60 protein-coding genes and 3 riboswitches (2 of these 63 running past the window's edge) are annotated in these 57,671 nt (G+C 38.8%); of the genes, 17 read left to right on the top strand and 43 right to left on the bottom strand.

The genetic code is table 11. The features are described 5' to 3' along the window. The 12 genes from MKX72_RS05135 to MKX72_RS05080 all read right to left on the bottom strand — a co-directional run. A protein-coding gene (locus tag MKX72_RS05135) for a hypothetical protein (protein ID WP_098113749.1) crosses the window boundary here: on the bottom strand, positions 1-239 show its beginning. Its footprint begins 352 nt before the window's first position; 239 of the gene's 591 nt are visible here — the first part of the coding sequence; its start codon is at positions 237-239; the stop codon falls past the left edge of the window. 90 nt (positions 240-329) lie between these two features. Next, positions 330-1,115: a carbon-nitrogen hydrolase family protein gene (locus MKX72_RS05130; RefSeq protein ID WP_235918773.1), complete on the bottom strand. Its 786-nt coding sequence runs from the start codon at positions 1,113-1,115 to the stop codon at positions 330-332. A gap of 96 nt (positions 1,116-1,211) precedes the next feature. After that, positions 1,212-2,126 (bottom strand): N-acetylmuramic acid 6-phosphate etherase, encoded by a 915-nt coding sequence (gene murQ, locus MKX72_RS05125; protein WP_155008414.1) that lies wholly within the window; start codon positions 2,124-2,126, stop codon positions 1,212-1,214. Between the two features lie 35 nt (positions 2,127-2,161). Continuing rightward, positions 2,162-3,055 (bottom strand): BadF/BadG/BcrA/BcrD ATPase family protein, encoded by an 894-nt coding sequence (locus MKX72_RS05120; RefSeq protein ID WP_155008452.1) that lies wholly within the window; start codon positions 3,053-3,055, stop codon positions 2,162-2,164. Between the two features lie 4 nt (positions 3,056-3,059). Next, positions 3,060-4,148 carry a DUF871 domain-containing protein gene (locus tag MKX72_RS05115; RefSeq protein ID WP_155008415.1) on the bottom strand — a complete coding sequence of 363 codons (1,089 nt, stop codon included), beginning with the start codon at positions 4,146-4,148 and terminating at the stop codon, positions 3,060-3,062. Next, a complete protein-coding gene (locus MKX72_RS05110) occupies positions 4,145-4,480 on the bottom strand; it encodes a PTS lactose/cellobiose transporter subunit IIA (protein ID WP_013055725.1) in 336 nt (111 codons plus the stop codon). The genes MKX72_RS05115 and MKX72_RS05110 overlap by 4 nt, the downstream gene beginning before the upstream one ends. Before the next feature lie 17 nt (positions 4,481-4,497). Continuing rightward, complete coding sequence (gene anmK / locus MKX72_RS05105) at positions 4,498-5,643, bottom strand: anhydro-N-acetylmuramic acid kinase AnmK (RefSeq protein WP_155008416.1); 1,146 nt, start codon at positions 5,641-5,643, stop codon at positions 4,498-4,500. A gap of 1 nt (position 5,644) precedes the next feature. Then, a complete protein-coding gene (locus tag MKX72_RS05100) occupies positions 5,645-6,961 on the bottom strand; it encodes a 6-phospho-beta-glucosidase (protein WP_155008417.1) in 1,317 nt (438 codons plus the stop codon). A gap of 16 nt (positions 6,962-6,977) precedes the next feature. Then, positions 6,978-7,244 (bottom strand): hypothetical protein, encoded by a 267-nt coding sequence (locus MKX72_RS05095; RefSeq protein WP_033578208.1) that lies wholly within the window; start codon positions 7,242-7,244, stop codon positions 6,978-6,980. A 54-nt stretch (positions 7,245-7,298) separates the two neighbouring features. Continuing rightward, on the bottom strand, positions 7,299-8,600 hold the full coding sequence (locus MKX72_RS05090; protein ID WP_033578207.1) for a PTS sugar transporter subunit IIC: 1,302 nt from the start codon (positions 8,598-8,600) through the stop codon (positions 7,299-7,301). A gap of 80 nt (positions 8,601-8,680) precedes the next feature. Continuing rightward, positions 8,681-8,986 carry a PTS sugar transporter subunit IIB gene (locus MKX72_RS05085; protein WP_028412249.1) on the bottom strand — a complete coding sequence of 102 codons (306 nt, stop codon included), beginning with the start codon at positions 8,984-8,986 and terminating at the stop codon, positions 8,681-8,683. A gap of 14 nt (positions 8,987-9,000) precedes the next feature. Next, a complete protein-coding gene (locus tag MKX72_RS05080) occupies positions 9,001-9,855 on the bottom strand; it encodes a MurR/RpiR family transcriptional regulator (protein WP_154991670.1) in 855 nt (284 codons plus the stop codon). A gap of 215 nt (positions 9,856-10,070) precedes the next feature. Between MKX72_RS05080 and MKX72_RS05075 the strand changes: the two genes are divergently transcribed. From MKX72_RS05075 to MKX72_RS05065, 3 genes are all read left to right on the top strand, one after another. After that, positions 10,071-11,621, top strand: a complete 1,551-nt coding sequence (locus MKX72_RS05075) for a glycoside hydrolase family 10 protein (RefSeq protein WP_098113744.1) — start codon at positions 10,071-10,073, stop codon at positions 11,619-11,621. Positions 11,622-11,710: 89 nt separating this feature from the next. Then, positions 11,711-12,202 (top strand): NUDIX hydrolase, encoded by a 492-nt coding sequence (locus MKX72_RS05070; RefSeq protein ID WP_028412246.1) that lies wholly within the window; start codon positions 11,711-11,713, stop codon positions 12,200-12,202. A gap of 140 nt (positions 12,203-12,342) precedes the next feature. Beyond that, positions 12,343-12,525 (top strand): CsbD family protein, encoded by a 183-nt coding sequence (locus MKX72_RS05065; RefSeq protein ID WP_014461302.1) that lies wholly within the window; start codon positions 12,343-12,345, stop codon positions 12,523-12,525. A 30-nt stretch (positions 12,526-12,555) separates the two neighbouring features. On the opposite strand, the gene MKX72_RS05060 is transcribed toward MKX72_RS05065, so the two are convergent. The 3 genes from MKX72_RS05060 to MKX72_RS05050 form a co-directional block, all read right to left on the bottom strand. Beyond that, positions 12,556-13,215 (bottom strand): haloacid dehalogenase type II, encoded by a 660-nt coding sequence (locus MKX72_RS05060; protein WP_028412245.1) that lies wholly within the window; start codon positions 13,213-13,215, stop codon positions 12,556-12,558. Positions 13,216-13,344: 129 nt separating this feature from the next. Continuing rightward, positions 13,345-13,818 (bottom strand): hypothetical protein, encoded by a 474-nt coding sequence (locus MKX72_RS05055; protein ID WP_028412244.1) that lies wholly within the window; start codon positions 13,816-13,818, stop codon positions 13,345-13,347. Between the two features lie 222 nt (positions 13,819-14,040). Beyond that, positions 14,041-14,208, bottom strand: coding sequence for a hypothetical protein (locus tag MKX72_RS05050; protein WP_014461305.1), 168 nt, complete (start codon positions 14,206-14,208; stop codon positions 14,041-14,043). Between the two features lie 148 nt (positions 14,209-14,356). Between MKX72_RS05050 and MKX72_RS05045 the strand changes: the two genes are divergently transcribed. Further along, positions 14,357-14,806, top strand: coding sequence for a staygreen family protein (locus tag MKX72_RS05045; RefSeq protein WP_028412243.1), 450 nt, complete (start codon positions 14,357-14,359; stop codon positions 14,804-14,806). A gap of 26 nt (positions 14,807-14,832) precedes the next feature. On the opposite strand, the gene MKX72_RS05040 is transcribed toward MKX72_RS05045, so the two are convergent. The 6 genes from MKX72_RS05040 to pgsB all read right to left on the bottom strand — a co-directional run bounded on the left by MKX72_RS05040 (position 14,833) and on the right by pgsB (position 21,219). After that, positions 14,833-16,395, bottom strand: coding sequence for a gamma-glutamyltransferase family protein (locus MKX72_RS05040; RefSeq protein ID WP_034269815.1), 1,563 nt, complete (start codon positions 16,393-16,395; stop codon positions 14,833-14,835). Between the two features lie 123 nt (positions 16,396-16,518). Further along, the gene (locus MKX72_RS05035) at positions 16,519-16,722 is read right to left on the bottom strand and encodes a CapE family protein (protein WP_155008418.1); all 204 of its coding nucleotides are present in this window, start codon (positions 16,720-16,722) and stop codon (positions 16,519-16,521) included. Positions 16,723-16,742: 20 nt separating this feature from the next. Next, positions 16,743-18,305, bottom strand: a complete 1,563-nt coding sequence (locus MKX72_RS05030; protein WP_155008419.1) for a gamma-glutamyltransferase family protein — start codon at positions 18,303-18,305, stop codon at positions 16,743-16,745. Between the two features lie 29 nt (positions 18,306-18,334). After that, the gene (locus MKX72_RS05025; RefSeq protein ID WP_028412240.1) at positions 18,335-19,531 is read right to left on the bottom strand and encodes a CapA family protein; all 1,197 of its coding nucleotides are present in this window, start codon (positions 19,529-19,531) and stop codon (positions 18,335-18,337) included. A gap of 40 nt (positions 19,532-19,571) precedes the next feature. After that, complete coding sequence (pgsC, locus tag MKX72_RS05020) at positions 19,572-20,021, bottom strand: poly-gamma-glutamate biosynthesis protein PgsC (RefSeq protein ID WP_013055707.1); 450 nt, start codon at positions 20,019-20,021, stop codon at positions 19,572-19,574. A gap of 16 nt (positions 20,022-20,037) precedes the next feature. After that, positions 20,038-21,219 (bottom strand): poly-gamma-glutamate synthase PgsB, encoded by a 1,182-nt coding sequence (pgsB, locus tag MKX72_RS05015; RefSeq protein WP_014461310.1) that lies wholly within the window; start codon positions 21,217-21,219, stop codon positions 20,038-20,040. 908 nt (positions 21,220-22,127) lie between these two features. Here pgsB and MKX72_RS05010 point away from each other — a divergent pair. The 5 genes from MKX72_RS05010 (at position 22,128) to MKX72_RS04990 (ending at position 24,403) form a co-directional block, all read left to right on the top strand. Further along, positions 22,128-22,781, top strand: a complete 654-nt coding sequence (locus MKX72_RS05010; protein ID WP_155008420.1) for a hypothetical protein — start codon at positions 22,128-22,130, stop codon at positions 22,779-22,781. An 84-nt stretch (positions 22,782-22,865) separates the two neighbouring features. Then, complete coding sequence (locus MKX72_RS05005) at positions 22,866-23,456, top strand: TetR/AcrR family transcriptional regulator (protein ID WP_155008421.1); 591 nt, start codon at positions 22,866-22,868, stop codon at positions 23,454-23,456. A gap of 42 nt (positions 23,457-23,498) precedes the next feature. Beyond that, entirely contained in the window at positions 23,499-23,840 is a 342-nt protein-coding gene (sugE, locus tag MKX72_RS05000) for a quaternary ammonium compound efflux SMR transporter SugE (protein WP_028412237.1), read from the top strand. Position 23,841: 1 nt separating this feature from the next. Next, entirely contained in the window at positions 23,842-24,156 is a 315-nt protein-coding gene (locus tag MKX72_RS04995) for a DMT family transporter (RefSeq protein WP_033578200.1), read from the top strand. A gap of 73 nt (positions 24,157-24,229) precedes the next feature. Further along, entirely contained in the window at positions 24,230-24,403 is a 174-nt protein-coding gene (locus MKX72_RS04990) for a twin-arginine translocase TatA/TatE family subunit (RefSeq protein ID WP_013055701.1), read from the top strand. Between the two features lie 28 nt (positions 24,404-24,431). On the opposite strand, the gene MKX72_RS04985 is transcribed toward MKX72_RS04990, so the two are convergent. From MKX72_RS04985 to MKX72_RS04950, 8 genes are all read right to left on the bottom strand, one after another. Beyond that, positions 24,432-25,964: a diguanylate cyclase domain-containing protein gene (locus MKX72_RS04985; protein ID WP_230683443.1), complete on the bottom strand. Its 1,533-nt coding sequence runs from the start codon at positions 25,962-25,964 to the stop codon at positions 24,432-24,434. Positions 25,965-26,341: 377 nt separating this feature from the next. Further along, a complete protein-coding gene (locus MKX72_RS04980) occupies positions 26,342-26,569 on the bottom strand; it encodes a helix-turn-helix domain-containing protein (protein ID WP_047751557.1) in 228 nt (75 codons plus the stop codon). 4 nt (positions 26,570-26,573) lie between these two features. Next, positions 26,574-26,720 carry a YvrJ family protein gene (locus tag MKX72_RS04975; RefSeq protein WP_013055696.1) on the bottom strand — a complete coding sequence of 49 codons (147 nt, stop codon included), beginning with the start codon at positions 26,718-26,720 and terminating at the stop codon, positions 26,574-26,576. Continuing rightward, positions 26,713-27,324, bottom strand: coding sequence for a sigma-70 family RNA polymerase sigma factor (locus MKX72_RS04970; RefSeq protein ID WP_048020133.1), 612 nt, complete (start codon positions 27,322-27,324; stop codon positions 26,713-26,715). The genes MKX72_RS04975 and MKX72_RS04970 overlap by 8 nt, the downstream gene beginning before the upstream one ends. Before the next feature lie 473 nt (positions 27,325-27,797). Next, complete coding sequence (locus MKX72_RS04965) at positions 27,798-28,241, bottom strand: TlpA family protein disulfide reductase (protein ID WP_013055693.1); 444 nt, start codon at positions 28,239-28,241, stop codon at positions 27,798-27,800. A gap of 116 nt (positions 28,242-28,357) precedes the next feature. Continuing rightward, the gene (locus tag MKX72_RS04960; protein WP_155008423.1) at positions 28,358-28,900 is read right to left on the bottom strand and encodes a peroxiredoxin; all 543 of its coding nucleotides are present in this window, start codon (positions 28,898-28,900) and stop codon (positions 28,358-28,360) included. A 573-nt stretch (positions 28,901-29,473) separates the two neighbouring features. After that, positions 29,474-30,460 carry a Gfo/Idh/MocA family protein gene (locus MKX72_RS04955; protein WP_033578198.1) on the bottom strand — a complete coding sequence of 329 codons (987 nt, stop codon included), beginning with the start codon at positions 30,458-30,460 and terminating at the stop codon, positions 29,474-29,476. A gap of 173 nt (positions 30,461-30,633) precedes the next feature. Continuing rightward, entirely contained in the window at positions 30,634-31,266 is a 633-nt protein-coding gene (locus MKX72_RS04950) for an NAD(P)-dependent oxidoreductase (protein ID WP_033578197.1), read from the bottom strand. Positions 31,267-31,689: 423 nt separating this feature from the next. Here MKX72_RS04950 and MKX72_RS04945 point away from each other — a divergent pair, with 423 nt between their 5' ends. Next, a complete protein-coding gene (locus MKX72_RS04945; protein WP_013055689.1) occupies positions 31,690-31,887 on the top strand; it encodes a cold-shock protein in 198 nt (65 codons plus the stop codon). 47 nt (positions 31,888-31,934) lie between these two features. Here MKX72_RS04945 and MKX72_RS04940 read toward each other — a convergent pair whose 3' ends face one another. Beyond that, positions 31,935-33,260, bottom strand: a complete 1,326-nt coding sequence (locus MKX72_RS04940) for an amidohydrolase family protein (protein WP_223546327.1) — start codon at positions 33,258-33,260, stop codon at positions 31,935-31,937. A 509-nt stretch (positions 33,261-33,769) separates the two neighbouring features. After that, a riboswitch (purine riboswitch) is annotated at positions 33,770-33,871 on the bottom strand. 211 nt (positions 33,872-34,082) lie between these two features. Beyond that, positions 34,083-34,184, top strand: a riboswitch (guanidine-I (ykkC/yxkD leader). 63 nt (positions 34,185-34,247) lie between these two features. Between MKX72_RS04940 and MKX72_RS04935 the strand changes: the two genes are divergently transcribed. The 5 genes from MKX72_RS04935 to atzF all read left to right on the top strand — a co-directional run bounded on the left by MKX72_RS04935 (position 34,248) and on the right by atzF (position 42,676). Continuing rightward, a complete protein-coding gene (locus tag MKX72_RS04935) occupies positions 34,248-35,597 on the top strand; it encodes an APC family permease (protein ID WP_034269790.1) in 1,350 nt (449 codons plus the stop codon). 124 nt (positions 35,598-35,721) lie between these two features. Then, a riboswitch (guanidine-I (ykkC/yxkD leader) is annotated at positions 35,722-35,826 on the top strand. A 47-nt stretch (positions 35,827-35,873) separates the two neighbouring features. After that, on the top strand, positions 35,874-36,611 hold the full coding sequence (locus MKX72_RS04930; RefSeq protein WP_034269787.1) for an urea amidolyase associated protein UAAP1: 738 nt from the start codon (positions 35,874-35,876) through the stop codon (positions 36,609-36,611). A gap of 20 nt (positions 36,612-36,631) precedes the next feature. Further along, positions 36,632-37,285 carry an urea amidolyase associated protein UAAP2 gene (locus MKX72_RS04925; protein ID WP_034269785.1) on the top strand — a complete coding sequence of 218 codons (654 nt, stop codon included), beginning with the start codon at positions 36,632-36,634 and terminating at the stop codon, positions 37,283-37,285. Positions 37,286-37,301: 16 nt separating this feature from the next. Further along, entirely contained in the window at positions 37,302-40,913 is a 3,612-nt protein-coding gene (gene uca / locus MKX72_RS04920) for an urea carboxylase (protein ID WP_155008424.1), read from the top strand. A gap of 14 nt (positions 40,914-40,927) precedes the next feature. After that, entirely contained in the window at positions 40,928-42,676 is a 1,749-nt protein-coding gene (gene atzF / locus MKX72_RS04915; RefSeq protein WP_155008425.1) for an allophanate hydrolase, read from the top strand. Between the two features lie 117 nt (positions 42,677-42,793). Here atzF and MKX72_RS04910 read toward each other — a convergent pair whose 3' ends face one another. Then, a complete protein-coding gene (locus MKX72_RS04910) occupies positions 42,794-43,360 on the bottom strand; it encodes a DedA family protein (RefSeq protein ID WP_223260295.1) in 567 nt (188 codons plus the stop codon). Between the two features lie 235 nt (positions 43,361-43,595). Beyond that, on the bottom strand, positions 43,596-44,576 hold the full coding sequence (locus tag MKX72_RS04905; protein ID WP_033578189.1) for a zinc-binding dehydrogenase: 981 nt from the start codon (positions 44,574-44,576) through the stop codon (positions 43,596-43,598). A gap of 161 nt (positions 44,577-44,737) precedes the next feature. Between MKX72_RS04905 and MKX72_RS04900 the strand changes: the two genes are divergently transcribed. Then, a complete protein-coding gene (locus MKX72_RS04900) occupies positions 44,738-45,613 on the top strand; it encodes a LysR family transcriptional regulator (RefSeq protein WP_155008426.1) in 876 nt (291 codons plus the stop codon). A 43-nt stretch (positions 45,614-45,656) separates the two neighbouring features. On the opposite strand, the gene MKX72_RS04895 is transcribed toward MKX72_RS04900, so the two are convergent. The 4 genes from MKX72_RS04895 to MKX72_RS04880 all read right to left on the bottom strand — a co-directional run bounded on the left by MKX72_RS04895 (position 45,657) and on the right by MKX72_RS04880 (position 49,137). Beyond that, a complete protein-coding gene (locus MKX72_RS04895) occupies positions 45,657-46,691 on the bottom strand; it encodes an AI-2E family transporter (RefSeq protein ID WP_028412216.1) in 1,035 nt (344 codons plus the stop codon). A 168-nt stretch (positions 46,692-46,859) separates the two neighbouring features. Next, complete coding sequence (bluB, locus tag MKX72_RS04890; protein ID WP_013055676.1) at positions 46,860-47,513, bottom strand: 5,6-dimethylbenzimidazole synthase; 654 nt, start codon at positions 47,511-47,513, stop codon at positions 46,860-46,862. Between the two features lie 464 nt (positions 47,514-47,977). Next, the gene (locus MKX72_RS04885) at positions 47,978-48,397 is read right to left on the bottom strand and encodes a hypothetical protein (protein WP_155008427.1); all 420 of its coding nucleotides are present in this window, start codon (positions 48,395-48,397) and stop codon (positions 47,978-47,980) included. 101 nt (positions 48,398-48,498) lie between these two features. Beyond that, positions 48,499-49,137: a DUF1643 domain-containing protein gene (locus MKX72_RS04880; protein ID WP_205689676.1), complete on the bottom strand. Its 639-nt coding sequence runs from the start codon at positions 49,135-49,137 to the stop codon at positions 48,499-48,501. Positions 49,138-49,521: 384 nt separating this feature from the next. Here MKX72_RS04880 and trhA point away from each other — a divergent pair, with 384 nt between their 5' ends. After that, positions 49,522-50,172, top strand: a complete 651-nt coding sequence (trhA, locus tag MKX72_RS04875; RefSeq protein ID WP_013055671.1) for a PAQR family membrane homeostasis protein TrhA — start codon at positions 49,522-49,524, stop codon at positions 50,170-50,172. A 42-nt stretch (positions 50,173-50,214) separates the two neighbouring features. Here the strand turns inward: trhA and MKX72_RS04870 are convergent, their stop codons facing one another. From MKX72_RS04870 to treP, 7 genes are all read right to left on the bottom strand, one after another. Beyond that, positions 50,215-51,402, bottom strand: a complete 1,188-nt coding sequence (locus MKX72_RS04870) for an NRAMP family divalent metal transporter (protein WP_155008428.1) — start codon at positions 51,400-51,402, stop codon at positions 50,215-50,217. A 9-nt stretch (positions 51,403-51,411) separates the two neighbouring features. Further along, positions 51,412-52,167, bottom strand: a complete 756-nt coding sequence (locus MKX72_RS04865) for a LamB/YcsF family protein (protein ID WP_155008429.1) — start codon at positions 52,165-52,167, stop codon at positions 51,412-51,414. Between the two features lie 11 nt (positions 52,168-52,178). Next, entirely contained in the window at positions 52,179-53,177 is a 999-nt protein-coding gene (locus MKX72_RS04860) for a 5-oxoprolinase subunit C family protein (RefSeq protein ID WP_034269752.1), read from the bottom strand. Further along, positions 53,167-53,889 carry a 5-oxoprolinase subunit PxpB gene (pxpB, locus tag MKX72_RS04855; RefSeq protein ID WP_033578185.1) on the bottom strand — a complete coding sequence of 241 codons (723 nt, stop codon included), beginning with the start codon at positions 53,887-53,889 and terminating at the stop codon, positions 53,167-53,169. Before pxpB ends, MKX72_RS04860 begins: the two co-directional genes overlap by 11 nt. Positions 53,890-54,244: 355 nt before the next feature. Beyond that, a complete protein-coding gene (gene treR / locus MKX72_RS04850; protein WP_028412210.1) occupies positions 54,245-54,961 on the bottom strand; it encodes a trehalose operon repressor in 717 nt (238 codons plus the stop codon). Between the two features lie 87 nt (positions 54,962-55,048). Then, positions 55,049-56,734: an alpha,alpha-phosphotrehalase gene (gene treC, locus MKX72_RS04845; RefSeq protein WP_155008430.1), complete on the bottom strand. Its 1,686-nt coding sequence runs from the start codon at positions 56,732-56,734 to the stop codon at positions 55,049-55,051. Between the two features lie 15 nt (positions 56,735-56,749). Beyond that, positions 56,750-57,671: the 3' portion of a PTS system trehalose-specific EIIBC component gene (gene treP, locus MKX72_RS04840; RefSeq protein ID WP_155008431.1), read on the bottom strand. The gene runs 542 nt beyond the window's last position; only the last 922 of its 1,464 coding nucleotides appear in the window; the start codon falls outside the window, past its right edge — the gene reads right to left on this strand; its stop codon occupies positions 56,750-56,752.

Here is a 57,671-nt window from a genome sequence, read left to right as displayed (position 1 = left end):
TCACTGCTTTTATAAGAAGATTTATGAATAACATACTGAAGCGGAAACCACATGCTATATTGATTGGTATCCGAAGTAAATAATTCAAATCCATTGTCTGTTTGTTCATGATCGACCAAAAACGTACTCGTAAACTTATCTGCCTGGGCTTCACTTTTAAATTTCCCGCTTTGAAACAGCCAAATTCCTACGGCAATGACCAATGCTCCAGCTACTGATGCGGCTTTTTTTCGATCCATTGTTTCCACACACCTTTTAATACCCCTTTAACTTTCGATAATACCATATTCATGTTTACATCGTCATAAGGAGAAATAACCAAAGGATTATCAAAGCGCACATGCTAATTTAACTAGAAAAATAAACTTTTTTACAATAGTAAATTGGATAACAAGCGCTGAGCTAACAGCCGGTTTGCTTTGCCGGGCTCTATCGTATACGTTAGTAATTCCTGCTTTTATCAAACATTCACCCTTTGGAGAAAGAAGAGAAGTTGTACTTTTTTGGTTCTCTAAGGCATAATTCACGCTTGCAAAATAAATACCATTCTCCGTACTTCTTGCAATCATTGCATAATCATAAAACTTCGGATCTGGTACTTCACCAGTAAACTGTGGATGAAACACAATGCTTGCTCCTCTTATAGCAGCCCACCGGACAGTTTCAGGATAGCGCCATCCCTCATGGCAAATAACAATACCGAATTTCACGCCGTTTATTTCAAACAACTTGCGGCCATTTCCCGGCTTATAACCAAATTGATCTTCTGCTGGATCAATTTGATTTTTAGTTTGATACCCTAATTCTTTTCCATTTTCATCAATTACAAAAGCAGTTAAATGCATACCAAGTTCGTCGCGCCACTCCAGTGGTAAAATTACGTTGAGCTTTAACTGCTTGGCAAGCAACTTAACTTTATAAAGCGTATTTTGTTGAATTTCGTGATTGTATGTCTCAACTTCAAAACCCACTCCTCTAAGTCCCGGCACAATTGATTCTGGAAAACATATAAGGTTACATCCTTCTTCTGCTGCTTGTTTCATACAATTGTCTACCGTTTCTACACCCTCTGCGGCTGACTTTGGAAATCTCACTTGCGCTAACCCAATTTTCATTCATTGCTCCTCCACTTCCAATATCATAAAAACCTCATGCTACTAGCGTAACATGAGGTTTTTATCTTTACGTAAATAATTTAATTAGCTGGCGGGTTAATCTTTAGTCGACTGTTCCTTTGCTTCTGCAATGGCTTTTTTTAAATGTCCGTCATGTTTAGCAAGCAACCGGTGCACTTCATCACCTTCTATAGAAGTAAGAAGCGCAAGGATAGCGGCTTTTGGCGTTTTGTATGTTTGTAAACTTTCGGCTGCCTCTTCTGATGAGACGCCTGTTAGTTCTGCAATAATATTTTTAGCACGCTGTACGAGTTTATCATTAGTCGGCTGTACGTCTACCATTAGATTACTGTAGACTTTACCAATTTGAATCATAGAAGCCGTCGTCAGCATATTAAGAACAAGCTTTTGAGCAGTGCCGGCTTTCATTCTTGTAGAACCTGTTACAACTTCCGGGCCTGATTCTGCTACTATCGCATAGTTTGCTTCTTGTTCCATAGCTGATTGAGGAGAATTTACAACGCAGCCTGTTACTGCACCCAGGCTGTTTGCATACTCAAGCGCTGAGAGTGTATAAGGCGTTCTTCCACTTGCAGCTATCCCTACAAGAATATCTTTATTTGATAAATTAATCGCTTTCAAATCTTCTATCGCTTGTTTCTTATTATCTTCTGCTCCTTCTAACGCGTGCCGGAGCGCCTTGTCTCCCCCGGCTATGATCCCAACTACTTGTTCGGCAGGTGTACCGAATGTTGGTACACATTCAGATGCATCTAACACGCCTAGCCGCCCGCTTGTACCTGCTCCGATATAAATCAGACGTCCGCCTTGTTTAAAAGCACTGACAATTTCATCTACTAACAAAGCAATAACAGGCAGCACCTTATTGATTGCCTGAGGCACTTGGTGATCTTCTTCATTAATTTTTTTTACAATTTCCAGGCTTGATAATTCATCAATGTTTAACGTTTGCGGATTGCGTTTTTCTGTTAAGATATGATTTAAGTTCACTGTGATCCCCTGCCTTTTCCACGATCATTTTTTCTCTATTGATACTCTTTCATGAACAGCTGATAAGCTCCTTTAGCAGATGATACTCGCTGTGTTGCCCACTGGATATGCTTTATTTCTTTTTCACATGTTTTTTTATAAACATCAAACACTTCTGGAACTTCCATTAAAATGCTGCCTTTGCATGCCAGCAAGCAGCTCCCTTCAAACCGCTGTTTCTTATACAAATGAAGAGTCATGTTTGCAAGGTTCTTTCCAGCCCATTGAAGAATGTCACTTGCTTCTTGTTTACAATTTCTCGCTTGATTTACAACAAGCGGAGTGAGTGAAGCAACTTCTGATTTAGGAGATGAATAGACAAACTTTTTTATATCGTGTATGGTGTCTGCTTTTACATGTTGCAAGATTGTCTGACTAAGGCTGCTGTACGGACGGTTTTGATCATGCTCTTTCGTCAGCAATATCAGTGCTTGAAGACCAATCCAATATCCGCTTCCTTCATCTCCAAGAAGGTGTCCCCACCCTCCACCGTATTCATACACTCCATCTTTTTTACCAATGCTGACAGCTCCAGTTCCTGCAATGGTTAAAATCCCTTCTTTTCCATGCAGTAGTGCTTCATGTGCAATCATGGCGTCATCATATAAACCTACTTCTACTTGATAACGATTATAAAAATATCGTTTTATTTCTTCTTTGGATAATGCTTTACTTCCAGCAAGTCCTAGTGAAATGCCTTTACATGTATGACCAGCAAGCTCAGTTTTGCACGCCATAATACATTCATCAATATGAGTAATAGCCGTGTTGTAATTAATGAGTAAATTGCCGTAACCGCTTTTTGAAGCAGCGAGCTGTTGGCCGTCTAAGCTGTACGCAACGGCTTCTGTTTTTGTTCCCCCGCCGTCAATACTAATAATATAGTCCATTTCATCACCGCTCACAAAAAGCAAATTTATCCCATGGCTGCAGTTCATTTAATAAGAAAATTTCCTCTTCCGCAATGCGGCCTACTACGTTTGTTTTACCTGAGTTCTCCATGTCTAACAGCGCAATTTGCAGCTCTCCTTTGTACTGACCGTAGAGTTCATTTTCTATTAAAATATCGCCTCTTCGAATGGAAGGAGTATGCGTAGGCTTGAATTCTTCTTTTTTATATTTTACTCGGCTTTGCGTAGAGCGAATTAAATAATCCGATACGTCTCCGCGGTAAAAATGAAACTCTTCTAGCACAATTTTTTTCTCAAGCTCGGTAATCGTATCATACAGATTCACATTAAAGGTAAAGCGCTCTTGCTGAACAACATCACGCAGCGCCTTCATTTCTTCTTCCGATGCATAAGCATTCGCAATGATTGCACAATCAATTAATCCCGTTTTAAAAAGATGCTTAGCCTGCACGTCGATCGGAAGCGTACGATGCATTTCAAGCGTACAAAGCCCTTCAGTAACAGGCCACGGTCCAAAAGTAGCATTTGGTGAATTAATAAACGCTGCTGTTTCAAGGTTATGTTCTTTAAACAACGCTGAACACTTCATAAAGTGATCATACGACAATCCCGCATATCGATGAGGATAGAAGTTGTGCGACCCCAATAGCTGTTTTCGATTCGGCTGGTAACTTAAAATATTATCAACATACTTTGTTGCATTACTCATATTAATTTCAATTTTTAAGCCGTATGGATTAAAGGTCATAATGGACTCTTCATTTCCCGTATAGCCTAGATCAAGACGAATAGCATAAGCCCCTAATTCTTGAAAAAAAGATAGATCATCATAAGAAATGCCAAGCGCTCCAAATACGCGAGGAGCGATATCCACTACTACTTCCATCTCTAGCTCATTGGCAAACTCAATGATTTCTTTAAAATTTGCCATTACTTTTTTCTGATCGCCTTCAACAGAAAGCAAGCACGTAAAAATGCGGGTAAATCCGTATTGATGCGCAAGTGCTATATACGCTTTATCTTTTTCCACAGTCGAATGTTCCGGATAAATCGCAATACCTAGCTTTTTCATTGATTTTCGCCTTCTTTTTTAAATTTTTTAATAAGCTTAATCATATGTTCAATTAATTTTTGCTCTGAAATAGCCGTCATTAAATGATCTTGTGCGTGAATTAAAAGCAGCGACTTTTCAATTGTTTTTCCGTTCAATTCACGTTGAATAAGCGCAGTTTGCGTTTTATGAGCATGGCTGAGCTCTTCTTGAGACTGCTTTAAAAGTTCGTCAGCTTTATTAAAATCATAATCTTCAGCTGCTTCTAACGCTTCATATGCCAGTGACCTAGCATTTCCTCCGTATGCAATAAGTTCAAAAATTTCATTTTCCATATTTGCTGCTTCTGTCATTTCTTCCATCCCCTTTTTTATAGTGGTGCAGGCGTAATGTTTCCTAATATTACAGGAGACAAAGCACCGGTTGCACTTGGTACATTGCTTGGATAACCTGCAAGTGTTTCATTTGCGAGCACCGCAAAAGCTACGGCTTCTTTTGCTTCTGAAGACATCCCTATTTCTTCTTGTGTATACACGCTGCAGCGCTTCCCTAGCTTGGCTTTAATCATATTCATCAGCGTATTGTTATAACTTCCGCCTCCTCCAATAATCACTTCGTCAATAGAATAGGCAGGAAAAATAAATGTTTCATAGTGATGTACAATGGATGATGCCGTGAACATGGTAATCGTAGCTAGCAAATCTTCTTTTTTATGGTTGCTATATTTCTCTAGCAGTCTCCTTGTGTACTGTGTACCGAACAGCTCTCTTCCCGTCGATTTAGGAGGAGAAAGGTTCATGTAATCATGGTTCATACAGTCTTCTAAAAGCTCTGAAATAATAGTTCCTCCAGCTGCTAAACACCCATTTTCATCAAATGAAACATGAAAAAGCTGCTGACACGCTTCATCTATCATCATATTTCCCGGCCCCGTATCAAAAGCTACTACGGGTATAGGAGAGTGTTTTGGCGGAATCAACGTTACATTCCCAATACCTCCAATGTTTTGAAGCAGCCTTGTACGATCAGCGTGGCTGTACAAAATTCGTTCGGTGTGAGGAACTAACGGAGCACCTTGCCCGCCCGCTGCCATGTCCATCACTCTGAAGTTTGCCACTACCTTCGTTTTAGTTTCATAGGCAATAACAGCGGGCTCTCCAATTTGGAGTGTAGACATCGCTGTATTTCCTGAAGCATACGGCTGATGGTAAATGGTTTGACCATGCGATCCGATGACATCTACTTGTTCAAGAGAAAACCCGGCTTCTTGGCACACTCTTTTCACTGCATCTGCAAACGCGTAGCCAAGTTTAAAATTCAAGCTGCAGATCAGCTGTACATTTGAATGTTCGAGAGAAAGCGCCTGTTCAATTTCTTTTTTTAACGACGGTGAAAACGGCATGGTAATGAACTGAAGAAGCTTAACTTTACTTCCATAGCCGCTTCCTTCAATCTCCACAAGAGCTGCATCAATTCCGTCCAGTGACGTTCCTGACATAAGTCCAACGGCATACATACTACGCATTCACTTCCTTAAAAAAAGCGGGTAAATACTTGCGATGAGCTTGAAGCAGTTCGTCTAAGACCGCCTTAGCCAGTTCGTCACTTGGAACAAGCGGATTAATGGTCAGGGCAACCAGCGCTTTTTCGTAAGATCCTGTAACCGCGGCTTCTGCTCCTACTCGTTCAAACGATTTAATTTGCTGCACGAGTCCATTCACTTCTACCGGAAGTTCACCGACAGCGAGTGGTACTGGTCCTTGCTTTGTTACAACACAGTTTACTTCAACCGCAGATTCGTTTGGCAGTGAAGAAATGGCGCCATTATTTCTTACATTTAATGTTTGAATATCACCTTTATCGTTATAAATGGATGAAATTAAATTACATGCGGCATCGCTGTAGTAAGCGCCTCCTCGTTTTTCCAGCTGCGGAGGCTTACTTTCTATATTTGGGTTTTTGTAGAGTTCAAAAAGTTCGGCTTCTAATGCTTTGACCACTTCAGCGCGCATAGTACCTGACTGAAAGGCCAAAAGCTCTTCTGCTACTATTTCTTTTGTTTTATAGTAATAGCGGTGATAAGGACATAAAATCACGCCAAGAGCTTCCAAAAAATCCGGTTGCCACGGAATAGGAGCTATGTTTCTCATTGTTACTTGAGACTTTGGATCACTTAAAAGTTGAATGACTTCTTGCGTTACTTCCTTTCCTTTTGCATACACATGCAGCCCGTATACCAAGTGATTTAACCCTGCAAATTCAATGTGCACATCTTCTTTTTCGATTTGAAGCAAGCTGGCGATTGAGTTCGTCATATGTACAGGCAGGTTACAGACTCCTACTACTTTAGAATGCTTTCCATATCGAAGCAGCGCCTCCGTTACCATACCGGCAGGGTTTGTAAAATTAATAAGCCAGGCGTTTGGACAAATTTCGTGTATTTCCTCGGCAATTTTCAACAAAACCGGGATTGTTCGCAAGCCCTTAAATAATCCTCCCGCCCCGTTTGTCTCTTGACCAATCATTCCGTACTTAAGAGGGATGCGTTCATCTTGAATACGCGCATCAAGCTGGCCTACTCTAAGCTGTGTCGTTACAAAATCAGCATTTATTAACGCTTTTTTTCGATCAAGCGTTAAATGAATTTCCATATCAACACCTGCTTTTTTGACCATTCTTCTAGCAAGTGCTCCTACAATTTCAAGCTTCTCTTTTCCTTCTTCAACATCTACAAGCCACAGTTCTCGAATTGGAAGCTCATTGTACCTTTTAATAAACCCTTCGACCAATTCAGGCGTATAGCTTGATCCTCCCCCTATTGTCACTACTTTCATTCCTTGCCCCTCCTTGTTAAAAAACGGCTAAATATGTAACGGCTGTGCACCCTGCCCCGAGCAAAACAAAGCGTATACAAACAGCGGTTTTAGATAAAGCTGCTGTTGAAAGCCGAATAGAAATAAATGTTGTAAGCAAAGCTGCTGACAGACTTGTAATGGCAAATAAACTATGCTGCGCTGACAAACCAGCATACTGCAGCAAAGGTGTAAAAATAACGTTACAAAGAACCATGGTCAACAGAAATAAAAACACGGTTTTATATCGAAATCGAACAAACATTGATCTTCACTCCTATTAAAGAGATAGAAGCCAAACAAGTTGGCTTCTCTTTCTTTACATTTGAACTGAGCTATCGGATGGTGTAACCGTTGCTTCATCGCTTCTTTCCATTTCAACCATCTTTCGGTCGTACATTTTAAAGAACGGAAGATAAATCACAACAGAAATAGCAATATTGACAACGACCAGTACAACCGCCCGCCAGTCTCCTCCGGTCGATAGATATGCCCCAATCGGCGCCGGGAGCGTCCAAGGAACCATTACGTATGTTGGAGTAATAAGGCCTGTCGCAGTTGCTGCGTATGAAATGATCGTTGTAATAATCGGGATGATAATAAAAGGAATAATTAAAATAGGATTTAAGACAATTGGCAAACCGAAAATAATTGGTTCGTTAATATTAAAAACCGCTGGAATAAAAGATGTCCTAGAGAGCGCTTTCGAATATTTAGATTTTGAGAAAAACAGCATTGCTAAAGCAAGGCCTAGCGTTGCTCCAGATCCTCCGATCCAAACAAACCATTGAAAGAACGTTTCGGGTGCAATATACGGGAGCGTTGAAGCTCCGTCTGCTACCGCTTCAGCATTTTTCGCTAAATATACTTCCCATACAGGCCGTGCCACTGTCCCAACAACAGAGACGCCGTGAATTCCAAATGACCAGAAAAACGTAATTAAGAAAACCGGTATTAATACTCCTGCTAAACTATCTCCTGCCTCTACAAGCGGAGCAACTAGTTTATCAACTAAATGATGAAGATCGATACCTAAAACAATTGTAATAATGGTCATAAGTACAACAACAATCGCAACTGGAATTAGCGCTTCAAAAGACCTCGATACCGAAGGTGGCACTTGCTCCGGCATTTTAATGGTGACATTTTTTGCTTTACAAAACCTGAGAATCTCGACTGATAAAATCGATACAATCATCGTCACAAATAAACCATGTCCTCCAAGGTTGGTCATTGGAAGCATAAATCCTTCTTCTTCAATCAGCTTTGGAGTCACCGTAAGAAGTAGTGCAGCAACTGCAATTTGTGCTCCTGACAGCGGATCGAGATTATAGCTTTTGGACAAGTTATACCCTATCCCAAAGGCTATATATAAAGACATAATAAACATCGTTACGCGATACGGTATTAAAATGTTGGCGCTGTTATCAGCTGCCCATTTCGCAATTGTGCTATCTTGCGGCACAGGAGGAAATGCTAAAATTAAGAAAAAACTTCCGATAATGATAAACGGCAAAGCGGAAATAACACCATCACGAATGGCTTGAAGATGCCGCTGTTCTGATAACCTGGCCATGGGTCCCGATAAATTGTTCTCTAAAAACGACACAAATTTGCTCATATACCCTTTCCCCCTCTATATTCTCCCCTTGTGTAATAAACCCCTTATTTATTTAAAAAGCAGGAAGAAACCTGCTTTCCTTAGCTAACGAGCTGTTGAACCGTTTTATAAAGCGTCGGACCTCCAAGCGGCGTATAAGCCTGCGGCGGAATGGGCCCGCATGGAACAGAAGCTTTATCCGCTTCCGCTTTCACTGCGTTAAACCGGTGACGAATCTGCGGTGCAACCATTACAACGTCCCAGCCCTTTTGAATTTCCTCTGCCACTTCATTTGTCCCAATTGCCAGCACTTCCATATCCGTTCCGTGCTTTTGTGCTTCTGTTTTTAATGCTTTCACCACAATCGCACTTGACATTCCTCCAGAACATACAAACAATACCTTCATTTTCTCGTTTCCCCCTACCTCTTAATTTTTTGAATTACATTATGTGTATCGATTATGCGCTCAAACACTTGATTGCCTTTTTGAATACATAACCGTATAAACATCGCATCTACAATGGCTAGCTGAGCAATACGAGCGCTCATCGTTCCAATTCGAATATGCTGCTCTTCTACTGAAATAGTCAGCAGAATATCAGCTAATCTAGAAGCTGGAGATGATCCGTGCTGCGTTAGCAAAATAACCGCTGCCCCTTTATCTTTGGCTATTTGCATCAGCTCCACCACTTCTTTTGTTTGACCGGAAGTCGATACTACAAACAGCACATCATCTTTTGTCATATTCGTAGCCATCACCATTTGAACGTGACTATCTAATGAAAACAGCGCTGAAATATCAATTCGAAGCAGTTTATACTGCGCATCTAGCGCAACTACAGATGATCCCCCTGCTCCGTATAAAAACACTCGTGTCGCTCTATGAATAGCTTCCGCAGCTGCATCAATTGCAGAAGAGCTCACTAAACGACTCGTGTTCATAAGTGCGCTCATACTTTTGCTCATGACTTTTTCAAGCACAGCTTCGGTCTCGTCTTCAAAATTAACCGGAAGATTCGGCAGCTGCTCGTTATTCACCTTATGGGCATCTTTTGCTAATTCAATCTTTAATTCTTTAAAACTATTAATCCCTACACGCTGACAAAAGCGGATAATCGTAGCTTCGCTGCACTGACACTGCTTAGCTAGCTGTTTGGTCGTTAAGTTCAACGTGGTCGTAGGATTTTCTAACACGTAATCAGCTACTCTTCCTTCAGCAGGACTGTAATGATTCATTTGTGCATCGATTAAAGTAAGTACGGAAAATTGGCGCATGAATTCCTCCATCGTTAAGTAACGTATTTCTAAAATATTCTTTAAATTACCATTATTATATTTTTTCTGAAGTTTAATTTCAATATTTTTCTGATATTTTTAAAACTTTATTTTATTTTTCAGAATATTTTATTAAAACCTATTGTGAATATAACGACCGCATGCTATATTATGAAAGAAATTTTATCTCAACCAAAAAAGAAGGAGGAACGAACATGCATATAAAAAAATGGATTGGAGGCATCTTGTTTTTGCTGCTGTTTTGTTCGAGCACATTACCTGCTAAAGCAGACGTACCTACTACGTATCAAAAACGGGAGCTTCGAGCGGCTTGGATTGCAAGCGTATACAATATTGACTGGCCTTCTCAGCCTGGTCTTCCGGTTGAGCAGCAAAAAAAAGAGTTTACCTATTTGCTAGATGAAGTACAAAAGATGGGAATGAATGCTGTGGTCGTTCAAATTAAACCTACCGCTGATTCCTTTTATCCGTCGAAATATGGCCCGTGGTCAGAATATTTAACGGGTACACAAGGTAAAGATCCCGGCTACGATCCTCTAGCTTTTATGGTGGAGGAAGCACATAAGCGCAACTTAGAATTCCACGCATGGTTTAACCCTTACCGCATTACCATGAATCATACTGATTTAAACAAACTTGCCGATAATCATCCTGCCAAACAACATCCTGATTGGGTCGTCTCCTATGGAAAACAACTCTACTACAACCCAGGTATTCCCGAAGTAAAAAACTTTATTATTGAAGAAGTGCTCGAAGTCGTAAGAAACTATGATATTGATGCTGTTCATATGGATGACTATTTTTATCCTTACAAAATTGCAGGTCAAACGTTCCCTGATCAAAAAACGTATCAAACCTACGGTGCTCAAACGTTTTCGAATATTGAAGACTGGCGCCGAGACAATGTTAATCAGCTTGTTCGAGATTTAAATACGGCTATTAAAAGAACAAAATCATACGTGAAGTTTGGCATCAGTCCGTTCGGCGTGTGGAGAAACATCGCTAATGATCCAACTGGCTCTGAGACGACTGCTGGACAAACAAACTACGATGATTTGTATGCTGATACGCGTACGTGGATTCAAAATGGATATATTGATTACATCACTCCGCAAATTTATTGGAATATTGGATTTGAACCCGCTGCTTACGATACGCTGCTCAACTGGTGGAGAGATGAAGTTCGCGGAAAGCCAGTTCACCTTTATATTGGACAAGCTGCTTATAAAATTAATAACAACGCGGTGGAAGCATGGTCTGATCCCGATGAGTATCCAAGGCAAATTGCTCTTAATCATCAATTTCCAGAAGTACATGGGAGCATGCATTTTAGCCTGAAAGATTTGAACCGAAACCCACTAGGAATAAAAGATAAGCTGCAAAACGATATTTATAAACATCCTGCTCTTATTCCGGCAATGCCTTGGCTTGATGGTACGGCTCCAAAAGCACCAAAATTAAAAAACGCGGGCCCTCATACAAAAGAAGCGGCGTTTGAAATTCGAGATCATCAGCAGAATGATTCCGCCTATTATGCCATTTATCGCTTCCAAGGCAATAAACGAGGTGACATCAACAACGCAGAAAACTTACTGACAACCGTTCGAAAAACAGGAGAAACACAATTATTTGTAGATCAAAGCGCACTCAAAAATCAAACATACACATATGTTGTAACCTCTGTTGACCGTTTGCATAACGAAAGTGCTGTTTCCCGTACGCTTACTGTAAAAGCACCTCATTAAAAAAGGTTCTATAACAAAATGTATGGTAGGATAAAGAAATCAAATGATGCTTTATCAAGCCATTCTGTTATAGAAAGTAGTGAAAAAAGATGGAACCAAACTATGATCGCGCCTTTGGCGTATATGGAATTTGTATGCGAGATGACAAGCTGCTTGTTATTCGAAAAAATAGAGGGCCGTATATTCATCGCTTTGATTTGCCAGGTGGACAGCTAGAACACGGTGAAACATTAACAGATGCGATGAAAAGAGAATTTAGTGAAGAAACTGGCTTTGAAATTACTATTATTTCTCAAGCCGGTACAACGGATTTTCAGTATCCCTGTAAGTGGAAAGAATTTACCCATGTACATCACATTGCTGTTTTTTATTACGTAGACATTGCCGGCGGTGAGCTTCTTTCCAACCCCGTCCAGTTTGAAGGACAAGATTCTTTGGAAGCATTGTGGATTGCACCCCAAGATCTTAACATCGATAATGCTTCTCCTCTTGTTCTAAAAGCAGTGGAATCTTTAAGCTTATTATCATGGCCTTATGAATCTCAGATTTATGATGAGTGGGAACTTAAAACCTCCGAATGATGATAGTGACTAAACAGTACTTCTAAATATCGCAGGCTTAGCTTCTGTTTAGGCCAAAATCAGAAAATATGTTTAATTTCTTTCTAACGGTGGAATAGACAAGTAACACTACTTAATCACTAATAGAAAGGAAGATTAAAATGAGTAAAGGTTTAGGAGATAAAGTTAAAGGAAATGTATCAAAAGCTAAAGGTGAAGTAAAAGATCAAGTCGGAAATGCAACGAATAACCGCGATCTTCAGCGTGAAGGAAAAGCTGAGAAAGCAAAAGGAAATGCTCAAAAAGCAGTAGGCGAAACAAAAGATACATTTAGCAATAAATAAAAAAGGACGAGCTTAATGCTCGTTCTTTTTTTATTTAATAAGCTGATTTAAGCTTTTAATGATTACGTTTGGCTGCAACTCTTTATGCTCAGCTACATTTCCTTTTCGGTTAACCCAAGCCGTTGCGAACCCGTAGTTTTTAGCACCGGCAATATCCCATGTATTCGATGACAGAAACAATACTTCTTCTCTTTTTGCATTCATTTTATTTTTTGCATAATGATAGCTTGCCATTGTAGGCTTGTACTGTTTGATTTCGTCTATGGAAATAACGTCTTCAAATAAATGATTCATATTGTGATAAGAAACAAGCGGATCAATCATATGCTTAGGACCATTCGTAAAAATAGCCAGACGATATCCTTTTTCTTTTAAATAGGCGAGCACCTCTTTGACCTCATCGTAGACATTCAGCTTCATGTAAGCACTCATCAGCATTTTTTCTTCATGTTCCGTTAAATCAATATCATTTGCTTCTGCTGCATATTTCAGGGATTGATTTGTTAATGTATAAAAGTCAACGTATCGTCCCATCAGCTGATATTGCATTGCATATTCAATTTGCTTCAAACGCCATAAATGGCTAATACTTTCTCCTCGTTCCGGATACAGCTTATCACACGTTTCAATAACGGTATGTACATCAAACAGTGTTCCATATGCATCAAATAAAATCGTTTTAAATTTCATCTGTGTTCGCCTCCTTCTTTCATTTTACCCACTCGTAAAAAAACATAACGTTTTTTCTGTTAAAAAAGAGGCATATTACCAGCTGAAGTATGCTCATTTCTTATGAAGATAAAAAAACAGCAGGCTCTCCTACTGTTTATAATCCCACACGACTTTCCATTCTCCTTTTTCACGAACAGCATACACTTTCTGCACCAAATCAAAGTTTCCATATTTCCCTTTATACGTTTGGATAACGGTCATTTCGTAAACAACAGGAAACGCTTTACGATCATTTTCCATCTTCCAGCTCTTTCTTTTTTCAACATCTTCAATGGAATACGTAAAAGTGTCTACTCCGAAATGATTGAGAAATACGTGTGCTCGATCTTGTATGTATGCACCTTTTGTCCACTTCTTTTTCATGGACGAATGAAAAAGGTTCCATGATTCCGAAAAGTTCCCTTCCTGTTCTAGCGTATAAAATTCTTTTACAGCAGATTTGGCTTGATGACTCGGAGAAAAGAATGTAAATTGAAACATCCAAATTCCCAGCGCAATCAAAGCAAGAAACACAGCTACTCCTAAACTTCGCTTCAAAAGCAGTGTTTTTTTTCGATACAAGTAAAAGGCCCCTTTATCAAAAATGCAGTATACAACAGCTTATTCGATATCAGGGCTTTTTAGTATTGCCGAACTAAACTTATCGGACATATCCTCAAAAAAGAGATTGAGACATAACTACACACATGAAATCTACGTTCACCTTAACCATAAAAGATCCGAACAATTCACCGTTCAGATCTTCCTTCAACTAAACTACGTTTGTCCCAGCCTCTTTCTGCGCTATACAATGTGAAAAGCCATTTGCATGGCTGCTAAAAAGCCCACGAACACAAGGCCCGTCACGAGACCCTCTTTCCAATCTGGCCGGTCTCCTCGAACAAATTTAGCAATATCATACGATAGCATGGCTGCTAAAAAAATCGTTAAAACAATATACAGCGGCTCCATCTTCTATCACCCACTATTTCTTTTCTTCAGTGTAACAACTTTTTCATAAGTATGCATGTAAAAAAAGCAGCTTAAAATTCTTGACGAATGTGTGAAATTTCTCTTTTTTATGCATAAACTACTTAAAAGCGTGAAAGGAAGATGCCCTTTGTCTGCTTTTAATCCTCAGCAATTTAGCGTCACATACCGGCAAGGAAGCACGCCCACCTTTCCTTTTATTGGGCGTCGCTATACGCTCACCCATTCTGAACAAACAGACGATTTATTTCTTTGGATCGACGAAAAGTTTGCTGTTGATCAATTAAATGAGCAGCGAAATGAGCTTTTTGCCGAATGGCTCCACAAAGACGGTGTTGATACGCTGTATGTATACGTATTTATTGGAAATGAACACACGGAAAAGTCTGTTCAAGCCATACGGTATGCTATTTTCAAACAAGAAATGCCTTACTTACTAAAAGCATTGCGCTACGGTGATGCCACGTTTTTCAACGCTCACCCTGCTTTAGATCGTTCCCCCATTTACGTACATTTTCATTCCAGTGACAAAGAATTTCATTCCATTCGATATTTTCAAACGCCTTCTCACTATGCCTAAGCATATGAGAAGGGATCTTTACTTCGTTAATCTCCTGTTTTCCAAACTCCATTTCTTCTAGGGTCTCCCGCCCCTTCCATTTGTTTATCTTGAAAATTAATGGTTAACGCTTGGATACCTCCATAAAAGACGTCGCTTTCCTTTGTTTCTATCCGAAACGCAGAAGGGATATTTTTTGTATCTAAATCAGGCTCTATATAAATAGTCGAATCGTCAAAAATAAATCGCGGTTCATTTACAGCTTCTTGAAGCGGTTCATTTCCTTCAAGATTTTTAGAAAGTACCTGAGTTAAAATTTGAGGAATCCGTGTTCCGCCAGGAGAACCTATTCCCATCGCCCACTCGCCTTTTTCTCTTATAATAGTTGGAGCTGTAAAGGTTCTTGCTCTTTTTCCTGGCTCACGATTATTCGGTTCTTTGCTTCCAAACGTATCAGCATTGTTATTAAGAAAAAAACCGTCAACTTGTTCGCCTGTACCAAAGAAGTTACTTAACGTATTGGTTGTTGATACGACGGTTCCTTCTGAATCAATAACTACAAAATGTGTTGTACTTTCGTGTTCTTCATCCCCTTCACCTGAAGAACTTGTCGGGTGATTGACCAGGTTTGTTATATAATCATCACTAACTAACTCACTTGAGTTTTGATTATGAAAGTCAGGATCGCCAATTTGTTTTAACCGGTCGGAGTAAGCTGCTTTTTTAATTCTGTTCATCGTTTCGTAATAGTCTTTGTCAGGCATTGTTTCAAGATTTTCTTTCTCTGCCATTTTTAACATTTGAATCAGTGTAATCCCGGAAAAAGGCGGAGGCGCTGAAATCACTTCCGTTCCATTGTAAGCAGAAACGACAGGCTTGGTTTCTGTCACTTGATAGGAAGATAGGTCTTTTTTAGAAATAGGCGTTGCATCAGCAAGATCTTGTGCCAAATCTCCTTTATAAAATGCAGATGCACCTTCTCGCTGAATCTTAATTAACGTTTTAGCCAACACTGGCTGGGACAGCGTTTCTCCTTCTTCGATTGCTTCTCCCTTCGGATAAAAAGCAGATAGATCATCCACATCCATCCTTCCTCTAGAATAATACAATCGCGAAGATAAAAGAGAGTCTACTTCAAACCCTTTTTCAGCGTATTCAACGGCCGGCTGAATTAAATCACTCATTGATTTTGTGCCATACTTCTGCTGAATATATTCCATGCCAGCCACAAATCCCGGCACGCCGTTTTTACCGCTCATAGAAGTTGGAGCGGTTTCCCGGTAATCGATAAAGGTAGCAGGCTGATCTTTTTTGGCAATCAGCATACCTCCACCTCCGCCAATTCCGGATCCAAAAGGTTCGACTACATTGAGGGCATACGAAATAGCAATGGCCGCATCTACTGCATTCCCGCCTTCTTTTAATACGTCCATCCCTACATTTGCTGCCAGAGAATTCGATGAACTCACACCATAAGAATGATCATTATTTTTTTTAAGCAGCTTTTTAGGACTAAGATCTGTACTCGATTGAGTCATAAAAAAAGCGGCTATAACCCCGATTAACAACAAAACAGCAACAATATTAAATAACAGTAATTTTTTATTCACACATTCCCCTCCATTTTTACTCATATGTATATTTTGTGAAGCGCTTTCATTTTTATCCATAAATTAAATTGCACACAAAAAAGACATCGCCCCGGACGATGCCTTTTTATTACTATATATGTTTTATTTCCCAGAAGCTGATGCAGCATCATTTACTGCATCTGTAGCAGCAGATTTTGTTTGTTCAATCATTTTTACGTTATTTTCGATTTTTTGCTCTTCATCTGTTGAAAGAGTAGCCGGATGTTTTAAAGCTCCAAGTCCTGCTACTACTCCTGCTACAATAGCAATCGGTCCTACAATCCCTACGATACGTTTTGCGATCATTTTCTATTCCTCCAATTAAGTTAGTCTGTACTTTTTTCCCATAAACCGTGGCGGCGCGGATCAGCGTCACCTTGAATTTGATTTTTCTTTAAGTCTTTCACAAGAGCTTGAACGCCTCCGTAAAACATCGCGTTATCATTGTTTTTCAAGTCATAACCGTACGTTTTTAAACCATCTTTAGTTGACTGTTTAAGCTTAGCTTCTGAATAAAACTTATGAGAATCAAAAATCACACGCTTGTTTTCTACTGCCTTTTTAATGGAATCTTTGTCCTCAAAATAATCCTCAATTACTTGCGTTAACACTTGCGGAATACGATTTCCTCCCGGTGTGCCAATCGACATTACCCATTCATCACCTTCACGAATAATGGTAGGGGCTGTAAATGTTCTTGGACGCTTACCAGGTTCACGCTTGTTAATTCCTTGTCCAAACGTATTGAGCGTATTATTCAAAAAGAATCCATCTACATATTCACCGCTGCCGAAGAAATTACTCAGCGTATTCGTTGTGGATACAACGGTTCCGTCACCGTCCATCACAACAAAATGAGTGGTACTTTCATGTTCTTCGACGTCGCTTACTTTGGTGTGATCTGTTTCAGTATTATTTAATTTATTACGAAGTAAATGCACGTAGTGATCGTCGATCCAATCATTTGGCGTTTCTTTTATAAAAGCCGGATCGGCAATTTTCTTCAAGCGGTCTTGATAAGCTACTTTTGAAATTTGACCAAGAAAATGATAATAAAGACTAGGATGCGATTCCTTCAGCTTCCAAATATCTTCTTGATCCGTCATTTTTAACATTTGAATGAGCGTAGCACCAGCAAAAGGAGGAGGTGCTGAAATAATTTGATGACCTTTATAATTAGTTGATAGAGGTTTGCGCTCAACAGGCGCATACTTTCGCAAGTCTTTGTGACTTACTTTCGTTTCTTCTGTAATATCGTCTGCAATTTTCCCTCTATAAAAAGCATTCGGCCCTTCTTCCTTAATCTTTTGCAGCGTGTTCGCTAATTCATGCTGTTTGACAATTTCACCTGTGTTAATGGCGTCTTTATCTGGGTAAAAGCTAGGAATTTCATCTTCATTCACATTACCTTTGTATGAAACCAGCCTATCGTGCAAATCTTTGTCCACTTTGTACCCCTTCTCGGCATAGTTAATGGCCGGGTCGATTAGTTTGCTCATCGACAGAGATCCGTAGTGGTGCTGAATATAATCCATACCAGCGACGAACCCTGGTACGCCAATCTCATCTTCTTTATCATTCTTAGGTGCAATTTCTCGGTAGTCAATAAATGTTGGAGAGGCATCTGCTGGATCAATCAGCATTCCGCCGCCTCCCCCAAGTCCTGATCCGTACGGTTCCACAACACCAAGCGTGTAGGAAATGGCAATAGCTGCATCAACTGCTGTACCGCCTTGTTTAAGAATTTCCATACCTACTTTTGTGGCGCGAGGATCTGAAGTACTTACTGCATATTCTTGTTTTGGAAACATAAATTGATAAACACATACACCTACTATGAGTGAAAAGATGACAATGGAAACAATAATCGTATTACGTTTATTTATCATCTTTTACCTCCTCTGTGTATGACGGGCTATTAGTTAGCTTGTGCTTCTTTCTTTTTGCGCTCCTCTGCATGTTTTATAATGCGAGAATGATCTAAGTTTAATTCAAACTTGTTTCGTTCTTTTTCTAACAGTTCAGGGTTTGAAGAAAACTTGTTTAAATCGTTATAAATACGCTTCATGCGCCAAGGGTTATCCGTTGGAGTTGGTGTACCTGCTTTAATAACCATTGGAATAACATCAATTTTAGCTTGGCCCTGCTTGTTTAAATGATACTGAACCATCGCTGTATTTTTCGTACTTGACCACCCTTGGTCAAAGATAAAGTTTCCTAGGCTATAGAAAATAACCGAACCTTTATATACGTCATATGACTGTAGAACGTGCGGATGGTGACCGATGATAATGTCCGCACCAGCGTCTACCATCGCTTTTGCTAGTCCTTCTTGACGAGGACTTGGCTGTGCATCGTATTCTTCACCCCAGTGGGCATTTACTACAACTAAATCAGCATTTGCTTTCGCTTGCTGGATCGTGCTGAAAATAAGATCCGGATCTGCTTTTAAAATACCTGGGTTGTTTTTTCCAGCGGACATTCCGTCTGAATGTACATCCGTAAACCCTACGGTTGCAATGCGGATGCCGTCAGCATCTTTATATGAAATATGCTTTGCTTCTTCAGAGTTACGGCCAGCACCAACAAAATCTAATTTGTTTGCTTCAAAAGTAGAGATCGTATCTTCTAACCCTTTTGCACTGTAGTCCATTGAATGGTTGTTCGCTAAGTTTAATACGTCGAAACCCGCATTTTTAACGGTCGCTAGATCAGCAGGCTTACTATATAAATGAATACCTTTTTCCATTGCTTTATATGAATCTACGTCGTTTGTTAAAATCGGCGTTTCGTAGTTCCCGCTTACGTAATCCGAATTTTTAAAGAACGGCTCCACGTTGCGGAATACAAAATCTTCTCCGTAGCGTTCAGTTACTTCTCTTACATGGCGACCCATCATAATGTCTCCGACCATAGTCATCGTTAAATCATTATTGGCCTCTGGATTAGCCGTCTCAGGGTTTTCAAGAGCGTCCGAACGCTCCATCCATCCTGAAAGAGCTAAAATTACGATTAAAATTGGCGTTAAGATAAGAGCTTGCTTGCCCGTTGTAGGCTTTGTTTTCTTTATAAACATCAATACTTTTTCTTGAAAGTTTAATTTTTTCTCTTTCAACGCTTTCACCTTCCTTTACCAGCTGCGGTTTGTTTGTGTATTAAAATAAATAATAAACTTGCATAATTCCAAATGTTACACCACTTAATAAAACCGTTGTTCCAACTGTTAAAGGAAGACCTTGCTTTTGCATTGTATTTGCAATTAAGCCCGGTACAATGATACCAATTCCGCGTAATTCAAACACTTCAAACGGCAAGATCGGGAAGAAATAATCAAATGCAACTTTAATCACAATACCCGTAATTAACATCGCTGTAAATTTGCGACGTCCATATAAAATAACTACTTTTGAGATTCCGTACACGACGATAACATACGTTAAAATACTAATTAAGAAAATCATTAAAATGGTAATTGGCTGATCAAATACAAGAGCTAAATACCCCGGTACGATAAGACCGGCTGGCAATACGCCCGTTTTTTCTGTAAAAATTAAGCTTAGTGTAACCCCTAACACAAGGGCAATATATAAATCTGATCCGAACATGAAATGGCCTCCTAGATTAAACTGCTTTTCTCATCTTTTTCATTTCAATAATAGCTTCAACAAGCGGCTCGGCTGAACCGTGGATATTTCCGACACCGTATACGATACGATCTTTTAAATAAGGCTTCATGCGCTCTAAAATTTCTTCTGTAGAAGCGCCTTCCATATCCCAGAATTCTTTTGTTGGCAATTCGCCTCTTTGGTGTGCAGCAGCGATTGGTGAGGTCGTCTGACCAATTGCAATCATTACATCCGCTTCAATGTATGGCATTACATCTTCAGCAAATTGCTCGGTGCGATCTACACGGTCCGGACGGCAGTTCATAATGACAATAGGAAGCTTTTCACTATAGTTCATTGAATCTACACGTTCCCAAATACGAAGCGTGGAAGAAGCGTCGTTGGCAGCAAATCCATTCACTAAAAATGCTGGATTTTTTTCATCGCCAAATGTTGTAATTCTCATAGCTCCTGGGTCAGGCTGGGCATTTAACATTCCTCTCATCGCTGTTTCAGCATCGATGCCAAGTGCTTCTGCTACTGCTAAACCGATGGAAGCATTATCAGGGAAAACCATATAATCAAATTCACGTAAATACGCTTCAGATACTTTATCATTGTCAGCTACAATAACCTTTGTGTTGCGCTCTGCGGCTATTTTTTTATAGTATTCCAAATATGGACCTTCAATTGTAACAAGGTGGCCATCATAAGGAATAGTAGCAGTGAACGCTTGAGCAACTTCATCTAGAGTTGGACCCATTACATCCATGTGATCTTCTAGTACGTTTACAATAACGCCTACCTTGGCTTGAATCAGCTGATTTTGGAATGTGATTTGATAATCAGGCTGTACCGCCATACATTCACAAATAAGAGCTTCCGCGCCAATATCGGCAACTTCATTTACCACTCGTCGCTGTTCTCCAATGTTCGGACCTTCTTTACGACGAATAATTGGTTCTTCTTCACTTGTATGCCAGTAGATCATACGCGCTTGTGTTCCTGTCGTTTTCCCTACTGTTTTGTAACCTGCTTCTTTTACAATACCTGTAATCAATCGTGTAACGGTGGATTTTCCGCGAATACCATTAACATTCACTCGTACAGGAATTGAATGCAGCTTGCGTAAATGTCTGCGATACTCCCAAACGCCATACCCTACTAAAAATAGGCAGCATAGGATAATTAAGATCATGTTTCATTCTTCTCCTTCCAAACTTCTCCTGTTGGATACGTTATGAATGCTTTTGATTCATAATGATAGATATACGATTTCATAGTTTCACTCCCTTTATATATGTATGGGAGCTAATCAATTAACAGCGCTAGCATGCTGCTAAAACACCTGCTTTGAAAAATGGACTCGAGCACCAATTTCAACAGCTCTAAAACTATCATCTGCGCTCATTAGTGGTCAATAGCTCAAATGTTATATATTCTTACAATTCCGATTGTCTATTTACAGAATTAAAAACTCATCGTTTTATTTAAAATTTACAGAATAGGTCTAAAGTTTATTTACCTAGAAAAATCCCATCGATACCTTTTTTTACCATAACAACAGGAATATTTTATACATCACTCTTACAATTAACACACGGAAATATTACGTAATTAAAAATTTCTTAACTTTAGAAAACGTTTTGTAATATAAAGGTGGAATAAAAAATATTTTATCCCATTAATTCCTTTTTATGGATATACCAATTGAATTTGTCTAACAACCGTACTTGTGAGGATGATAGATAGATATAAAAGTAAGAAAAATACATTTATTTATCATTTTCTGCTTACATTTAACTTACTTAAATAGAAAGGACATTAAATATTTTTTTCTAATTTTATAAGCATTTAGACTCCATATGTACCTAGTTCTTTTGTTGTTATTTTATAGATTCCCTTTATTTAATAATCAATTCAGTAAATCTAAATCTCTTGACTATGGCCTCTTTTCCTATTTTTATTTCAATATTTTCTGAATCTTTCTACCGATAAAGGCATCTTTTGTCCGTTAAGATTGCCTAGAAAAATGCATGATTTCTCACTTTTTTGGCATATGATGTTATCATAAAAAAAAGAAGTATCATCAAAAGGAGGAAAACAATGGTTGATACAATCCTTTATTTTCTATTTTCTTTTTGCTACATTGTCCTGTTTTTCTTTAGCATATATGTAGTACGAAAAAACACTTCGCCGTTTTACATGCTATTTCTTCCTTTAGTAATAGCTGGACTAATTTACGATAATGTAATGATTGGGATTGGTTCATTTATCGGTGAAGGCGATACTTTACGTTCACTCAGCATGCTTCGCTTTTGGTTTCACGCTTTATTTACCCCTACTTTGGTGCTCTTTGCGTATGGCGTAGCGAAATATTCGACGATCACATGGGCTAAAAAATCTGTTGCCGGCATTGTTTTTTTGCTGACTACGTTTGCCTTAATTAGCTATGAAATAATCGAGACCATTAGTCAGCGTATGGAAGTTGTACGTGAATATGGCATTGTTCGCTATACATTAGTGGGATCATCCGGTCCCCCTCTTATGGTTCTTATTGTGGCGATTATTTTGCTTTTTGTTGGAATTTCCTTATTTCGCAAGACCAGGTGGAGCAGCATGATGATTGGAGTAGCCGTGATGATTGTAGGAAGTGCCGTGTCAATTCCTATACCAAGCACAGCCGTAACAAATACGTTTGAGCTTATTTTTATCTTTTCTTTATTTTTAACTCAGCGTCATTTAGTAAAAATACATTAAAAAGAAGCGATTCCCTTGCTTCTTTTTTTTATATTTGATATCTTTTACCTAACGACCGTTAGTTAGATTGAGGAGGAGCTTTTTTTGAGTGAATTATCAACTGTAGAAAAAATTAGAGCTGCCGCAATGGAGCTCTTTGGAGAAAAAGGCTATACAGAAACATCGCTTGCTGATATCTCATCAAAAGTAGGCATAAAAAAACCTTCCCTGTACGCTCATTTTAAGAACAAAGACGACTTATTTTTACTAACCGTGCATGATTTAATGAATTTATTTTTAACAAAGTTATCTGTTATATACGAACAGCATAAAACAAAGTCTACTAAAGAACAGCTTCACTGCTTTGTTGTAGATTTCTGCACGATGATTGAAAAAGATTCTTTTGGCCAGATGTACCGTCGTCTTATTTTGTTTCCACCTGAGCATTTGCAGTCGGAAGTAAAAGCTATTTTTTTAAGAAGCGAACGATTGTCTGATCAAATTCTGCATGCTATTTTTACACAGGGAATGGCTGAAGGCGAAATAATTGACCGTCCGATTGATTTGTATATCAATAGCTTTTATTGTTTAACCGACGGACTGTTCATTCAGCGCTTTTACTATGAACCAGAGTATTATGATCAAAAAATCCACGATGCTTGGACAATATTTTGGGAAGGCATACGCGCTAAATAGGCCCTGTAAAAAGGGCTTATTATTATGTAAGGAGGAATTAAAATGGCTTGGATTTACCTTATTATCGCTGGTTTGCTCGAGATTGTATGGGCAATCGGCTTAAAATATTCACACGGATTTACTGAATTAACTCCAACAATCATTACGATCGTCACAATTGTCATCAGCTTTTATTTCTTTTCAAATGCCTTAAAAAAAATTGCTGTGGGAACAGCTTATGCAGTGTTTACTGGTATAGGAGCTGCTGGTACAGCGATACTCGGTATGACTGTTTTAGACGAAGGCGTAAATATTGGAAAGATTTTATTTTTAGGATTAATGATTTTTGGAATTATCGGTTTAAAGTTAATTTCTACTGAAGAAACAGAAAGAGAGGAATCTTAACATGGCCTGGATTGCATTAATAGCTGCCGGTTTCTGCGAAGTGGGATTTGTGATTTTCTTAAAACTTTCGGATGGATTTAAGCGATTGCTTCCTTCAATTGGATTTATCCTTTTTGGTGCAGGAAGTTTTTATCTTCTCTCCTTAGCGTTAAAGGAAATACCTCTTGGAACAGCTTACGGTATATGGACGGGAGTAGGCGCTGCCGGAAGTGTACTTCTCGGCATGCTTTTCTTTCGCGAAGCAAAAGATATGCGTCGAATTCTATTTATTTTTTGTATTGTAGCAGGTGTAATTGGCCTTAAAATCACTGGATAAGGGTGTACTACTTCCCCTCTTTTCGTGCTATACTAAACTTGTAAACACTTTCAAAAAATAGGAGACGATGACAATGAACCTTGGGTTTGGAGAAATTGCCTTAATTGTATTTGTCGCTCTATTGCTTTTTGGCCCTAAAAAACTGCCGGAATTAGGAAAAGCTGCTGGAAAAACGTTAAAAGAGTTTAAAAACGCTACAAAAGGAATTATGGAAGAAGACGAAAAAGAAAAAGCCCCTCCTAAATAAGAGGCTTATATCTCTTTTAAAAGCTGACTCAAACGTTTGAGTCAGCTTCTTTGTGGTGAGAATATACTGAAATTCGATTTCGACCCGTACGCTTTGCTTCATATAAAGCCTGATCTGCTTGATGAACAATTGAAATGGGTCGTATGTTTTCGGATGGAACGACTGTCATTATTCCAACGCTGATAGTGACACACTTAAACACTTCAGAAGCTTGATGGACAATTCCACGGTCCTCCACTTGCTGTCTAATAGCTTCTGCCATTCTGATCGCTTCATATTGATTAGCTCGAGGAAGCAATATACCAAACTCTTCTCCTCCGTATCTTGCGACAAAAACCGATTCGTCAAAGACAACGCTTTTAGCGATCTTCGCTACTTCTTTTAAGCATTCGTCTCCTTGAATATGGCCATAGGTATCGTTATACGCTTTAAAATAATCAATATCAAATAGAAGAAAAGAAAGCGCCTCTTTTTCTTTCCGCGCGTATTCCCACTCGATTTCCAGCTGTTTATCAAGAGATCGGCGGTTGTTCAGACCCGTTAAGCCATCTTTCATGGACAGCATTTCAAGCTTTTTATTAGCTTTGCGAAGATCACACTCAGCCTTCTTTTTCTCCGTAATATCTCGATATTCCCAATAGTGGCCAATATACACATGACCTTCATAGATTGGAATGTAGTCACGCGCATAAATTTTACCGTTAATAAACGTAATTTCTTCATCTACTATTGACTCTTTTGAATAGACGGTGCTTTCTACCGTTTTTAAAAATCTAGCGGGATCTTTCAACATAGGAGCGTGAGATAAAAACAGCTGATTACTTTCCAGTCCAACGTATTGATTAGGAGGCCCGGGTATATCAAACATGTCACAAAAAGTTTGATTAATAACGGCTACCTCGCGCTTTGGCGTTTCAATCATGGTACCTGTCTTTGCATTTTGAACCATAATCGAAAACATTTTAGACAGTTTTTTATGCTGACTTGTCGTTACGCGAGATACATATATATATCTACCTGCTAGATACACTAAACACCCGCCTATAAAGGAAGCAGGGAGTAAATAGACGATAGTCGCAGCGGCGTGCTTCATATCTTTAAAAAGAAAGGACAAGGAGAAAAATATGCAAAGCAAGCTAATAGAATTCATTAATTGAAAACGAATAAATGGACGATAAGGTAAGCGAACCGTCCACCCAGACAGTAAAGCCATTACGATAATTGTAGCAGCGCCTATTATTCCGCTTTCCGTAATTCCAAATAAAAGCAAACGCATTACTCCTATAATACAAGCTGCAATGATAGCCGGTATCATTCCTGCATAAAGACAAACAATTGTCACCGCTAAAAAGCGAAGGTCAAGAATAATAGTAGAATCTATTTTAATTGTATATATCATTAAAATGCTGCCTAATAGTCCATAAGAACATCCGTAATAAATTAAGCGATACATTTTATACCGTTTTATTCCTTCTACTCTATAAATGATTTGCTCTCGAACTATACTCGCAGCAAACAAGAAAGAAATAATTAACGTGATATTAAAGAGAAGTTGACTCACTCTATTCTTCACCTCTTTCCAAAAGCTAAAACAAAAACAATAGGCTTCTTAGCTTACATATTGTTTACAGCTGCTTTTTTATAACTAGTACTGTTTGATTTATCGAACAGTACTATCATTTTTTTCCTTCATTAAATAAAACTGTTCTACACTCTATTTGTTGCCGACCATCCTCACTATATAAAGAGTGTTTATCTTCCTTTTCTACAAGAAATTCTACTTGTTAGTATACTACTAAACTCTATGTGTACACATCACCTTTTACCTTTTTTAAAATATTTATCCATTTTCTATTTTTTGTATTTTTCACTGAAAGGTACGTAGTCGAAATGCAGCAAAAATAAAAAAAAGAGCGTCGATACAACGAGCGCTCTTTTTTATTTATGGCGTAAAAATTCCCAAAGCCCTGGCGTTTTGGAAAAATCAAACGTCTTAACAGCGGAAAGAATTTTAATCTTTAAATCTTGCTTTACGTCTTCTCTCTCATGCAGTGAAAAGTTTTGGACAGCTTTATTTAGTTTTGGTTCCAGCTTTTTTAATAAACGCCTTGACGCTTCTTCATCTCCGGCTTTCACTTTATTTACAAGCTCATATAGAGTTTCCATTTCTTCACTTCTTTCTTAAGTCAGTTGTTAATTCTTCCACTTTTTCTTCAAGTCGCTTTATATTGTTTTCTACACGCAGTAATAAATAAAAAGAAAGGACAGCGGGAAATCCTACGTTTCCAACAAGTTGAAGCCATTGAGGATCAAACATATCTATCACTCACCTTCATAATTTTTTTCAACTTGCTTAGCGCACGTTGGTAATGGTTAGAAACCGCTTGCTGAGAAATAGAAAAATAAGCAGCGATTTCTTTATGAGTCCAGCGTTCGACAATAATCAAGTGCAGCATACACTGCTGCTTGGCCGTTAATTGGCGAAATGCATGATGAAGAATACGATTTTCAAGTTGATTTCCTAAAAATTCATGCTCCCATACAGCTCCGTCCTGTACTCCTAGCATATCTTCAACTGTTCGATTTCCATCTAGCGCAGCCGGCTGCTGCAGGCGAAGAGGAATATATGAACGCTCTTTTTCTTTTACACGCATAACATCTCTGGAATAATGTCTGCAAAGCTTGTTAATATAATGAAGCAATCTAACTTCACTATAAAACTGATGAAATTCTTTGTTTAGAAGTCTTTGTTCTTTTGTATCATTTTTAACAACCGCTTTTTGTAATCGCTCATAGCGTTCTGGTGTCAAAAATGTATTCATTATATGAGTCTGAAGAGTTGCGCTGTGGTTTGTAAGAAATGTATGAAAGGTACATTCTTTGTCGTGCCGCTTTTCTTGCTGCGAATAGAGCTGAGTCATTGTGCAAATCTCCTCCTTTTTTTCTTATACTTATTAAAAAGGGAGAAAAGAGTAAAATAACAACACCAAAAACGAACGTTTGTTCTTATATAAATTTAACTATATTAGGTTTTTTATGTCAATATGATGAAATGCTCATTAATAATCAAAACGACTCAGTAAAAATAAAAAAAAGAGATTGAGACATAACGAAATGGATCCAATCTAAAGACGAACAAATAGGATACATGAGCTGGACTGCTTATTACACCGCAGTTGATTTCCGTGCAAGACTTCGCTTTCCGCGGGCGGCCGCTGAGCCTCCTCGTCGCTAGCGCTCCAATCAACTGCTAGAAGGAACGAAACAGATGAAATCTACGTTCTGCATAACAAAAAAACGACACACTAATCAAACATGTTGATCAGTGTGTCGTTTTTCACTTCGGCTAAAATATTTTTATCCCGGCCCTTTTTATTTCTTCTTCATGTATAGATTATTCTTCTCCTAAAACGCGGTTGATACGTTTGCGAAGCATTGGCATTCCATTTCCACCCGCTTGGAAATGACGAAGCTGACCTTCTTTATCAAATACATAATATGCTGGTACATATTTATTTTCAAAAGCGTCTGTTAACTTATGCTCACTGTCTACATAAATTGGCTGAGTAATATCGTGTCCCATTGCCATTGCCTCAATAACACCCATATCTAAGTCATCTTCCGAACGAGGCATATGAACCGCTACAACATTCAATTGATCATCATACTCATCACGAAGATCATTAACTTCAGGCATTGCTTCTTTACATAAATGGCAGCTTACTGACCAAAAGTGGATAAGCGTTGCTTTATCACCTACTAAATCTTCCTTTGTCACTTCGTCGTTAATCCAAGATGTTGCTCCAGTTAATTCAGGCATTTGTTCACGTAATTTCATGTTAAAATCCTCCTCATAAATAAAACTGAATATTCCGTCTTTTATAATTAGAAAACTATCTTTTCTATCTTAATGGAAGCAGTAGAGGAAGTTCTCCTCTACTCTACCGTTATTTATTAAAGTGTTTTTTGACCTGGTTTCCAGTTAGCTGGGCAAAGTCCGCCAGTTTGAAGTGCTTGAAGTACACGTAATGTTTCTTCTACGCTGCGGCCGATGTTGTTATGGTTTACAACTGCATATTGTAATTCACCTTCTGGATTAATAATGAATAATCCGCGAAGCGCTACGCCTTCTTCTTCAATTAATACGCCGTAATCACGTGCTACTGCATGAGTTGGATCTGCAGCTAATGGATAATTTAAATCTCCAAGCCCATTATCTTTACGATCTGTGTTAATCCAAGCTAAGTGAGTATGAATTGTATCTGTAGAAACACCTACCACTTCAGCATCTAGATCCTCTAACTCTTCGTAGTGATCTGATAGGGCTGTAATTTCTGTTGGACATACGAATGTAAAGTCCATTGGATAGAAGAACAATACTGTCCATTTACCGTTTTTCATATTTTCTTCTAAACTTACTTTTCCAAATTCCTTATTTGCAAGTACAGCTTCCATTTCGAAGCGTGGTGCTTGTTTTCCTACCATACGTTCTGCCATGTCAAAACCTCTCCTTGTACAATGTATTTAACAAGCCTATGCTTGTATGTATTATTTTTAATGCAATCAGCACTATTTACTATTTGATAACGATTATTAGTATCATTATAAACTAGTAATAACTATTGATTACATTCTTTATTATACACGAGCTATTATTATAGTCAATACTTTTTTATAATCATTTTAATCTAGGATTGATTATCGAATATTTCTCACTCTTTTTATTCTTTCCTTTGATTAATCCTATGTATGCAGGGATGAATGAACATAGAAGATACTAAAAAACTTCCCTTGTTTCAACATATTTGCTTTTGCAGTGTGCTGCAACAAGATTTCAAATCTCAATTATGCTCTTTATAACTACAATAAAAGAGAATCAGACATAACGATCTAAATCCAATTTAGAGACGAACAAATGGTATAAATCATCTAATAAGGGTCACTACTTGTTACTTAAAACCTGCTTTTACCCTACCCATTAAAAAAACCGAACGAGTTTAATTCTCCATCAAGAATCAAACTCGTTCGGATCTTCCTTCAACTAAACTACTTTTGTCCAGCCTCTTTTATTTATTTCTTATCATTCGGATATACAAGACCGATTTGCTCTCGCACTTTATCCATCACGTGCATTGTTAGATATGAATTTTCATAAGAATTTGTGTCCGATTCCATCTTTCCTTGCTTTAACAGCTCTACGAATTCATTTATTTCATAGTACATAGCAGGATAAGGCTGATCGACCGTTAACTCTTCTACCCGTCCGTCATTGTATCGAATTTCTACCTTTTCAGCGGTATGTATTTTGTCAATAATCATACTGCCTTTTTCTCCTTGAATTTCACTTGGTAAATGCGAATTTGTAATTTTAGAATACATGATGACCGCGTCACGATCTTCGTACTCTAAAGCAACTGATCCTTCTCCATCTACTCCAGATTCTAGCATAAACGCCGTTGCCTTTATTTTATGAGGCCCTCCAAACAACGTAATCAGAGGATAAAGACAATATACACCTAAATCCATCAGTGAACCGTTGGCAAGCTCTGGCTTAAAGGCATTAAGCACGATACCTTCTTTATATTTATCATAACGAGAAGAATACTGACAGTAAGATGCCACGTATTTTCGAATTGGACCAACTTTATGTAAGTTCTCTTGAATCACTTTGAAGTTAGGAAGAAGGGTTGATTTCATCGCTTCCATTAGTAACACATTGTGATTCTTGGCTGTTTGAATCATCCGAGTTACTTCTGCTGCATTGGCTGCGAGCGGTTTTTCACACAGTACATGCTTGTTATTTTTCAAAAATAAGATAGCTTGTTCCGCATGATAAGCATTTGGAGTAGCAATATACACGGCATCAATTTCAGCACTCGCTGCCATTTCCTCCAAATCAGTAAATATATGAGGAATATCATATTTACCTGCAAATGCTTCTGCTTTTTCAATGGTTCGAGAATAAACAGCTGCAAGCTGAAAGTCGTCTACATACTGAGCTGATTCTAACAGTCGATCTGTTATCCAGTTTGTTCCTATTACACCAAAACGAATCATCTTTTCATCTCCTTTTTATCATCTATGTTGTATTGTATCGTTTTTAAAAAGAAAAACGAAGAAATAATAAAAAATCTATACCATTTTCCGTTGCTTTATATCTATTTTGTTCTATATAAAAAAACAGCTCACAACAAATGTAAGCTGTTTTTTTATATGACTCAAACGTAAGCTTATGCTTTCTCACCCACTACAGCAAAACGTTCGTTTACATAGTTTTTATTCTCTAACTCATCTATTAAAGCAATCGCATAATCAGCATAGCTAATATAGCTTTCATTTTGACTATTTGTGATCACGTGATCTTTTCCTAATTGATAGGCTCCAGTGCGAGCACCTTCTGGGTCAAAAAAAGCGGCTGGGCTTAAATAAGTCCAATCTATAGTTGATTTTTCTAGTTCTTTTAAACCTTTGCCCATATTTGAAGCCGTTGGATAATAAGCTGCTGGAAAACCTTCTGTGCTCATTAAAGGCATTGTTTTTTCTTCATCTACAAATAAACTTCCTGCTCCGCCCACTACTGCGAGTCGCGTTTGAACACCTTGAAATGCTTTAATAAGTGATTGTATAGACTCAACGTGCATCTGTTCACTTCCGGGAGGTGCATTAAATGCGTCTACCACAGCATCGAACTGTTCAATGTCTTTTGAAGTAATGACAAAAATATCTTTTTCAATTACGTTTGTTTGATTTTTTAGTTTAGAAGCATTTCGAACAATGGCTGTTACTTCATGTCCTCTCTGTTTTGCTTCTTCCATAATTAATTGACCTGCTTTTCCTGTTGCTCCAATAACGCCAATTTTCATTTTTATTCTCTCCTTTTATTTTTGTTGTAACCACAATAGTTACACATTACACAAAAAAATTTGAGCTTTTATAACACTGCTATTTCTTTTCAGCTCGTTGTAACCATTATAGTTACACGTTATTCAATTTGTCAACCTCACTATTCATTTTTTTACGAGATAAAAGATTTTAGGGATCGCTAAAAAATCCACAAAACAATAGCTTATTTACTATTTCAAAATATTCCCATATTTTCAACTTATTTTTATCTCAGAGTACTTTTTTATGAAAAAAGGTTTCTTTTTTATAAAAAAGTGTTATACTAGGTATATTATTTCTTGTTCGGTGTTAACAAATAGAAAGACTTTCTTTAAAGTGATTCTTATTGAAATTGAGCAGAGATAGTAATATATTCGTGGATTTTCCACACAGGAGGTACTACAATGGTACAAGGTAAAGTAAAATGGTTTAATGCAGAAAAAGGTTTTGGATTCATCGAAGTAGAAGGACAAGACGACGTATTCGTACACTTCTCAGCTATCCAAGGCGAAGGTTTCAAATCACTTGAAGAAGGTCAAGAAGTTACATTTGAAATCGAAGATGGAGCTCGTGGACCACAAGCTGCTAACGTTCAAAAGTAATTGATTAAGAAGCTGTCACTTTAGTGACAGCTTCTTTTTATGTCTATTTAACCAATTAAAATTTGATTTTCCTGCCAAAGATTAGTCAAGTTCGTATCCGCGAGCCGCTGATGCGTCTCTTTTACGCTAAGCCAGCGATGCTTGTTGAAAACAAAGCGAGTTTCAGGAAGTTCAGTCCATATTTCCTGTACAGACTGGACATTTAACAGAACAAAGTTTGCTTCGTTTCCTTCTTCCACTCCATACTTTTCTTTTCCAATCAGCCGGGCTGGTATACTTGTAATCATTCGGAGCAACTGCCGCTGATCATCTGGACTTCCCATATGTGCAGCATAGGCAGTTAGTAACCCTACTTGCAGCAAGTCTGCTTTTCCAAACGGATGAAAGGGGTCGTTCACGTTATCAGATGCAGTAGCAATCGGAATCGCTGCTTTTTGTATGTCGCGAATACGCGTTACGCCTCGTCTTACAATTCCTTTATCTTCCCTTCCCTGTAAATATAAATTAGAAGCAGGTAATGTGACAACTCCAATTTTCGCCTGTTTCAAAAGGTTTAAGATTTCTTTCACTTTTGCATCAGTCATTCCTGCAAGCGAACAAAGATGCCCCACTACCACTTTTCCTTCCATATTCAATTCAATTGTTCTATGAGCAATATTAATTATCGTATCAACAGATGGATCATCGCTTTCATCCACATGTAAGTCAAGAGGTTTATTATAGGCTTGAGCCAGCGAAAACAGAGCATCAATCTCTTTTTCTGGATTTCCAGCTAAATGAGGACAGCCTCCAATCGCATCAATTTCAAGGTCGAATGCTCGTTCAATTTTAGTCATCTTATGCATATCATCAATGTCTAAGTTAGAGAATAGCGGAACAACCTGCACATCCATATACGGGCTTAATTCATCTCTCACTTCGACAGCCGCTTGTAAACTTCGAAATAAGCTATCTTCTTCCATGCTGCAGTCAAAATCAATATGCGTTCGAATCGTAGTCGTACCGTTAGCTAATGCCTGCAAAGCAGTTTTTAACATTCGCTGCTTAATTTCTTCTTCTGGAAATGCCGGCAGGCTGCTGCTGTAATTTTTAATGGCTTCTTGAAGAGTTCCAGATAGATTGGGTACCTGAGGAAGCGAATGAGCTTTGTCTAAATGCATATGCATATCTACAAATCCTGGTAATAGTACACGCCCCTGTGCATCAAGTGACGTTTCTTTTCCTAACACGGCCGCGTGTAGCGGAAAAAACTCGTCACCTTCAAGATAACCGTTTTGTAAAACGATAGAAGTATACATTCCATTTGAAATTTTCACTTCAAAAAGAGCGTGATCGTGCATAATTGGCAAGCGAACATTAATTAAGTGAAGCAATATAATTCCCTCCTCAATTTTTCAACTTCTTCATTTTTCATAGACCGCTTTATCTTATTTATCATTTATTGTTTAAAGCATTAATTCGCCAAATTTCGCGAATCACCTTCTCTCTAAAGGCCTTTATTTACAGAGAAAAAAGCAAGAACAAAAAAAAAGAGCAGCGTCCCCACGCTGCTCATCAAAGAAAAAATGCTAGAAAATAGATAGAATGTACTTCCCATGGTTAAATGAGGGCTTACAGATAAAGCTTCAGTGAGTGATTTCATGCTTTGCATCGCTATTCTCCCCAGAAAGCAATGCAGATACAAGCAAAAAATTTCCACCACTCGCTCACACTGTAAATAGACACATAAGAAAAAGCCCAAACAAAGGCAGGTCTCTCAAATACAATGAGCAAAAACCTACCCGCCTGGGCTTTTATCCCTTCGGTGTCATATCCACTTCTTTTCAAAAATGAATATGTGAATCGCTTGGACCAAACTTTCTACTAACGTAAAAATGGGAACCTAGATTCACTTTTTACTCATAGTCCTATCATTTACGGTGATAAGGTAGAAACGTCTGAGCCATATTCTCAAACATATATGAGTGAACCGTATTTAGCTTTTTCTTGTCTACAAATATACTATAGGTCTCTCTATAAGTCAAATATAAACGAATAATCTTTTTAATAAAATTATATATAGTTCGCCTTTTACAAAAGTTTACTTTTTTTAAAAGTTTGTTAAACTATCTAACACAGTAGTTGCATCTTCTTATAATCCTGCTTATACTTCGAACTACTTACATTATCTATAAAGGTCTTCACTCTGTTGAAGACAAAAAGCGATCTAGGGTTCCGTTTAACACATGTTAAAGGCTGGTCCGAGAGAGAGCGTACGGAACGGTCCGTATACACGGAAGGATAAAAGCCTGGGAGAATGACATCATTCTCCCAGGCTTTTCTTTTTTACTAGTATAAAATAGAGGAAAGAAGGGATTTATATGAACAACCAACCAGCGTTAAGTAAATCGCTAAAGGTATATCAAATTGTATTTTTGGGTCTTGCCTGGATGACTCCGATGATTTTCTTTACAGTTTACGGAGTAGCCTACGATGCGGCTGGAGGGCAAATGGTCCTTGCTTATTTAATTGCTTTTTTAGCTATCTTTTTTACCGCATATAGCTATAGCCGAATGGTAAAAGCATATCCAATAGCAGGATCTGCTTATACGTATACGAAAAAAGCTATACATCCTCGCCTTGGCTTTTTAGTAGGCTGGGCACTTCTTTTAGACTATATTTTCTCCCCTATTATCGCTATTTTAACATTTGGTATTTTTATGCATACAGAATTTCCTTCTATTCCTGTATACGTATGGGTCATTGTCATGAACATTATCTTAGCTTTAGTCAATATTGTTGGTATTAAATCTGTCGCTCGTATAAGCGGCATCTCTGTTGTAGTTCAGATTCTATTTATAAGTTTGTTTTGTTTATTTATCATCAAAGATATTGCAACAGGTCAAGCTAGTTCTTCTACTCTTTTTTCACTTCATCCTTTTTTGGCTTCAGATGTACCGTTTACGACTATCTTTTCTGGAGCTGCGCTCATTTGCTTTTGCTTTTTAGGATTTGATGCCGTTACAACAATGGCGGAAGAAACGATTCAACCGGAAAGGACCATTCCAAAAGCCATTTTTCTTATTGTTTGTATTGCAGCTGTTATGTACATCGCTATTTCGTATTTTACACAGATTGCCTATCCGGGATTCACATTTACTAATCCTGATAATGCTGCCTACACCCTTGTAAAATTAGTGGGCGGAAATCTTTTAAGCAGTCTATTTATTACGGTCTTAATTATCGCAACCTTTACTCAAGGAGTTTCTTCAGTCACAAGCGTGACTCGCTTTTTATATGCTTTAGGCCGTGAATCCGTGCTGCCTCAGAAGGTATTTTCATATATTCATCCAACGTTTAAAACGCCCGTGGTGAATATCTTGCTTGTTACCGCTTTTTCGTTTTTGGGAATGTTTATTGATTTAAACACAGCCGTTACTTTTGTCAGTTTCGGTGCCTTAACCGCTTTTACATTTGTTAATCTATCAGTCATTGCCCATTTTTATATTAAGTTAAAGAAACGGTCGTTTACTGAAACAATACTTTATTTAATCTTCCCTTTGATAGGAGCGGCATTTATCGGATGGCTGCTCACACTGTTAAACAAAGACACTCTTTTGATTGGTGTCGCCTGGCTTACGGTTGGGTTTCTCTATTTATTTGTAAAATCTCGACTATCGGCTCCTTTTGTAAAGAGAGATCATTCAAAAGTGACGGTCCCTGAAAAATAAACTGAAAAATCAGTTTTTGTGTCAGGTATTCTAACAAACTGCTTGTCAACTTATTTTCAAACATACTATACTACGATTAATCGAAAGCCACAAATGGATAAAGGTTCTTACAGATGTTAAGAACAAAAAAGCTGTCTAGGGTTCCGTTTAACATACGTTAAAGACTGGTCCGAGAGAGAGCGATATGGCGCTATGCTGTATAACACGGAAGGATAAAAGCCTGGGAGACTACTCTCCCAAGCTTTTATCCTTTTTTTATTCTAAGGAGGTTATTTTATGAGTTATATCTGGAAGCAAACCATCCCAGCGGGCGGAAAATGGTCAGGACGAATTGGGAGAGGAAAATCAGTGACGTTTACCGCACAAGAATCCGGTGCAAACGCATCCCTACTATTGTACAACGCTTATGATTTAACGGAACGATACAACATGCCTGATACCTTAAAAGCTCAGCATACTGCTCATTTAACAAAAGGACACGTTCTGATGAGTGACAACGGCAGAGCATTTGCAAGCATTACTGCTGACACCACCGGCTGGCATGATACCATTTCAGGCTATACTACGCGCAGCTTAACTCATCAAAAATACGGTGCATCTACTTATCAAGAATCCCGAAACGAATGGCGAAGGAATGGCGAAGAAAACTTCTCAATGGAGCTTCTGCGCAACGGTTTAACAACACGGGATTTAGTCCCTAATCTTAACTTATTTTCAAAAGTATACTGCGACGAAGAAGGCAATATGAATTTTGTTTCTTCTCATTGTAAAAAAGGAGATTTTATTACGCTTAGAACAGAGATGGATTTGCTTTTTCTACTGTCTAATACACCTAACCCCCTAGACCCGAGCGAAACGTATCCTTCTGTTCCGATTGAAATAACCGTAGATGAAGCAGCTCCTGTAAGCTCAGACGACTACTGTTTAAATTTTAGACCTGAAAATAAACGAGCGTTTGAAAACACATGGTCTTATGACCTATTGCTTGGAAATAAAACATTATCAACGATTTAAAAATGAAGGAGGCTTCTATAATGGCTGTATTTAATCGAGTGGAAAGCAGCAGAAAAATAGAGAACGCAATTTATGATGAAACGGTACTGGCTGGGGACGGCTGGATGCACGAACTTAAAGCAGGCCAAACTCTTAGAATAATAGATGTAAAAGGAAATCAAGCAGCGGATACGTTATTCTTTGATGCAGAAAATCCAGAAGATCATTACAGTGCAGTATCGACGATTGCTAATCAAGGAAATATTTATTTATCCACCGGCACGGTGCTGCTTTCTCAATCTGGCAAAGAACTAGTCAAAATTGTAGCTGACACGTGCGGACGCCACGATACCCTAGGTGGAGCTTGTTCCGCACAAAGCAACACCGTACGTTATGCACATGACACGCTTCCGATGCATAACTGCCGAGATACATTTATGCTGCAGCTATCAAAATATGATAGCCGCTACACTAAAAGAGATTTAGCACCGAACGTAAACTTTTTTATGAATGTACCTGTGACGCCAAGCGGCGGATTAACGTTTAATGACGGAGTGTCTGCACCTGGATACTATGTAGAAATGGAAGCGATCAATCCTACACTTGTATTGATCAGCAACTGCCCTCAGCTTAACAATCCGTGCAACGATTATAACCCTACCCCTATTCGCTTAGTTATTTGGGATTCATTATAAAAAGGAGTGTTCATCTATGTTTACAAAAGTATTAATTGCGAACCGAGGAGCAATTGCTGTTAGAATTGAGCGAACATTACGACATTTCGGAGTGAAATCTGTGGCTGTTTATACAGAAGCTGATCAAGACAGCCTGCACGTTGATGAAGCAGATGAAGCCATTTTAATTGGCAGCGGCCCGGTCAAAGAAAGTTATTTAAACGAAGACCTTATTCTAGATATCGCAAAGAAAACAGGAGCGGAAGCTATTCATCCAGGCTACGGTTTTTTAAGCGAAAACGCGGAGTTTGCTCGTCGCTGTCGAGCTGAAGGAATTGTATTTATTGGTCCTACACCTCAGCAAATGGAAATATTCGGATTGAAACATTCAGCTCGGGAAATTGCGCAAAAAGCGGACGTGCCTTTGCTTCCTGGTACACCTCTTATTACAGATGTATCAGAAGCTGTACGTGCTGCTGAAGAGATTGGCTATCCCGTTATGTTAAAAAGTACAGCTGGCGGCGGCGGAATTGGAATGCGTGTTTGCCAGGATGAAAAAGCTCTTCAAGCCGCTTTTGACTCAGTTTGCCATTTAGCACAAACAAACTTTAAAAACAGCGGTGTTTTTTTAGAGAAATACATTCAAAAAGCTCGCCATGTGGAAGTTCAAATCTTCGGGAATTCTTTTGGAGAAGTAGTGGCTTTAGGAGAACGCGACTGCTCTATTCAGCGAAGAAATCAAAAAGTAATTGAAGAAAGTCCAGCTCCAAACTTCCCTTCATATATACGGGAAAATATGCTGCAAGCAGCTACTCGACTAGCTAAAGAAGTGGGATACCGAAGTGCAGGAACAGTAGAATTTTTATATGACGCCGAAGCGGAGAAGTTTTATTTTTTAGAAGTAAATACTCGTCTTCAAGTAGAACACGGCGTTACAGAAGAAGTGTTAAACATCGATTTAGTAGAATGGATGCTTAAAGAAGCATGCGATGAGCTGGTAAACCTTCCTTCTTTGCTTCCTGTTCCTTCAGGTCACAGTATCCAAGCGCGTATTTATGCCGAAGATTGCTTAAATGATTTTCGTCCAAGCGGCGGGCAAATCGACCAAGCCATTTTCTCTAAAAGTGCTCGAGTTGAAACATGGGTGCGAGACGGCATTACTGTAACATCACTTTATGATCCTATGCTAGCTAAAATTATCGTTCATGGAAAAACACGAGAAGAAGCTCTTCTAAAATTGAGCGCTGCTTTAAAAGAGACAAGATTATACGGCGTTACTACTAATCTTCAATACTTGCAGGGACTGTTAGAAGAAAAAGCGTGTAAAACAGGCGATGTGTATACTCAAATGCTTAACTCATATACTCCGAGCGAACAAGCAATTGAAGTTTTAGACGGCGGCGTTCAGTCTACTGTTCAAGATTACCCGGGACGCACCGGGCACTGGAATGTAGGAGTTCCTCCGTGCGGCCCAATGGATCCTTTTGCTTTTCGCATAGGAAACAAACTTCTCGGAAATTCACCGGATGCCCCGGGAATTGAAATGACTCTCCGAGGCGGCTCTTATAAATTTAGAGACGATGTATCTTTTTGTATTACCGGTGCTAACATGCATGCTACATTAGACGGCGCTGAAATTCCCATGTATAAAACCATTCAAGCAAAGCCGGAACAAATTCTTTCATTTGGTGAAGCAACCGAAGGAATGCGCACGTATTTACTGATTGGCGGCGGACTTGATATGCCTAAAATATTAGGCAGTTCTTCTACTTTTACACTAGGAAGCTTCGGAGGACACGGCGGAAGAGCACTTCGCACGGGAGATGTACTGCGTGTTTCTGACTACGCTCACGTTGAAAATGAACTTGCTCTTTCCTACCAGCCAACCATGTCTAAAGAATGGACAATTGGAGTGATTCCCGGCCCTCATTGTACAGAAGAGTTTTTGCAGCCAGAGTACTTGCAGCAGCTAACAGATACAAAATGGGAAGTTCATTTTAACAGCTCTAGAACAGGCGTTAGGTTAATAGGTCCCGCTCCTTTTTGGACGCGTGAAGATGGAGGAGAAGCCGGTTTGCATCCATCAAATATTCATGATAATGCCTATGCCATCGGCACCTTAGACTTAACCGGAGATATGCCTATTTTACTTGGCCCAGACGGCCCGAGCCTCGGCGGCTTTGTTTGCCCTGTTACGACTGCTTCAGCAGAGTTTTGGAAAATAGGACAGCTTCACCCCGGAGATAAAATTTCGTTTAAATTAATTGATCTTGAACAAGCTGAAAAACTCAAATGTACGCAGGAAGACTTTTTACAGCGTATCGGAACATCTGCATCACTTCCTGTGCTTACAAATCCAGTAGCACAGCCGCTCAAAAGCGATTATCCGCTTCTGATCAACGAAACGGAAAATAGACGATTCCCTTTTTCCGTCCGCTGCTCAGGCGATGCGAATATACTTGTGGAGTACGGAGAAATGGAGCTTGACCTGCTGCTTCGCTTCCAAGTGCATGCTTTAATGGAAGCTATTCAAAAGCGTAAGGATTTACCAGTTCTAGATTTAACGCCTGGTATCCGTTCTCTTCAAATTCATATTGATGCAACAAAGATGTCTATTCTTGAACTTTGCCAGCACATTTCAGCTATAGATCGTGCGCTTCCTCCACTTGAAGAAATGGAAGTTCCCTCTCGTATTGTAAAACTTCCACTTTCATGGGATGATCCTGCGACTCAATTAGCTATTGAACGCTATCAGCAAAACGTTCGCCCAGATGCCCCCTGGTGTCCAAGCAATCTAGAGTTTATTCGCCGAGTAAACGGTCTGGATCACATTGAAGATGTTAAACGAGTTGTATTTGACGCTAATTATCTTGTAATGGGGCTTGGAGATGTATATTTAGGCGCACCTGTTGCTACGCCTCTAGACCCTCGTCACCGTTTAGTGACAACGAAATATAATCCCGCTCGTACATGGACGCCTGAAAATGCAGTTGGTATTGGCGGTGCGTATATGTGCGTATACGGAATGGAAGGTCCTGGGGGCTATCAATTTGTGGGACGCACGATTCAAATGTGGAACCGACTTCGTCAAACGGAAAGTTTTGAAGCAGGAAAACCGTGGCTTCTTCGTTTCTTTGATCAAATTCAATTTTACCCAGTAGAAGCAGATGAGCTTTTAAAACTGCGCGAAGATTTTCTTCGCGGGAGATTTGAAGCAGATATTACGGAGACAACGTTTAAACTTGGAGAATATTTAGATTTTCTTTCATCTATTGAAGAAAGCACGGCTGCTTTTCGTCAAACCCAGCAGGCTGCTTTTCAAACAGAACGAGAAGATTGGAAAGCACTCGGCTTAGCTGAGTATGTCTCTGAACATGAAACGGCTGAAATTACGGAACAAGAACTGCCTGAAGGTACGGAGGCCGCCCGCTGTACAATGCCGGGAAGCGTATGGAAAGTTCTTGTTGAAGAAGGACAAAAAGTTGAAAAAGGCGATACGTTAATTATCGAAGAAAGTATGAAAATGGAGTTTCCACAGCTAGCACCTATGGATGGATATATCAGTTCTATTCATGTAAAACCCGGCGATGAAGTACAAGCTGGACAGCTGATTGCCGGTATAAAAGCCTTTGCTCCAATTACTCATTAAGGACGGTGGATACAATGAAAACAGTGAGCTTGCCTAAAACATTTTCGGTTCAATGGTTACGTGATATGTATATCAAAAAAGAATTAACTCCGGAAGATGTAGTACATCAAATTCTTACGCGTGTAGAAGCTGATAAAGACATGAATATTTGGATTACCCCTCCTACACTCGGTGAGTTAAAACCTTATCTCGATCGCTTAGCTACCCTAAGCCCTGAAGCGTTACCTTTATGGGGAATTCCATTCGCCGTTAAAGATAATATCGATGTAGCCCATGTACCGACGACAGCCGGATGTAAAGAATATACGTATATCCCTTCTGCACATGCTACGGTTGTTCAACGTCTTATTGATGCAGGTGCTATTCCTCTTGGAAAGACCAACTTGGACCAATTTGCTACAGGGCTGGTCGGTACACGAAGCCCTTACGGCGAAACGCACAATGCGTTAAAGTCCGAGCTCATTAGCGGCGGATCGAGCTCAGGGTCAGCTGTATCCGTAGCTCGCGGGCATGCTGCTTTTTCTTTAGGCACCGATACAGCAGGTTCAGGACGCGTTCCAGCCGGTTTAAACCGTTTAATTGGCTATAAACCTTCTCTCGGAGCGTGGCCATCTGCAGGTGTAGTTCCGGCGTGTAAAAGCTTAGACTGCGTCACTGCTTTTGCTCATGAATGGAGTGACGTGCTGCTTGTAGATTCTATTATTAGAGGGGTAGACGATCAAGATCCATGGTCACGCTCTGTTGTTCGGGCTTCTTCGGCTCTCCCTGAAAAAATTTGTATGGTAAAAGAACCGCTCTCATTTTACGGACCGTTTGCTGAGCAGTACGAGGAAGCTTGGAAGCAAGCAGTGAAAAAGATTGAAGGTTTATCTATTCCCATTGAATACATTGACGGCTCGTATTTAAGCGAAGCAGCTGCTTTATTGTATGACGGCCCATACGTAGCGGAGCGCTGGGCTGACTTAGGAGAATTTATTACTTCTCATGAAGAAACAGCATTTCCTGTAACCGAGCAAGTCCTTCGTTCAGGAGCTAAATCAGAATATGATGCTGCGGCTTTATTTCAAGCTTCACATAAGCTTCAATCCTTTAAACATAAAGCATATCATCAGCTTAAAAATGCTGTTCTTGTTATGCCGACAGCAGGCGGAACGTGGACGCGGGAACAAGTAAGAGAAAATCCAATTGAAACAAACAGTGACATGGGGCGTTTTACAAACCATTGTAACTTGCTCGACTTATGCGCTGTCTCTCTTCCATCTCAAGATGCAGATCTTGATTTACCGTTTGGCATTTCATTTTTCTCTACATTTGACGGCGAACAATTCATTTGCGGGCTTAGCGAAGTGTTTTTAAATGGTGAACGAACGGTTGATTCAAGAAAAGATACAACCTTAGTAGCTGTTTGCGGTTTGCATATGCGCGGGTTTCCACTTGAATTTCAAATGCGTGAACATGGAGCTTCATTCGTACGAAAAGACCAAACCGCTCCTTATTACCAGCTTTTTAAACTGCCTACTTCTCCAGCAAAACCGGGGCTGCTGCGAACGCATCAACAAGGAGAAAAAATTGAAGTTGAACTTTGGGAAATGCCTTTATCACTACTCGGCTCTTTTGCCGATTCTATCCCTTCTCCTCTTGGACTAGGCAAAATCACTCTCGAAGACGGCAGTGAAGTAGCGGGTTTTCTTTGTGAAGCTCATGCGACAGAAGATGCGGAGGATATTACGTCTTATAGAAGCTGGCGGGCTGTGTATAGTTGAATAAAAGAGCTGCCTCTAAGTCAGGGTTTCGACTTAGAGGCGGCTCTTTTGAGTTATAAAAACCTTACTATAAAAGCGCTCTTATTTTAAGGAATCACTTATTTGGTCCGGTCTTTTTTATGTACTTTTTCTCTTTTTCATCCACCAGCCTGCACCAACTATCACTCCGATTATAAGAATAACAAATATTAAACGATCTACATCATGCAAATATTTTTGGATTTTTTCAATATCTCCAAGTCCTCCTACATAGAGCAAAAAAACAAACCACGGAAAAATGCCTAAGGTGCTGTATAAAACAAAGTCCTTAGATTTGATTTTACTAAGGCCTGCCAAATAGGTTATATAGTTTGCGATACTGATGGGACGAGAAATCGTAATACTCCATTTTCCGTATTTATGAAACCATTTTTGAGCACGCTTTATATTTTTTTCACCAAACCAGCGTTTGGTAATAGATTCAAACCTGTATCCCATAACGAACGGAATATAGTTGAATGCGATATAAATAACGGTATTGACAGCTGAAACAATAAGGATTTTCCATATTGAAAGCTGCAGCACCGAGCCAATGAGCAAAATCGATAACGTACACGGAAAAGGAATTGCCGCAGCTTCGATTGCTGTAGCAATAAAGATGCCCACTATGCCTAAGTTTTGTACAAAATCAATAAACCCTTGCACCTTTTTTCTCCTTTCAATCATACAAATTTCACGTTCTTTCATCATAACTCAAACTATTCAAAATTTCACGATTTCAAAGCAATTTTACTAGTAAAAAAAGCTTATATGCACCGGTTTGCTATATTTGATTATCTTCTATCATATGCAGTTCATAAGTGAAGTAACGCAAAAAAAGAAAATAGCAGAAAAAAACTCTTTTATTAGTTGTAATAAAAGAGTCTTTTCTGTCCTGCTATTATTTAATTTTAGCAATGATTTTCCCTTTCACATGGCGTTTTGAAAGCTCTTCTAATGCACTTGGCACTTCTTTTAACGAGATGATGCGCTCAATCATCGGAGCTACTTTCTTCTCTGCTACTAATGCTAAAAGCTCATCGCCCATTTTTGCTAAATCCGCTTGCGCCATCATGTCATCAATGTGGTGTGCAGCATTTAAAGCTACTTCATGATAAGAAATCACTTTTGTAAAAGGCTTTACTTTTGTATAGTCAGGTGCACCAGCAATATGTGCTAAATGTCCTCTATAGGCAATCATATCTAAAGAATCCGTTGCGTTCTTTGCGCTCACCGTGTCAAGCACAGCATCTACGCCGCGGCCATTTGTCAGCTCCAATACTTTTTCCACGACATTTTCCTCGCGATAATCAATTACATAATCAGCGCCTAACGACTTCACATACTCATGATTATGTGCTGAAGCTGTTGAGAAAACGGTTTTTCCAGCGTTTTTAGCAAGCTGCACGCCAAAGCCCCCTACGCCTCCAGCTCCTCCGTGAATTAAGATGGTTTGAATATGGTTCATTGGAAATTTACGAAATAGTGCTTCATACGCCGTGTAACCTGCAGTAGGCAAAGCAGCAGCTTCTTCAAATGTAACAGCATCAGGAATGCGCGAAATTGAATGAGCAGTTGTGACCGCATATTCAGCATATCCGCCTTTTTTCATAAAGTCCCCGTGATAGACAACGCGGTCTCCTTTTTTCCAGTCAACTACTCCTTCTCCAACTTCATCAATTGTCCCAGCTACATCCAAACCTAGAATGTGAGGATATGTCCAATGAGGATTTCCATTAGTAGCCGTTTTATAATCCACTGGATTAAGTCCCACTGCGTGAACTTCAACTACTACTTCTCCTTTATTTGGAAGAGGTTTTTCTATTTCTTCTACTTTCATTTCTGTCCATTTATTTTTATCTTGCAATAATAATGCTTTCACAGTCTAACTCTCCTTTTTAAATCATTTGCTTAGCGTTACTTTTATTATTTTATCTAAAAATGATTTGCTTACTATTTTTATTTTAAAGAGAGCTTGTCTATAATACAAATTAGAAAATAAATAGATATCCATAAATAAATTTATAAGAAAGGATAGCATAAATGATTGATTTTGAATGGTATCGCAGCTTTATTAGCATTTACAAATATCGATCCGTTTCTGAAGCAGCCAGAGCGAGGATCTTAACGCAGCCGGCCATGAGTCAGCACTTAGCTGCTTTAGAAGCTGAAATAGGCGAAGGTTTATTTATCCGTGCACCAAGAAAGATGATTCCAACAGAAAAAGGTAAAGAACTGTACACGCGTATCGTCCCGTTAATTGAAAGTCTAGAAGCTGCTTCAATTGAATTAAAAATGACCGCTTCATCTCCCGACGCGCTGCCGGTCGTAAAAATTGGTTCTCCCGTAGAGTATTTTACCGAACAAGCTTTAGAAAGAATAAAAGATGCAGGTATCCGCTGCTACAGCCAGTTTGGTATTGCTTCTGTTTTACTTGAAAAGATACAAAACGACGAAATTGATATTGCGATTACAACCCAAAGATTGCAAATACCAGGAGTCGAATATACGGTCATTGAAGAAGAAGAGTTTGTCTTAACCGTCCCTCCTTCTTTTGAAATGACACCCAATGAAGACATAGAGGATTTTTTATACAATCAGCGGTGGATTGGCTATGGCCTTGAACTTCCTATTATCAGGCGTTTTTGGCGACAGCATTTTAAAAAACGGCCTGAAATTCAGCCTCATCATGTGATTCCAAATCTTCAAACAGTGTTAAAAGCCATTCAGCATCACATGGGAATCAGCCTGCTTCCCCGCTATTTGATTCAAGAAGCGCTCCAAGAAAAAAAGGTGAAAGTCGAACTTGAACATTTAGCGGTAAAAAATCAGATCTTTCTTGCTTATAAACTTAAGCATCGAGATCATCCAGTCATTCAAAAAACGATACGCTCGTTAAAAAAAGAAACGAACCACTAATCAAACATCTTGATTAATGGTTCGTTTTTCACCTCGTCTAAAATCATTTTGTCCCAGTCTCTTCTTTTTTTGACAGCTGCTGTGCTGAATCTACTCCTACGAGATCTAAAAAGAAAATAAAAATAGGAATACCAAGAATCAGCCCCCATACGCCCAAGAAATGTTCACCAAATACTAAAATGATAAACGTAATGAATGTTGGCAAGTTTGTTTTAGATGACATAAGCTTTGGATTTAATACATAGCTTTCAAGTGCGTGAAGTACTACCACCATAATTAACACAGATAGTACTTTTACACCGCCTCCTAAACTGTAAGCGATTGTACAAAGCGGAATGAGTGAAACAAATACCCCAAGAACCGGCACTAGCCCTAGTAGAAAGACCATAACGCCAAGCGCAAGCAAATTAGGAAACCCTAACACCCATAGGGCAATAACGGATAAAATGCTGTTCACAAAAGCGATAATAAACTGAACTTCTATTACCTTGCCGAAGGAATTAACAAATTTTCTCCCCAAATAGCCAGCTTCTTTGAAAAACCAGCCCAGCCTAGATTGTTCCAGTTGGACAAATAATCGGTGAATCCGCGACTTTTCAAGTAAAAAGAATAGGCTTAACAAGAGTGCTAAGAAAACTTGTGCACTTACTTTTCCAATATTAGATAAATAGCTGTATACTAAATCAATATTCTGCTGAATATTTTCTGGTGATTTGAATCTCTTTAGATTATCGATAATATAGGTGACGAATGTATTATCAGGGGGGTGCTTGTAAAAATACATCAGCTTCTGTACAAGCTCAGTAACTTGCGTCATAATAACCGGGATATATACATATCCTACAATACCGAGAGCACCAATCAGTGCGATATAGATGACGATGAGTATAAGCGTTGAATTAAGCGGAAGCTTTCTTCTTAACGTTTGTTGAAGACGACCAATTAAAAAGGTAAAAATAAACGTAAATAACAGCAGCTGAAGCATACTTCTAATGCTGACAAGTAAAACTGTAATAATAATAAGCGTAATGATGCGAACAGTAAGTTTGTTGTGAAGCCAACTTCTTGCAATATTCATGAAACCTTCAATTCTCCTATCTCTCTTTTTCCCAAGTCATTTGTATACATATAAATAAAACGGATACGCTAGACGCTCATATCCGCTTTCGCTATATATAGTGTATCATTTAATATTCAAATTTTACTATATTTCAGCGCTTTTTAGTATGTCTTTATTTTCTCTCCGCTATTCTTTTTCATTTTCCCATACATTATGATAAATTAGCTTGTCTAAATCCCTTCTTTTTTCCCAGTTAGCTTGTTCTAAGATTGGTTTCTCAGGGTATTTATCTGTATAGCCAATTGACATGAGCGCTACAGGATCAATATGAGGAGGAATATGTAAAATGTCACGTACATCATTTTTTTTATAAAAACTTACCCATCCCATTGCCAGTCCTTCTGCATATGAAGCAAGCCACATATTTTGAATCGCACACGCAGTTGACATCATATCAGTTTCTGGAATTGAGTTTCTTCCGAGAACATGAGAGCCCCCTCTTGTTGGATCACACGTTACGCAAATAGTTAACGGCGCTTCTTTTAATCCTTGAATCTTTAGCTCTAAAAAATCTTCTTTCTTTTCACCTTCATAATGAATAGCCAGTGCTCTTCTCTCTTTATCTGCTGCCCAGGCAAGTTTATTTTTCACTTCTGTATCAGATACTAATATAAAATTCCAAGGCTGCATAAACCCGACGGAAGGTCCGCTGTGAGCAGCCTGTAGAATGTTATAAACCGTTTCATTCGGAATCTCATCAGACAAAAATGTGCGTACATCTCTTCTTCCGTAAATCGCTTTGTATACCGCTTGCTTTTCGTCGTTTGTAAACGAATTCATCTTTTTCAACCTCCATTAAACTCTTTTTTTAACTATTTTTCTAAAAAAATATTAAAAAAATGTGATCTAAACTTTATGTTTTCTCGTATTACTATATGAATCTATCATAAAGGAGGTTGCAAACATGTTCAACGACGTTTTAATGAACTTATTTAACGCGGTAAGCAGCATCATTAACACAATTGGATAATTTGATTGTACATATTGAGTAAGAGAGGAGGCATATTACATGCTAAACGAGGTACTTATGAACTTTTTTAACGCAGTAAGCAGCATCATCAACACAATCGGATAAAAAAAGCACAAAGAAAAGGGTAACTGCCATTACCACCGTCTTTATGCTTGACTAGTTCAAAATCATATATTTTACAATAAAAAGAACTCTTTGATTAGGAGTTCTTTTTACTTATCCTAACATATTCCTTTTTATTTGTATATATACCTTGCCATTTCAACAGATTCACTTATATGTTGCAAGCATACACGTAGGTCTGCAGCTCGTAGTGCAGTTCTTTTAAGTCTTCGGCTGCTTGAGTCAATAACTTCTTTCGCTGAGCTGTATACACATCTAGAATCGCTCTTTCTACTTTTACCTTTTCTTCATATAAAATATCTAACTTATCTTCATTTCCTTCAAGGGAAATAGGCTTTAACATAGCAAATTGATAAATGGGTTGTCCATAATCCAATTTTGTTAAAATAGAACCTACTAATACATCCTGCGAGCATTCGTATACGAAGTTTAACAGCGTACTTAATTCTTCTAGACGAGAAATATCCAGCTCTGCATTTTCATTGATCACAGTCCCTATATATTGAAAGCACTTTTCTTCTAACTCATTGTAAATAGTTGTGATGCGGTGCAACACTTCATTCAACTTCATAAAGTTCCCCCTTCACACACGCTTCTTGATACAACCATATGACAAAACTTGGTGTTTTATACTAACGAAAAAGCGAGGAATATAAACCTCGCTTTTTCTCTTTATCGATACATACTGGCAATGTCTTCAATAAACATAAGCGGTTCTTCTTCTGTTAGTTGTTTAATTGGAGAATAATCCTCTCCACCAAAACTTTGATCTATGTCTTCAATAAACGAAGAAACTTCTTCTGACTCTTCACGATTAGCCGGCACTTCGTATTTCTGTAATTCTGTACGGTGCACGACGGATAAAATATGGCGAGGAAATTGCTGCTTCGTTTTTCCAAAACAGTATACCGGCTTGTGTTTCAAAAAGCGTTCTACTTCCTCTTGCCGGTTATAAATGCTTCCATGATCACCCCAAGCTACCACAACTAGTTCAGCATCTTCCACAGCCTTTTGAATATATTCACCTGTTCTTGTTCCAACAGCTTCTTCTTTTGAAAGCATGCGTAAAAACGAAACATGATCGGTTTGATAGCTGAATAAATAAACGATTTCTAAAACTCCAAATCCCCACTTTTGCGCCAGGTCGATGCATTTGGATACAGCTGTATCATCGCTGTATTCATACGTATTTTCTGGAAAGGACAAGATAAACGTAAGTTTACGTTCGTTTACTTCACTCCATTTGCATAATAGAGAATATTTGTATGTGCCTGTTTCATCAAAAATAACTTCTTTTTTCACTGCTTCCATCCCCCTGCCTTCTTACAATCTTGTTACTTATCTATTGCAAATGAGCTAAGCAGTAATCGTAACCTTGACTGTTAAAAGTTTTATTTTATATGTATTTCAAAATCATGCCTTCATGACAACTTTTCTGCCATTTTTTCAAAAAGCATTTTTTTCTTCTATACATGCTTTTTACAGCTAGTGAACATTCACATATATATATCTTTCCTCTTTTCGGACCTCCAGTCAAAATAGATAAAATCAAAAGAATGGTCTATAATAAAGAAATAACCAATGAACTTTTCACTCATGTTTTTGACCGTTACGGATTTTTTCTCAGCAGGTATGTTCAAAACTGATCCTCTGAGAAAATAGAAGATAAATTTGTGTAAAGAAAGGATTTTGTAAATGGCTACTACACACACATTTACAAGAGGAGAAGAAATTGCAAATGCGATTACACACGGCGTTGGAGCCGTACTCAGCATTGTGGGATTAACGCTTTTAATCGTACTTTCTTCGTTAGAAGGAACGCCTTGGCATGTTATCAGTTTTACTATTTACGGAGTAACCATGCTGCTTCTCTATGTCTCCTCTACGCTTGTCCATAGCTTTCCGGAAGGTAAGGTAAAAGATCTTTTTGAGATATTTGACCATTCTTCTATTTATTTGTTTATTGCCGGCACGTACACTCCATTTTTATTTATCGCAGTAAAAGGAACCACCGGCTGGACACTTTTTGGAATTGTATGGGGCATCGCTCTTGCAGGAATTGTATTCAAAGCTTTTTTTGTAAAGAAATTCCTTTTTATTTCCACCATTCTTTACGTATTTATGGGATGGATGATTGTGTTTGCGTGGGATTCGTTAACTCAAAACATTGCCCATCAAGGAATTGTCCTTCTTGTAGTTGGAGGCGTGTTGTATACAATCGGAGCCGTTTTTTACGTATGGCGAGGATTTCGTTTTCACCATATGATTTGGCATATGTTTGTTCTTGGCGGAACCGTACTTCACTTTTTAGCAATCATTTTATATGTATTGCCTATAACCAATTAAAAAAGGGCCTTCTGGCCCTTTTTTAATTGGTTATAGAATTTCTTACCACAGTTTTGCCATTTGAGTCACAAGCGTATAGACTCCTAGCACAGCCATAATAACGACCACAAAACCGCCAAAAACGGTAAGCCAAGTCGGATGCTTGTAATCCCCTACTATCTTCTTTTTATAAGCCGCTATAAGCATTGTACCGAGTGTAATAGGTAAGATTAACCCATTTAATGCTCCAGCTAAAATGAGCAGCGTGACCGGCTGACCAATCGTTAAGAAAACCAGGGTTGAAATCGTAATAAATGCAATGATAATCCAGTTTTCATATTTCTCAATCCTTTTGCTGAAGGATTTAATAAAGGAAACCGATGTATATGCCGAACCAATAACTGAAGTGATAGCCGCTGCTGCCATGACGACACCAAATAATTTATAGCCAATATCCCCTGCGGCTAACTGAAAAACAGAGGCAGGTGGATTATCGGGATTCAGTTTTAACCCTTGACTCAATACACCTAATGTTGCCAAAAATAGAAAAATTCGAATGATCGAAGCGATCGTAATGCCGGATACTGCTCCTCTTGTTACTTCCGGAATCGCGGCTTTTCCTTTGATTCCTGCATCTAATAAACGGTGACCTCCTGCAAATGTAATATATCCTCCTACCGTTCCTCCTACAAGAGTAACAATCGCCACTACGTCAATGTGATCCGGCCAAAATGTTTTAGATACCGCTTCTCCTACTGGCGGAGCGGAAGAAACCGCAACATACACCATTAAAATAATTAATATTCCGCCCATTAATTGAGCAAAACGATCCATTAATTTTCCGGCTTCTTTGACTAAAAAGATGGCAATAGAAATAATGGCTGTAATAACTGCACCAACTTTAGGAGAAATACCAAATAGCGCATTGAAGCCAAGACCCGCTCCTCCTACATTTCCAATATTAAATGCTAAGCCTCCGATTACAATTAAAATAGCAATAAATAAACCGAGACCTGGGAAAACACTGTTAGCAATATCCTGTGCTCTTTTTTCTGAGACGGCAATAATACGCCATACGTTTAGCTGAACGCCAATGTCTAATAAAATCGACAGTAAAATGACAAAACCAAAACTTGCGGCGAGAGCTTGTGTAAAGACAGTTGTTTGAGTTAAAAAACCTGGACCCACTGCTGAAGTAGCCATTAAAAATGCTGCTCCGAGGAGCACGCTCCAGTTGCGTTCTTTTTTCATGATGTCACCTCATTGTGGTTGAATAATGATTTGTTCTTCTTTTAGCTTGTCACAAATAGCTTTGGCAAATTCAACAGCATGTGCACCGTCTCCATGAATACAGACGGTATCTGCCTGAATCGGAATCTCTTCATTTTGCACAGTGAATACTTTCTTTTCTTTGACCATTTTAATTACTTGAGAAATAGCTGCTTTCTCATCTTGAATCACGGCGTTTTCAACGTTTCTCGGCGTCAGCATGCCGTTCTGTTGATAGGTTCGATCTGCAAATACTTCCTGAGACGTACGCAAGCCGATTTCGTTTCCAGCTTTAATCCATTCACTTCCAGCAAGACCATATAGAATAGCTTCCTCACTAACATTATAAACAGCTTCAGCAATAGCTTTAGCTATGTCTCGATCCCCTGCAGCCATATTATATAAAGCGCCATGAGGTTTCACATGATGAAGGGCCCCTCCTTCTGCACGTATAAAAGCTGAAAGAGCCCCCATTTGATACACCATCAAATCATAAGCTTCTCGAGGCGTAATTTTCATATATCTACGTCCAAATCCAGCTAAATCTTGCAATCCGGGGTGCGCGCCGATCGCCACATTTTCACTCAAAGCCAGCTTTACTGTTTCTCTCATAACCGAAGGATCTCCGGCATGAAAGCCACAAGCAATGTTTGCTGACGTTACATAGCGTAAAATTTCTTTATCATTTCCTAATCTATAGTTCCCAAAGCTCTCCCCTAAGTCACAGTTCAAATCAACGGTAGCCATTTTCTTCCCCCTTATATTTTCATTCGAAGTGCTCTTTTAATATGATTGATTTTCTTTTCCTGCTCCATATATAAATGCTGCGCTTCATCCAGTGAAACGAATTGAAAAGAAACCTTTTGCCCTGGAGAAACTTGTGCCAGCGCCGAAAAATCGGCAGTTGCTACCTGCCCGATTCTAGGGTATCCTCCTGTCGTTTGATGATCTGCTAATAAAACAATGGGCTGTCCTTCTTTTGGTACTTGAATTGTACCAAACGTCACAGCGCTAGAAAGCAGCTCCTTTTCCTGCTGAAGGACTAGTTTCTTCCCTTTTAGCCTATAGCCCATTCGGTCAGATTGCGGCGTAACGTCAAATTCTTGATTAAAGAAATGTTGTTGACTTTCTTTCGTAAACCAATCAAATTCCGCACCTTTCATTGTGCGGATAATAGGCGTCTCGTATGAAGGAAGAAGTTTAGGATGAATGGTCCAAAAAGCCTGCTGAAAAGAGCGGTCCGTTTGCTTTTTCACCAGTTTCTTTATAATTGCTTCCCCTATTTCTGTAGGAGGATGGCTTAATACTTCGTCTCCTGACTGTAATGCTTTACCGTGCAGCCCTCCTATCCGAGCGCGAAGCGAAGTAGATGTACTTCCCATAACTGCAGGAACGTTAAAGGCACCGGAAACCGATAAATAAGAACGGCAACCTAAAGTCGGAACACCAAACTGCAGCACGCTCCCTTTTTTCACATATAAAGGCCGCCACATCTTTACGGCTTCACCATTAACAGTTGGCGATAAATCCCCTCCTGTCAGGGCAATTAAAGCATCTTGCTGAAATTCAATTTTTGGTCCCATTAACGTAATTTCAATAACCGGCTGATTTTCTTGATTTCCTACTAATAAGTTGGCAATCCTTAAAGCAACTTTGTCCATTGCCCCGCTGACAATCATGCCGTCCTTTTGATATCCATGTCTGCCGATATCTTGGATCGTTGTTAATAAACCAGGACGCATCACTTTAATACTCATCTTCATCCACCTCCTTTTGTGCTTCATATTCCGTTTCAGAAATGGAAACAAATCGGATACGATCACCTGCTTGAAGTAAGCTTGGCGAGTCTTTTTCTGGGTTAAATAGTGTAAGAGGAGTACGCCCGATTAACTGCCATCCTCCAGGTGTTTCAATTGGGTACACGCCGGTTTGCATTCCTGCGATGCCAACTGACCCTTTTGGGATGCTGTTTCTCGGTGATTCTTTCCTTGGAGTCGCAATTTTTTCACTCATCCCTCCTAAGTAAGGAAAACCAGGAGCAAAGCCTATCATATACACCAAATATTCTCCGTTTGTATGAATGGAGATAACTTCATCAGGCGTTAATGAATGAAAAGCAGCTACTCTCTCTAAGTCCGGGCCGTACTTTCCTCCGTAACACACCGGAATGTCAATTTGTCTAGCGACCGCTTCAGATTTTTCTTCCTGGTGGAAAAGCAGTTCTTCAATATATGTAGATATTGCTGTGTAAGGATTTCTTCTTCCTTTTTCACTCATTATCCAAGGATCATAATAGATTGTAACCGTCGTAAAAGCCGGCACATATTCAATCATTCCCTTACATAATGATTGCTCTAGCACCTCAGTAAATTGCTGAATACGTTTATGTATACCGAAATTAATTTCGTCTCCAAATGAAACGACAATGCCGCTATCACCAAGAGGATAAAGTCGATAATCGTTACTCATTCCGTCTCCTCCTTTTTACTTAGTATTGTTTGAGCAGCTCCCTTTAATGCTGTAGTTAGACAGTTTTATTAGAATTACTAATGAAGTTATCATTTTCAAATAACATTTTCTTATATATCTAATAAAAAAAAGATCAATAAATCTGTATACCGTATGAATAACATTATACAAATATAAAATAATCTTATGTTCTACTAAAACAAACTCTAAATAAAAATTCAACCTTTTTAGAATTTTATCGTCAAAAGGATCACGTTTTTTCAGTTTTCCCCATAAGAAAACTGCTTTGTTTTTTATACCAAAGCAGTTTTTTGTAAACATCTACAAAAAGGAAAAACTCATGGGCAGTGAACCATTATATACCTCTGCGAGCAAAATCCACAAAACGAAACTTGTCAAGACGATGACGTGATTCCGTATACTGAAAAAGGCTTGCATCTTCTAGATACACATAGTTTCTTACTACCACAATATGTTCATAATCTTTCAAATCTAAGTAACATTTATCTTCGTCCGTCAGCTCGTCAACGGAAATTTCTTTTTTAGCAAAGCTGATTTTCAGCCCAAGATCTTTTTCTAAGTATTCATAAATAGAGCCTTTGCATATGTCTTTTGTGAGGTGAGGAACATATTTTTTATGAAAAAAATCTTTATCTAAAATAATTTTTTCTCCATCGATTTCACGTGCTCGAACTACTTTCCATATGAGATCTTTTTTCGTTGCGCCAAGCTGTGTGCACAAATCTTGATCAGCCTTGATTAATTCAAACTCTTTTACAATAGTAGTCGACGTATGTCCTAGCTTTTCCGCGACTTCTTTGAAGCTAACAAGTCCTGATACTGGAAAATCAAAGCGTGATACGTCTAATACAAAAGAACCTTTTCCTTTCATTTTTTGAATGTACCCATTTTGCGAGAGTAAATTTAACGCTTTCCGTATCGTTTCACGAGACGTTTGATACTGTTCAACAAGCTCATTTTCAGAAGGAAGTTTTGTATTAGGACGCCAGTCACCGCGTTTAATTTTATCGACTAACTGTTCGTAAATGCTGATAAATTTATTTTCTTTCAATTGCCATCACCTATTTTACTTTCTATATATACCCAATTGTATAAAAAGAACGATAGATTGTCACCCATCGTTCTTTTCACTTTTTCTCTATTTTTTTAAATGATACACGATTGATTCATACGGCCGAAGTAAGACTCGCTTGAATTCCTTTGGTGAATCTTCGTAGTTAGACAGCAATATTTCACTATGATATCCTTCAAAAGTTAGATTTTCTGGCAGTTCAAAGGCTGTTTCGCTGCCGTAGAAATTGTTTATCACGAGCAGCTTTTCATCTGCTCCATTTCGGATATAAGCGAAAATCTGCTCGTCTTCTCCAAGAATCAATTCATAGTTTCCATAGGTGATAATCTCGTACTGCTTGCGCAGTGCAATAAGCTTTTGATAAAAATAAAAGATTGAATCTTTATCCTCTAACGCTTTTTCTACATTAATTTTACGGTAGTTATCGGCCGGATGAATCCATGGCTTTCCTTTTGTAAAACCTGCATTCGGCTTATCGTTCCATTGCACCGGTGTACGGGAATTATCTCTTGATTTATGTTTTAAAATTTCCAAAATTTCATTTTCGTCCATTCCTTGTGCACGTTTTATTTCATACACATTTAATGACTCCACATCTCTATATTCATCAATAGAGGAAAACTTCGGGTTTGTCATACCTATTTCTTCGCCTTGATAGATATAAGGCGTTCCCTGCATCAAATGAATCGTTGTAGCGAGCATTTTAGCAGATTTATTATGATAGAGTTCGTCGTCTCCATAGCGTGAAACAACGCGAGGCTGATCATGGTTGCACCAAAATAATGCATTCCATCCCCCACCTTTATTCATTTCCGTTTGCCAAGTTGATAGAATCTCTTTTAATTTAATAAAATCAAAATCTGCTAGGGCCCACTTTTCTCCATTCGGGTAATCGACTTTCAAATGATGAAAATTAAACGTCATACTAAGCTCGCGTCGGTCCGGATGAGAGTACTGAATACAGTGGTCAACGGTTGTGGACGACATTTCTCCAACGGTCATACTATCATATTTTGAAAAAACTTCTTGATTCATTTCCCGCATATATTCGTGCACGCGAGGACCGTCGGTGTAGAATTTCCGGCCATCTCCTGGTGCAACGGAACCGTCATCATCTAAAAAACGCTGATCTTTTGAAATTAAATTAATAACGTCCAGACGAAATCCATCTACTCCTTTTTCAAACCAAAACGTCATCATATCATACACGCTGCGGCGCACACGCTCGTTTTCCCAGTTCAAATCCGCTTGCGTAACATCAAACAAATGCAGATACGATTGTTCTGTGAGCTTATCATGCTCCCACGCGGATCCCCCAAATTTTGAAACCCAATTCGTCGGAGCACTTCCATCTTCTTTTTGATCTTTCCAAATATAAAAATCTCGGTACGGGTTATCTTTCGATTTTTTAGCTTCTTGAAACCATTCATGTTCAGTTGATGTATGATTAACGACAATATCCATGATGACTTTAAGACCCCGCTTATGCGCTTCTGTTACTAAAAGATCAAAATCCTCCATTGTTCCGTATTCTTCTTGAATAACAAAATAATCACTTATATCATATCCATTATCCCGCTGCGGTGATTTATAAATTGGCGTTAGCCACAGAACATCTACCCCGAGCTTTTTCAAATAATCTAGCTTTTCAATAATGCCAGCTATATCACCCACGCCGTTTCCAGTCGTATCATAAAAACTTTTTGGATAAATTTGATAAACAACCGATTTTTTCCACCAAGGTTCTTGCATCTTTAACACCACCATTTAATTCTTAGAATTATGTTGAAATGAGTCTGTACCCGCGACCGTTGATGTAACGGTTGATTTTTTCTGAAGCTTTCCGAGCGTTAACGTTAAAAGAAACGGCACAACGATTACGATAACCATTCCAATAATAAAAGGCGGCCAGCTCTGTGGAACAATTGATAACGGAGCTGGTATACCCCCAATTCCTACCGACGCTGCTTTCACTCCGGCTACAGATATGACAACACCGGCAATAGCTGAACCAATCACTGCAGAAATAAAAGCAAATCTAAAACGCAAATTCACACCAAACATTGCAGGTTCCGTAATGCCAAGCCACGCTGAAACCCCTGACGTTAAAGATAATCCTTTTAATTTCTCATCATTTTTTGAAAGAACCATTATCGCAAAAGCCGCAGAGCCCTGTGCAATATTCGATAATGCTACCATTGGCCATAAGAACGTACTCCCTACGCTTCCAATCAGCTGTAAATCTACGGCCAAAAATGTATGGTGCATCCCTGTAATAACAAGAGGAGCGTATAAACCTCCATATACAAGCCCTCCAATAAATGGAGCCGTTTTAAACAGCCATACAACTGCATCTGTAATAACATTTCCTATTGCAAATGTAATTGGACCAATTACAATAAAAGCGAGAAACCCTGTTACTAAAAGAGCTACAGGTGCTACAATCAAAAGTTGAAATCCATCCGGTATGCGTTTTCGTAAGAATAATTCGATTTTTGCCAAGACGAATGAAGCGACTAATACGGGTAAAACCTGTCCTTGATAGCCTACTTTCTCAACATGCAGGCCAAATAAATTCCACGTATCGATACTTCCTTTTTTTAATGCTTCTCCGTAAGACCAAGCATTTAGCAAGTCAGGATGTACAAGCATGAGCCCAAGGACAATTCCAAATAAAGGACTTCCTCCA

Origin of the sequence: Priestia sp. FSL R5-0597 (assembly GCF_038006305.1) — a bacterium.
GTDB classification, from domain to species: Bacteria; Bacillota; Bacilli; order Bacillales; family Bacillaceae_H; genus Priestia; species Priestia zanthoxyli.
This window is presented reverse-complemented; position numbering and strand designations above follow the sequence as displayed.

Coding starts and splice junctions, on each gene's coding strand:
- MKX72_RS05130 (WP_235918773.1), bottom strand. CDS start 1,115: ATGAAAATTGGGTTAGCGCAAGTGAGATTTCCAAAGTCAGCCGCAGAG.
- MKX72_RS05120 (WP_155008452.1), bottom strand. CDS start 3,055: ATGGACTATATTATTAGTATTGACGGCGGGGGAACAAAAACAGAAGCC.
- MKX72_RS05115 (WP_155008415.1), bottom strand. CDS start 4,148: ATGAAAAAGCTAGGTATTGCGATTTATCCGGAACATTCGACTGTGGAA.
- MKX72_RS05110 (WP_013055725.1), bottom strand. CDS start 4,480: ATGACAGAAGCAGCAAATATGGAAAATGAAATTTTTGAACTTATTGCA.
- anmK (WP_155008416.1), bottom strand. CDS start 5,643: ATGTATGCCGTTGGACTTATGTCAGGAACGTCACTGGACGGAATTGAT.
- MKX72_RS05100 (WP_155008417.1), bottom strand. CDS start 6,961: ATGAAAGTAGTGACAATAGGGGGAGGATCAAGCTATACGCCTGAATTG.
- MKX72_RS05095 (WP_033578208.1), bottom strand. CDS start 7,244: ATGTTTGTTCGATTTCGATATAAAACCGTGTTTTTATTTCTGTTGACC.
- MKX72_RS05090 (WP_033578207.1), bottom strand. CDS start 8,600: ATGAGCAAATTTGTGTCGTTTTTAGAGAACAATTTATCGGGACCCATG.
- MKX72_RS05085 (WP_028412249.1), bottom strand. CDS start 8,986: ATGAAGGTATTGTTTGTATGTTCTGGAGGAATGTCAAGTGCGATTGTG.
- MKX72_RS05080 (WP_154991670.1), bottom strand. CDS start 9,855: ATGCGCCAATTTTCCGTACTTACTTTAATCGATGCACAAATGAATCAT.
- MKX72_RS05075 (WP_098113744.1), top strand. CDS start 10,071: ATGCATATAAAAAAATGGATTGGAGGCATCTTGTTTTTGCTGCTGTTT.
- MKX72_RS05070 (WP_028412246.1), top strand. CDS start 11,711: ATGGAACCAAACTATGATCGCGCCTTTGGCGTATATGGAATTTGTATG.
- MKX72_RS05065 (WP_014461302.1), top strand. CDS start 12,343: ATGAGTAAAGGTTTAGGAGATAAAGTTAAAGGAAATGTATCAAAAGCT.
- MKX72_RS05060 (WP_028412245.1), bottom strand. CDS start 13,215: ATGAAATTTAAAACGATTTTATTTGATGCATATGGAACACTGTTTGAT.
- MKX72_RS05050 (WP_014461305.1), bottom strand. CDS start 14,208: ATGGAGCCGCTGTATATTGTTTTAACGATTTTTTTAGCAGCCATGCTA.
- MKX72_RS05035 (WP_155008418.1), bottom strand. CDS start 16,722: ATGATCGCAAAACGTATCGTAGGGATTGTAGGACCGATTGCTATTGTA.
- MKX72_RS05030 (WP_155008419.1), bottom strand. CDS start 18,305: ATGATAAATAAACGTAATACGATTATTGTTTCCATTGTCATCTTTTCA.
- pgsC (WP_013055707.1), bottom strand. CDS start 20,021: ATGTTCGGATCAGATTTATATATTGCCCTTGTGTTAGGGGTTACACTA.
- pgsB (WP_014461310.1), bottom strand. CDS start 21,219: ATGATCTTAATTATCCTATGCTGCCTATTTTTAGTAGGGTATGGCGTT.
- MKX72_RS05010 (WP_155008420.1), top strand. CDS start 22,128: ATGGTTGATACAATCCTTTATTTTCTATTTTCTTTTTGCTACATTGTC.
- sugE (WP_028412237.1), top strand. CDS start 23,499: ATGGCTTGGATTTACCTTATTATCGCTGGTTTGCTCGAGATTGTATGG.
- MKX72_RS04995 (WP_033578200.1), top strand. CDS start 23,842: ATGGCCTGGATTGCATTAATAGCTGCCGGTTTCTGCGAAGTGGGATTT.
- MKX72_RS04990 (WP_013055701.1), top strand. CDS start 24,230: ATGAACCTTGGGTTTGGAGAAATTGCCTTAATTGTATTTGTCGCTCTA.
- MKX72_RS04980 (WP_047751557.1), bottom strand. CDS start 26,569: ATGGAAACTCTATATGAGCTTGTAAATAAAGTGAAAGCCGGAGATGAA.
- MKX72_RS04975 (WP_013055696.1), bottom strand. CDS start 26,720: ATGTTTGATCCTCAATGGCTTCAACTTGTTGGAAACGTAGGATTTCCC.
- MKX72_RS04970 (WP_048020133.1), bottom strand. CDS start 27,324: ATGACTCAGCTCTATTCGCAGCAAGAAAAGCGGCACGACAAAGAATGT.
- MKX72_RS04965 (WP_013055693.1), bottom strand. CDS start 28,241: ATGAAATTACGTGAACAAATGCCTGAATTAACTGGAGCAACATCTTGG.
- MKX72_RS04960 (WP_155008423.1), bottom strand. CDS start 28,900: ATGGCAGAACGTATGGTAGGAAAACAAGCACCACGCTTCGAAATGGAA.
- MKX72_RS04955 (WP_033578198.1), bottom strand. CDS start 30,460: ATGATTCGTTTTGGTGTAATAGGAACAAACTGGATAACAGATCGACTG.
- MKX72_RS04950 (WP_033578197.1), bottom strand. CDS start 31,266: ATGAAAATTGGCGTTATTGGAGCAACAGGAAAAGCAGGTCAATTAATT.
- MKX72_RS04945 (WP_013055689.1), top strand. CDS start 31,690: ATGGTACAAGGTAAAGTAAAATGGTTTAATGCAGAAAAAGGTTTTGGA.
- MKX72_RS04935 (WP_034269790.1), top strand. CDS start 34,248: ATGAACAACCAACCAGCGTTAAGTAAATCGCTAAAGGTATATCAAATT.
- MKX72_RS04930 (WP_034269787.1), top strand. CDS start 35,874: ATGAGTTATATCTGGAAGCAAACCATCCCAGCGGGCGGAAAATGGTCA.
- MKX72_RS04925 (WP_034269785.1), top strand. CDS start 36,632: ATGGCTGTATTTAATCGAGTGGAAAGCAGCAGAAAAATAGAGAACGCA.
- uca (WP_155008424.1), top strand. CDS start 37,302: ATGTTTACAAAAGTATTAATTGCGAACCGAGGAGCAATTGCTGTTAGA.
- atzF (WP_155008425.1), top strand. CDS start 40,928: ATGAAAACAGTGAGCTTGCCTAAAACATTTTCGGTTCAATGGTTACGT.
- MKX72_RS04900 (WP_155008426.1), top strand. CDS start 44,738: ATGATTGATTTTGAATGGTATCGCAGCTTTATTAGCATTTACAAATAT.
- MKX72_RS04895 (WP_028412216.1), bottom strand. CDS start 46,691: ATGAATATTGCAAGAAGTTGGCTTCACAACAAACTTACTGTTCGCATC.
- bluB (WP_013055676.1), bottom strand. CDS start 47,513: ATGAATTCGTTTACAAACGACGAAAAGCAAGCGGTATACAAAGCGATT.
- MKX72_RS04885 (WP_155008427.1), bottom strand. CDS start 48,397: ATGAAGTTGAATGAAGTGTTGCACCGCATCACAACTATTTACAATGAG.
- MKX72_RS04880 (WP_205689676.1), bottom strand. CDS start 49,137: ATGGAAGCAGTGAAAAAAGAAGTTATTTTTGATGAAACAGGCACATAC.
- trhA (WP_013055671.1), top strand. CDS start 49,522: ATGGCTACTACACACACATTTACAAGAGGAGAAGAAATTGCAAATGCG.
- MKX72_RS04870 (WP_155008428.1), bottom strand. CDS start 51,402: ATGAAAAAAGAACGCAACTGGAGCGTGCTCCTCGGAGCAGCATTTTTA.
- MKX72_RS04865 (WP_155008429.1), bottom strand. CDS start 52,167: ATGGCTACCGTTGATTTGAACTGTGACTTAGGGGAGAGCTTTGGGAAC.
- MKX72_RS04860 (WP_034269752.1), bottom strand. CDS start 53,177: ATGAGTATTAAAGTGATGCGTCCTGGTTTATTAACAACGATCCAAGAT.
- pxpB (WP_033578185.1), bottom strand. CDS start 53,889: ATGAGTAACGATTATCGACTTTATCCTCTTGGTGATAGCGGCATTGTC.
- treC (WP_155008430.1), bottom strand. CDS start 56,734: ATGCAAGAACCTTGGTGGAAAAAATCGGTTGTTTATCAAATTTATCCA.